Source organism: Streptomyces sp. NPDC039430, from assembly GCF_055639435.1.
The window spans coordinates 1-55,821 of the sequence record NZ_JBVKAK010000028.1 but is presented as its reverse complement, the minus strand read 5'-3'; the positions used below and the strand labels follow the sequence as shown (position 1 = coordinate 55,821).

The 55,821-nt window shown below is 70.9% G+C and carries 51 protein-coding genes and 1 tRNA gene (1 of these 52 only partly in view); 29 read left to right on the top strand and 23 right to left on the bottom strand.

What is annotated here, in order from left to right; all coding sequences use genetic code 11:
- The 4 genes from ACZ7LS_RS36305 to ACZ7LS_RS36290 all read left to right on the top strand — a co-directional run.
- Positions 1-295 carry the 3' end of an ABC transporter ATP-binding protein gene (locus ACZ7LS_RS36305; RefSeq protein WP_382874243.1) on the top strand. The gene continues 416 nt to the left of window position 1, outside the view, so only the last 295 of its 711 coding nucleotides appear in the window; its start codon lies off the left edge, out of view; its stop codon occupies positions 293-295.
- The gene (locus ACZ7LS_RS36300; RefSeq protein ID WP_385136295.1) at positions 292-1,497 is read left to right on the top strand and encodes an ABC transporter permease; all 1,206 of its coding nucleotides are present in this window, start codon (positions 292-294) and stop codon (positions 1,495-1,497) included. Before ACZ7LS_RS36305 ends, ACZ7LS_RS36300 begins: the two co-directional genes overlap by 4 nt.
- A 201-nt stretch (positions 1,498-1,698) precedes the next feature.
- Positions 1,699-3,138, top strand: a complete 1,440-nt coding sequence (locus ACZ7LS_RS36295; RefSeq protein WP_385136293.1) for a cytochrome ubiquinol oxidase subunit I — start codon at positions 1,699-1,701, stop codon at positions 3,136-3,138.
- Positions 3,135-4,133 carry a cytochrome d ubiquinol oxidase subunit II gene (locus tag ACZ7LS_RS36290; protein ID WP_382674066.1) on the top strand — a complete coding sequence of 333 codons (999 nt, stop codon included), beginning with the start codon at positions 3,135-3,137 and terminating at the stop codon, positions 4,131-4,133. The genes ACZ7LS_RS36295 and ACZ7LS_RS36290 overlap by 4 nt, the downstream gene beginning before the upstream one ends.
- An 81-nt stretch (positions 4,134-4,214) precedes the next feature.
- Here the strand turns inward: ACZ7LS_RS36290 and ACZ7LS_RS36285 are convergent, their stop codons facing one another.
- A complete protein-coding gene (locus tag ACZ7LS_RS36285; protein WP_382674063.1) occupies positions 4,215-5,192 on the bottom strand; it encodes an alpha/beta fold hydrolase in 978 nt (325 codons plus the stop codon).
- A 467-nt stretch (positions 5,193-5,659) separates the two neighbouring features.
- On the opposite strand from ACZ7LS_RS36285, the gene ACZ7LS_RS36280 reads away from it, so the two are divergent.
- Positions 5,660-6,028, top strand: a complete 369-nt coding sequence (locus tag ACZ7LS_RS36280) for a DUF6344 domain-containing protein (protein ID WP_385136289.1) — start codon at positions 5,660-5,662, stop codon at positions 6,026-6,028.
- A 256-nt stretch (positions 6,029-6,284) separates the two neighbouring features.
- Here the strand turns inward: ACZ7LS_RS36280 and ACZ7LS_RS36275 are convergent, their stop codons facing one another.
- A complete protein-coding gene (locus ACZ7LS_RS36275) occupies positions 6,285-6,995 on the bottom strand; it encodes a DUF5324 family protein (protein WP_382525233.1) in 711 nt (236 codons plus the stop codon).
- Positions 6,996-7,426: 431 nt separating this feature from the next.
- Between ACZ7LS_RS36275 and ACZ7LS_RS36270 the strand changes: the two genes are divergently transcribed.
- The gene (locus ACZ7LS_RS36270; protein WP_382525231.1) at positions 7,427-7,954 is read left to right on the top strand and encodes a peptidylprolyl isomerase; all 528 of its coding nucleotides are present in this window, start codon (positions 7,427-7,429) and stop codon (positions 7,952-7,954) included.
- Between the two features lie 139 nt (positions 7,955-8,093).
- A complete protein-coding gene (locus ACZ7LS_RS36265; protein WP_382674058.1) occupies positions 8,094-9,005 on the top strand; it encodes a rhomboid family intramembrane serine protease in 912 nt (303 codons plus the stop codon).
- Positions 9,006-9,314: 309 nt separating this feature from the next.
- Here ACZ7LS_RS36265 and crgA read toward each other — a convergent pair whose 3' ends face one another.
- The gene (gene crgA, locus ACZ7LS_RS36260; protein ID WP_030350948.1) at positions 9,315-9,572 is read right to left on the bottom strand and encodes a cell division protein CrgA; all 258 of its coding nucleotides are present in this window, start codon (positions 9,570-9,572) and stop codon (positions 9,315-9,317) included.
- A 142-nt stretch (positions 9,573-9,714) separates the two neighbouring features.
- Between crgA and ACZ7LS_RS36255 the strand changes: the two genes are divergently transcribed.
- The 5 genes from ACZ7LS_RS36255 to ACZ7LS_RS36235 all read left to right on the top strand — a co-directional run bounded on the left by ACZ7LS_RS36255 (position 9,715) and on the right by ACZ7LS_RS36235 (position 13,724).
- On the top strand, positions 9,715-10,482 hold the full coding sequence (locus ACZ7LS_RS36255; protein WP_382525228.1) for a DUF881 domain-containing protein: 768 nt from the start codon (positions 9,715-9,717) through the stop codon (positions 10,480-10,482).
- A gap of 136 nt (positions 10,483-10,618) precedes the next feature.
- Complete coding sequence (locus ACZ7LS_RS36250) at positions 10,619-10,792, top strand: hypothetical protein (RefSeq protein ID WP_129772952.1); 174 nt, start codon at positions 10,619-10,621, stop codon at positions 10,790-10,792.
- Positions 10,789-11,427, top strand: a complete 639-nt coding sequence (locus ACZ7LS_RS36245; RefSeq protein ID WP_382674053.1) for an aminodeoxychorismate/anthranilate synthase component II — start codon at positions 10,789-10,791, stop codon at positions 11,425-11,427. The genes ACZ7LS_RS36250 and ACZ7LS_RS36245 overlap by 4 nt, the downstream gene beginning before the upstream one ends.
- Positions 11,424-12,860: a class E sortase gene (locus ACZ7LS_RS36240; protein WP_385136285.1), complete on the top strand. Its 1,437-nt coding sequence runs from the start codon at positions 11,424-11,426 to the stop codon at positions 12,858-12,860. The genes ACZ7LS_RS36245 and ACZ7LS_RS36240 overlap by 4 nt, the downstream gene beginning before the upstream one ends.
- A 48-nt stretch (positions 12,861-12,908) precedes the next feature.
- Positions 12,909-13,724: a class E sortase gene (locus ACZ7LS_RS36235; RefSeq protein ID WP_382525222.1), complete on the top strand. Its 816-nt coding sequence runs from the start codon at positions 12,909-12,911 to the stop codon at positions 13,722-13,724.
- Positions 13,725-13,878: 154 nt separating this feature from the next.
- On the opposite strand, the gene pknB is transcribed toward ACZ7LS_RS36235, so the two are convergent.
- From pknB to ACZ7LS_RS36205, 6 genes are all read right to left on the bottom strand, one after another.
- A complete protein-coding gene (gene pknB / locus ACZ7LS_RS36230) occupies positions 13,879-15,897 on the bottom strand; it encodes a Stk1 family PASTA domain-containing Ser/Thr kinase (RefSeq protein ID WP_382525221.1) in 2,019 nt (672 codons plus the stop codon).
- Positions 15,898-16,064: 167 nt separating this feature from the next.
- A complete protein-coding gene (locus tag ACZ7LS_RS36225; protein WP_382525219.1) occupies positions 16,065-17,531 on the bottom strand; it encodes a peptidoglycan D,D-transpeptidase FtsI family protein in 1,467 nt (488 codons plus the stop codon).
- Positions 17,528-18,940, bottom strand: coding sequence for an FtsW/RodA/SpoVE family cell cycle protein (locus tag ACZ7LS_RS36220; protein WP_382525218.1), 1,413 nt, complete (start codon positions 18,938-18,940; stop codon positions 17,528-17,530). Before ACZ7LS_RS36220 ends, ACZ7LS_RS36225 begins: the two co-directional genes overlap by 4 nt.
- Before the next feature lie 29 nt (positions 18,941-18,969).
- Positions 18,970-20,409 (bottom strand): PP2C family protein-serine/threonine phosphatase, encoded by a 1,440-nt coding sequence (locus ACZ7LS_RS36215; protein ID WP_382525216.1) that lies wholly within the window; start codon positions 20,407-20,409, stop codon positions 18,970-18,972.
- Between the two features lie 141 nt (positions 20,410-20,550).
- Positions 20,551-21,069, bottom strand: a complete 519-nt coding sequence (locus ACZ7LS_RS36210; RefSeq protein WP_382525214.1) for an FHA domain-containing protein FhaB/FipA — start codon at positions 21,067-21,069, stop codon at positions 20,551-20,553.
- A gap of 10 nt (positions 21,070-21,079) precedes the next feature.
- Positions 21,080-21,940, bottom strand: a complete 861-nt coding sequence (locus ACZ7LS_RS36205; RefSeq protein WP_382674038.1) for an FhaA domain-containing protein — start codon at positions 21,938-21,940, stop codon at positions 21,080-21,082.
- Between the two features lie 316 nt (positions 21,941-22,256).
- Here ACZ7LS_RS36205 and ACZ7LS_RS36200 point away from each other — a divergent pair.
- Positions 22,257-22,340, top strand: a tRNA-Leu gene (locus ACZ7LS_RS36200).
- Between the two features lie 182 nt (positions 22,341-22,522).
- Here ACZ7LS_RS36200 and ACZ7LS_RS36195 read toward each other — a convergent pair.
- Positions 22,523-23,140 carry an FMN-dependent NADH-azoreductase gene (locus ACZ7LS_RS36195; protein WP_385136278.1) on the bottom strand — a complete coding sequence of 206 codons (618 nt, stop codon included), beginning with the start codon at positions 23,138-23,140 and terminating at the stop codon, positions 22,523-22,525.
- Between the two features lie 120 nt (positions 23,141-23,260).
- Here ACZ7LS_RS36195 and ACZ7LS_RS36190 point away from each other — a divergent pair, with 120 nt between their 5' ends.
- The 4 genes from ACZ7LS_RS36190 (at position 23,261) to ACZ7LS_RS36175 (ending at position 26,949) form a co-directional block, all read left to right on the top strand.
- Positions 23,261-23,611, top strand: coding sequence for a winged helix-turn-helix transcriptional regulator (locus tag ACZ7LS_RS36190; protein WP_382673933.1), 351 nt, complete (start codon positions 23,261-23,263; stop codon positions 23,609-23,611).
- Positions 23,612-23,817: 206 nt separating this feature from the next.
- Positions 23,818-25,305, top strand: a complete 1,488-nt coding sequence (locus ACZ7LS_RS36185; protein ID WP_385136275.1) for a DUF2252 domain-containing protein — start codon at positions 23,818-23,820, stop codon at positions 25,303-25,305.
- A 236-nt stretch (positions 25,306-25,541) separates the two neighbouring features.
- The gene (locus tag ACZ7LS_RS36180) at positions 25,542-26,399 is read left to right on the top strand and encodes a J domain-containing protein (protein ID WP_382525205.1); all 858 of its coding nucleotides are present in this window, start codon (positions 25,542-25,544) and stop codon (positions 26,397-26,399) included.
- A 205-nt stretch (positions 26,400-26,604) separates the two neighbouring features.
- The gene (locus ACZ7LS_RS36175; protein WP_382525203.1) at positions 26,605-26,949 is read left to right on the top strand and encodes a rhodanese-like domain-containing protein; all 345 of its coding nucleotides are present in this window, start codon (positions 26,605-26,607) and stop codon (positions 26,947-26,949) included.
- 113 nt (positions 26,950-27,062) lie between these two features.
- Here ACZ7LS_RS36175 and ACZ7LS_RS36170 read toward each other — a convergent pair whose 3' ends face one another.
- Genes ACZ7LS_RS36170 through paaA form a run of 5 tightly spaced genes read right to left on the bottom strand, consistent with a single transcriptional unit; the run spans position 27,063 to position 30,731 of the window.
- The gene (locus tag ACZ7LS_RS36170; protein WP_385136272.1) at positions 27,063-28,124 is read right to left on the bottom strand and encodes a 2Fe-2S iron-sulfur cluster-binding protein; all 1,062 of its coding nucleotides are present in this window, start codon (positions 28,122-28,124) and stop codon (positions 27,063-27,065) included.
- A complete protein-coding gene (gene paaD / locus ACZ7LS_RS36165; RefSeq protein WP_382871618.1) occupies positions 28,125-28,673 on the bottom strand; it encodes a 1,2-phenylacetyl-CoA epoxidase subunit PaaD in 549 nt (182 codons plus the stop codon).
- Entirely contained in the window at positions 28,667-29,428 is a 762-nt protein-coding gene (paaC, locus tag ACZ7LS_RS36160) for a 1,2-phenylacetyl-CoA epoxidase subunit PaaC (RefSeq protein ID WP_382525198.1), read from the bottom strand. Before paaC ends, paaD begins: the two co-directional genes overlap by 7 nt.
- The gene (gene paaB / locus ACZ7LS_RS36155; RefSeq protein WP_385136268.1) at positions 29,425-29,715 is read right to left on the bottom strand and encodes a 1,2-phenylacetyl-CoA epoxidase subunit PaaB; all 291 of its coding nucleotides are present in this window, start codon (positions 29,713-29,715) and stop codon (positions 29,425-29,427) included. The genes paaC and paaB overlap by 4 nt, the downstream gene beginning before the upstream one ends.
- Positions 29,712-30,731: a 1,2-phenylacetyl-CoA epoxidase subunit PaaA gene (gene paaA, locus ACZ7LS_RS36150; protein ID WP_385136266.1), complete on the bottom strand. Its 1,020-nt coding sequence runs from the start codon at positions 30,729-30,731 to the stop codon at positions 29,712-29,714. The genes paaB and paaA overlap by 4 nt, the downstream gene beginning before the upstream one ends.
- 41 nt (positions 30,732-30,772) lie before the next feature.
- Between paaA and ACZ7LS_RS36145 the strand changes: the two genes are divergently transcribed.
- From ACZ7LS_RS36145 to ACZ7LS_RS36135, 3 genes are all read left to right on the top strand, one after another.
- Positions 30,773-31,555 (top strand): DUF5819 family protein, encoded by a 783-nt coding sequence (locus ACZ7LS_RS36145; protein ID WP_382525192.1) that lies wholly within the window; start codon positions 30,773-30,775, stop codon positions 31,553-31,555.
- 89 nt (positions 31,556-31,644) lie between these two features.
- A complete protein-coding gene (locus ACZ7LS_RS36140) occupies positions 31,645-32,910 on the top strand; it encodes an HTTM domain-containing protein (RefSeq protein ID WP_385136305.1) in 1,266 nt (421 codons plus the stop codon).
- Between the two features lie 93 nt (positions 32,911-33,003).
- Positions 33,004-33,801, top strand: a complete 798-nt coding sequence (locus tag ACZ7LS_RS36135) for a TrmH family RNA methyltransferase (RefSeq protein WP_385136261.1) — start codon at positions 33,004-33,006, stop codon at positions 33,799-33,801.
- An 85-nt stretch (positions 33,802-33,886) separates the two neighbouring features.
- On the opposite strand, the gene paaN is transcribed toward ACZ7LS_RS36135, so the two are convergent.
- Positions 33,887-35,620, bottom strand: coding sequence for a phenylacetic acid degradation protein PaaN (gene paaN, locus ACZ7LS_RS36130; RefSeq protein ID WP_385136259.1), 1,734 nt, complete (start codon positions 35,618-35,620; stop codon positions 33,887-33,889).
- Positions 35,621-35,836: 216 nt separating this feature from the next.
- On the opposite strand from paaN, the gene ACZ7LS_RS36125 reads away from it, so the two are divergent.
- Together ACZ7LS_RS36125 and ACZ7LS_RS36120 are read left to right on the top strand one after the other, a co-directional pair.
- Positions 35,837-37,360, top strand: coding sequence for a 3-hydroxyacyl-CoA dehydrogenase (locus ACZ7LS_RS36125; RefSeq protein WP_385136257.1), 1,524 nt, complete (start codon positions 35,837-35,839; stop codon positions 37,358-37,360).
- Entirely contained in the window at positions 37,357-37,977 is a 621-nt protein-coding gene (locus ACZ7LS_RS36120; RefSeq protein WP_385136254.1) for a TetR/AcrR family transcriptional regulator, read from the top strand. The genes ACZ7LS_RS36125 and ACZ7LS_RS36120 overlap by 4 nt, the downstream gene beginning before the upstream one ends.
- 134 nt (positions 37,978-38,111) lie before the next feature.
- Here the strand turns inward: ACZ7LS_RS36120 and ACZ7LS_RS36115 are convergent, their stop codons facing one another.
- A complete protein-coding gene (locus tag ACZ7LS_RS36115) occupies positions 38,112-38,687 on the bottom strand; it encodes an Lrp/AsnC family transcriptional regulator (RefSeq protein WP_382525184.1) in 576 nt (191 codons plus the stop codon).
- Between the two features lie 152 nt (positions 38,688-38,839).
- On the opposite strand from ACZ7LS_RS36115, the gene pdhA reads away from it, so the two are divergent.
- The 7 genes from pdhA (at position 38,840) to ACZ7LS_RS36080 (ending at position 47,215) form a co-directional block, all read left to right on the top strand.
- Positions 38,840-40,066, top strand: a complete 1,227-nt coding sequence (gene pdhA / locus ACZ7LS_RS36110; protein ID WP_385136250.1) for a pyruvate dehydrogenase (acetyl-transferring) E1 component subunit alpha — start codon at positions 38,840-38,842, stop codon at positions 40,064-40,066.
- Complete coding sequence (locus tag ACZ7LS_RS36105) at positions 40,063-41,067, top strand: alpha-ketoacid dehydrogenase subunit beta (protein WP_385136247.1); 1,005 nt, start codon at positions 40,063-40,065, stop codon at positions 41,065-41,067. Before pdhA ends, ACZ7LS_RS36105 begins: the two co-directional genes overlap by 4 nt.
- Positions 41,067-42,542 carry a dihydrolipoamide acetyltransferase family protein gene (locus tag ACZ7LS_RS36100; protein WP_385136244.1) on the top strand — a complete coding sequence of 492 codons (1,476 nt, stop codon included), beginning with the start codon at positions 41,067-41,069 and terminating at the stop codon, positions 42,540-42,542. The genes ACZ7LS_RS36105 and ACZ7LS_RS36100 overlap by 1 nt, the downstream gene beginning before the upstream one ends.
- Before the next feature lie 82 nt (positions 42,543-42,624).
- On the top strand, positions 42,625-43,500 hold the full coding sequence (locus ACZ7LS_RS36095; protein ID WP_382525177.1) for an NTP transferase domain-containing protein: 876 nt from the start codon (positions 42,625-42,627) through the stop codon (positions 43,498-43,500).
- Complete coding sequence (locus tag ACZ7LS_RS36090) at positions 43,497-45,104, top strand: molybdopterin molybdotransferase MoeA (RefSeq protein WP_385136241.1); 1,608 nt, start codon at positions 43,497-43,499, stop codon at positions 45,102-45,104. The genes ACZ7LS_RS36095 and ACZ7LS_RS36090 overlap by 4 nt, the downstream gene beginning before the upstream one ends.
- A gap of 20 nt (positions 45,105-45,124) precedes the next feature.
- The gene (locus ACZ7LS_RS36085; RefSeq protein ID WP_382525173.1) at positions 45,125-46,180 is read left to right on the top strand and encodes a potassium channel family protein; all 1,056 of its coding nucleotides are present in this window, start codon (positions 45,125-45,127) and stop codon (positions 46,178-46,180) included.
- A 45-nt stretch (positions 46,181-46,225) separates the two neighbouring features.
- Positions 46,226-47,215, top strand: coding sequence for an NAD(P)H-quinone oxidoreductase (locus tag ACZ7LS_RS36080; RefSeq protein ID WP_382673898.1), 990 nt, complete (start codon positions 46,226-46,228; stop codon positions 47,213-47,215).
- 172 nt (positions 47,216-47,387) lie between these two features.
- Here ACZ7LS_RS36080 and ACZ7LS_RS36075 read toward each other — a convergent pair whose 3' ends face one another.
- The 6 genes from ACZ7LS_RS36075 to ACZ7LS_RS36050 all read right to left on the bottom strand — a co-directional run bounded on the left by ACZ7LS_RS36075 (position 47,388) and on the right by ACZ7LS_RS36050 (position 55,351).
- Complete coding sequence (locus tag ACZ7LS_RS36075) at positions 47,388-47,930, bottom strand: bacterial proteasome activator family protein (RefSeq protein WP_382525098.1); 543 nt, start codon at positions 47,928-47,930, stop codon at positions 47,388-47,390.
- A 156-nt stretch (positions 47,931-48,086) separates the two neighbouring features.
- Entirely contained in the window at positions 48,087-50,939 is a 2,853-nt protein-coding gene (locus ACZ7LS_RS36070; protein WP_385136238.1) for an FtsX-like permease family protein, read from the bottom strand.
- Entirely contained in the window at positions 50,936-51,769 is an 834-nt protein-coding gene (locus ACZ7LS_RS36065; RefSeq protein ID WP_385136235.1) for an ABC transporter ATP-binding protein, read from the bottom strand. Before ACZ7LS_RS36065 ends, ACZ7LS_RS36070 begins: the two co-directional genes overlap by 4 nt.
- A 169-nt stretch (positions 51,770-51,938) precedes the next feature.
- Positions 51,939-52,634 carry a PadR family transcriptional regulator gene (locus ACZ7LS_RS36060; RefSeq protein WP_385136232.1) on the bottom strand — a complete coding sequence of 232 codons (696 nt, stop codon included), beginning with the start codon at positions 52,632-52,634 and terminating at the stop codon, positions 51,939-51,941.
- 98 nt (positions 52,635-52,732) lie between these two features.
- A complete protein-coding gene (locus tag ACZ7LS_RS36055) occupies positions 52,733-53,347 on the bottom strand; it encodes a flagellar biosynthesis protein FlhF (RefSeq protein ID WP_385341695.1) in 615 nt (204 codons plus the stop codon).
- Between the two features lie 312 nt (positions 53,348-53,659).
- Positions 53,660-55,351, bottom strand: a complete 1,692-nt coding sequence (locus ACZ7LS_RS36050; RefSeq protein ID WP_382673887.1) for a protein kinase domain-containing protein — start codon at positions 55,349-55,351, stop codon at positions 53,660-53,662.
- Positions 55,352-55,821 lie beyond the last annotated feature (470 nt).

Below are 55,821 nucleotides of genomic sequence, written 5' to 3'. Positions count from 1 at the left end.
CCACCAGCTGTCGGGCGGCGAACGACAGCGGGTCGCCATCGCCCGCGCGGTCGTGGGCGATCCGCCGCTGCTGCTCGCGGACGAACCGACCGGCGCGCTCGACACCCGGTCCGGCGCCCTCGTGGTGGACCTGCTGCGCGAACTCCACACCTCCGGCACCACCGTCGTGATCATCACCCACGACACCGGGCTGGCCGCGAGCCTGCCCCGCCGGCTCCTCATGCGGGACGGACAACTCGTCGACGACATCCGCGAGGCACCGCCCGGTACGGGCGCGGACGGGGCGACCGTATGAGCGGCCGTGCGAACCTCGCGCCGTCCCGTCTGCGCGGCGGCGATCTCTTCCGGCTCGGTGCCAACGGGCTCCGGACGCGTCCGCTGCGCGCGGTGCTCTCCGCCGCCGGCATCGCCATCGGGATCGCCGCGATGATCGCCGTCCTGGGGATCTCCACCTCCAGCCAGGCACACCTGGACGCCGAACTGGACAAACTCGGTACCAACCTCCTGACCATCGCCCCAGGTCAGGACCCCATGACGGGGGAGCAGGCCCCCCTTCCCGAGACCGCCGTGGACACGGTCGCCCGCGCCGACGGCGTCGACTCCGTCAGCTCGACCGGCGAGGTCAAGGACATCGGTGCCTACCGCAACGCGCGGGTGGATCCCGCCGAGACGAACGCGCTGACCGTCCTCGCCGTCGACGGGAACCTGGTCACGACCCTGCGCGCCACCCTGGCCAGGGGCGGCTGGCTGGACCGGGCGCCCGACCGCTACCCCACGACCGTGCTCGGCCACCGGGCCGCCTACCGGCTCGGAGTGACCCACCCGGGCGAGCAAGTGTGGATCGGCGACCGCTACTTCACCGTCCTCGGCGTCCTCGACCCGGTACCGCTCGCACAGGATCTGGACTCCGCCGTCCTGGTCAACGGAGCGGCCGCCAAGCGGTATCTCGGCTTCGACGGCCGCCCCACCATGGTGTACGAGCGCTCTCCCGACCCTCTCGTCGAGAGCGTCCGCGGGCTGCTGCCCCGTGCCGTCGACCCCGAGAACCCGCAGAATGTCGCCGTCAGCCGCCCCTCCGACGCGCTGAAGGCGCGCCAGGCGGCCGAGGCGTCCTTCACCGGCCTGCTCGTCGGACTCGGCGGGGTGGCCCTGCTCGTCGGCGGTATCGGAGTGGCCAACACCATGGTCATCACCGTCATCGAACGACGCAGGGAGATCGGTCTGCGACGCGCCCTCGGCGCGGCCCGCCGGCACATCACCCGGCAGTTTCTGGTCGAGGCCCTGCTGCTGTCCACCCTGGGCGGACTGGGCGGGGCCGCGCTCGGCGCCGCCGTCACCGCCGGATACGCCCTCAGCCAGGGCTGGCCCACCGCGATCCCCCTCGTGGCACCCGTGGGCGGGGTCGCCTCGACGATGGTGATCGGCGCGATCGCCGGACTCTACCCGGCGCTGCGGGCCGCGCGCACCCCCCCGACCGTGGCACTGGCCGCTGCCTGACCCGCCCACAGATCCCGCCCTGTCCGCCCCTGTCCGTGCTGAGGCCGGTGACCGTCAAGGGACCGGTCACCGGCCTCAGCACCGGGCCGCGTACCCGGCGCGGCCGGCCTCCTGCGCTCCCCGTCGTCCGAACGGGTGGCTTCGGTGTCCGGTCCGTGTCTCCGGGGCCGCGAGTCCGGCGGGCGCGTGAAGGATGCGGGGATGCCGTACTCACCTGATGCTGCCGGGGTCCTGCTTCAGGTTCTGGCTTCGGCTGACGATCCGCCTCAACTGCTGCCCGCCCGGGAGCAGATGGCGTTCACTCTGGGCTTCCACATCATTCTCGTGCCGTTCGGCGTGGCTCTCACGGCCCTCATGCTCATCGCCAACTACCGCGGTCTGCGCCGGGGTGACGACCAGGCCCTGCTGCTCGCGCAGCGCTGGTCGAAGGTGGCGGCCGTGCTGTTCGCCGTGGGAGCCGTCACCGGTACCGTGCTCAGCTTCGAACTCGGCATCCTGTGGCCGGGGCTGATGGGGCGCTACGGCGCCGCCTTCGGCTTCCCCTTCGCGATCGAAGGCATCTTCTTCTTCCTGGAAGCGATCTTCGTCTCGATCTATATCTACGGCTGGAAGCGGCTTCCTCCCTGGACGCACTTCTGGACGGGCGTGCCCGTCGTCCTGGCGAGCATCGGTGGCACCTGCGCGGTCGTGGCGGCGAACAGCTGGATGAACCAGCCCGGCGGCATCACGATGCGGGACGGGCGCCTGGTGGAGGTCCGTCCGGCGGGCGTGTTCTTCAACGGCGCCTTCTGGTTCGAGAGCATCCACATGCTGCTGGCGGCGTATATCGTCGCCGGTTTCTCGGTGGCGGGGGTCTACGCCGTCGGAATGCTGAAGGGGCGCCGCGACGCCTACCACCGGCTCGGGTTCCTCATCGGTTTCACCGTGGCCGCCGTCGCCATACCCGTGCAGATCTTCGTCGGCGACATCGTCGCCCGTCAGGTGTTCCACAGCGAGCCGGCGAAGTTCGCCGCCATCGAACTCCTCCCCACCACCGGGAACCATGTCCCGGAGACACTCGCCGGCGTACTGATCGACGGCGAGGTCCGCTACGGCCTCCCCGTGCCCGACATGGCCTCGCTGCTCGCCGGTTTCAGCCCGTCCACCGAGATCCGCGGACTCGACGCCATCCCCGCCGCGGTGCGGCCCGAGGACACGGCGGTGAGCATCGTCCATCTGGCCTTCGACATCATGGTCGGTACGGCGTTCGCGCTGCTCGCTCTCGCCCTCTGGTTCGCGTGGCTGTGGTGGCGCCGACGGGAGGTGCCGGCCAACCGCCTGTTCCTGTGGTGCGTCGCCGCCAGCGGAGCCGTCGCGGTGCTGTGCCTGGAGAGCGGCTGGGTGGTCACCGAGGTCGGACGGCAGCCGTGGACGGTCAGGGGCCTGCTGCTGACCAAGGACGCCGTGGCGACCCACGGCAATCTCTGGCCGTTCTTCGCCGCGGCCCTGGCCATCTACCTCGCGGTGGGAACGGGCGCCGTCCTCGTCCTGCGGTCCCTGACACGACGGTGGAGAGACGAGGGCGACGACACGGTCGACGTCCCCTACGGCCCCGAGCGGCCGCTCGCCGGCACCCACCCGGGAGAGAGCGGGCCGGCATGAGCGATGCCATCGCGGTCATCCTGTTCGTCGGCGTCATCGCCTACGCGCTCTTCGGCGGAGCCGACTTCGGCGCCGGGTTCTGGGACCTGACCGGCGGCGGAGCGGCGCGTGGCAGCCGGTCCCGCCATCTGATCGACCTGACGGTCGGGCCTGTCTGGGAGGCCAACCACACCTGGCTGATCTACTGCCTCGTCGTGCTGTGGAGCGGCTTCCCCGTGGCCTTCGCCGCCATCACCACCACGCTGTACATCCCCCTGGGACTGGCCGCGCTCGGCATCGTGCTGCGCGGGGCGGGCTTCGCCTTCCGCAAGGAGTCGATGCGTACCCCGGAGCAGCGGGTCTACGGCGCGTTCTTCGCGCTGTCCTCGGTGGTCACCCCGTACTGCTTCGGCAGCCTGGCCGGAGCGATCGCGTCCGGACGGGTACCGTCCGGCGGGCAGGGCGATCCCCTCGGCAGCTGGCTCAACCCGACGTCCGTGCTCGGTGGAGTACTGGCGATCCTGGTCTGCGCCTACCTGGCCGCGGTGTTTCTGACCGCCGCCGCGCGGCAGAACCGGAGCCCGGCACTCGAAGCGTGGTTCAGCCGGCGCGCGCTGCTCGCCGGAGCCGCCACCGGCCTGGTCAGCCTGGCCGGGATCTTCGTGCTCCGGGCCGACTCGCCGCGGCTGTTCCACGAGTTGAGCCACCGCGGACTGCCGCTGCTCATCATCTCCGCCCTGAGCGGCCTGGCCGCTCTCTTCCTGCTCAAGACCGGAAGAGCCGGCGCGCTGCGCATGCTGGCGGCCCTGGCGGTGGCCGCCGTCGTCTGCGGATGGGGGGTCGCGCAGTACCCGTACCTGCTGGGCACGCACCTGAGCATCTCCGAAGCCGCCTCGCCCACGCCGACCCTGTGGGTGCTCGTGGGCGTCGCCGGCGCCGCCGTGCTCCTCATCGTGCCGTCCCTGGCGTTCCTGTACGTCCTGCACAACCGCGGCAGACTGGGGACGAGGGAGTAACCCCCTCCCGAGCTGCCCGAAAGCGGTTCGGAGGGGCGGTCCGGGTCCGGGTTCGGGGCGGCTCGGCGAGGCGCTCCCGGCTCAGCGGTCGCGCGCCTCGTGTCTGCGTACGGCCACGATCAGGCCCACGCCCGCGACGATCGCGCCGACGCCGATGAGGCCGGTGGCGCTCGTCGTACTGCCCGTCGTGGCCAGGGACGGGGTGCCGGAGGCCTCGGTGCGTATGGCGTCGAGGATGAGGCTGGTGACGGTGCCGGGGTGGGAGATCATCGCCACGTGCGAGGAGTTCACCTCGATGGTGTGGGAGCCCGACCTTTTGGCCTCGAAGCGCTCCAGATCCGGGGCTATCGCCCGGTCCTTGGTGGCGACCAGGAACCACGACGGGATGGACTTCCAGGCGGCGCCGCGGGCCTTCTCGGTGAAGGCCGTGGCGCTGATCGGGCGCTGGGTGGCGGACATCTGCGCGGCGGTGGACGCCGCGAGGTCCGCGGCGAAGACCTGGTGGAACTTGTCGGGCTTGATGTACAGATCGGTGCCCGTCGTGCCGTCACCGTCCTGGAACGGCACCTGTCTGAGCGCCGGATTCAGCTCGCTGCCGCGGAACTTCGCGCCGAGCGCCCCGAGCGTCTCCCCCTTGTCGGGCATGAACGCCGAGATGTAGACGAGCGCCTTGACGTTGCGGTTGCCGGCGGCGGCCTCGCCGATCACCGCACCGCCGTAGGAATGGCCGGCGAGGATGATCGGTCCCTTGACGCTCTTGAGGACGCTGGCGATGTAGGCGGAGTCACTGGCCAGCCCGCGCAGCGGGTTCGCGGGGGCTATGACGGGATAGCCGTCGCGCTGCAGCCGCTCCACCACCCCGTCCCATCCGGATGCGTCGGCGAACGCGCCGTGCACCAGCACCACGGTCGGCTTGGCTATGCCGCCACCGCCCGAACCGGTGGGCGCGCCACCGGCGATGGCGGGCGCGGGCGCGGCGAGCGCCGCCACGGAGCACACGGAGGCGAGGGCGGCGAAGGGCCGCGAACGTATGAGCTCTCGGGACAGACGCAGCGTCATGGCGTTCTCTCTCTTTCTCTTCTGCCGGGAAGGGGCGGCCGAGCGGCGGGCCGAGGGCGGGTCGAGCGGCGGTCCCGGCATCAGCTTTTCCGGTTTGTGCCGATACGGCGCGCCCTGAGCGGCAGGCGGGTGATCCGCGAGGCCGGGCATGCGGTTGGCCCCGCGCGGCGGCGAACGTTCCGGGTGGCGGCGGGGCGGAAGTCGTGCCTCGGCCGGAGAAGAGGGCGGCGCTGAGCCGCCGGAAGGCCGCTGACGTGCGCTTGTACGTGTCGGCCGGCGGCGCGGAAGCACTGCTTCAGACGCGGCTTCCAGCGCGCTCCACCCCGCGGTTACACGGGGTCGGTTGGACCGTACGAGTGGTGTTCATCCGAAGAACTGCCGGACGGCGGCGTAGCTCCCTGGATTCTCAAGATGCGTCCACATCATAAGGAAGGTATGTAAACCGCCCAACCCGAAAGCGAGGGGTCATGGCCGCCTTCAAGGTCAAGAAACTGTGGACTGTCTTCATCACCGCGTTCTTCGCGGTGCTCGCCTCCCTGGGGCTGACCGCCCCGGCCGCCGCCGCCGGCAACGCCGTGCAGCAGCCGGCCGAGCAGCCCGCGCCGGCACCCGCCGCCGCGCACCACGTCACCGAGGCCACTCCGGCCAGGGCGACCGTACCCAGGTCGCTGCCACGCGGCCGGTCGCTGCCGCCCACGATCAAGCAGCGTATCCACGCGGAAGCGCACGGCTCGTCACCTACGGTCCGTCATCTGCCGGCCGCGCCGAGCGAAGCCGATGCCCGCGCGGCGCAGGTGAGCGCGTACGCCGCCGACGCGGCACTCGTCGCGGCATGAGGCGCCGGGAACCCCGCGGTCTCCCGGCGCCCCTCACCTTCGGTGCGCCCGTCGCCGAACCCCGTACGCCGGTGGCGCGACGAGGACGACGCGGACAGCGAGAGCGCGGACTGTACGAACAGCGAGAGCGCGAACAACGAGAACGCGAACTGTATGAGCGCGGACGGCGAGAGCGCGGACGACAAGGACTACAGGCGCGGCGAGTGCCACGCCCGGTCTGTGATCTCCGCGGGTCGGATCTCCGTGGGCCGCGCGATCAGGGGCGGTCGTCCCGGTCGTTCTCCGACGCCTCGGCCTCGGCCTGCTTCGCCTGGACCTCCGGATCCAGCGGATCGACCACATGGCTGCCGTCCACGGACGTCAGCGGACCACGCTCCGAGACCTCGGTAGCGGCCGGCGGCTCCACGAGCCAGTCCGGATTCGCCTGCTTGTCCCACCACTTCCAGGCGGCGAAAGCCCCACCGGCCAGCACGCCGAGGACCGCCAGGCCCCTGGCCACCCGGCCGGCCCTGGCCCGCCGCTCATGCTTCCTCACCAGCTTCTGGATCTCTTTCGCCGTGACCTGTCCGCGCAGTGCGGCCAGGGCGGCCGCGGAACGTGCCGCGGCCTGTCCGGCCACCGGCCGTGCGGTGGCCACCGCCTGGTTCACGCGTGGCACTGTGTAATCCGCCGCCTGACGGGCGGCCTGACGAGTGCCCACCGCGGCGCGGTGAGCGACTTCATCGACCTTTGGGGGTACCCGGGGCGCCACATGGGCGCCGTACTGAACACGAGCCTGCTGAGCGGCCTTCGATACTGTCGGCGCGAGCCGTACACGCGCCTCGCGGGCGTAGAGCGCGGCCTGTTCCTTGGCCAGAGCGGCCTGTTCCTTGGCCGAACCGGCGTAAGGGGCCACCGCTTCCGCGGCGTGCTGCACGCTCTCCTTGGCCGAACCGGTAGCGGCGCGCACGCTGTCCATGCGGGTCACAGGATCATCCTCCTCGGTGGCGTTCCGTATTTCGCCTATCCACCCTTTTCGAGATCATGCCTGCTGGGCTCGGTCTCGGCATGCGCTGCGGGCATCCGGGTCATGAAAGGCGACGCGGGTGATGCCCGGACATCGCGGCCCTCTCCGTATATTTTCGTACGTACTGTTCGTGCGTACTGTTTCGTACGTAGTGCTGGATGACGATGTCGCGCTTCCCTCCAGCATGCGCGGGTTCCGGCGTGACCACACCGCCTTCTCCGCGACCGCTCGCTTCCGGCTGCCCTGAACTCTTCCGTCTTCCACCGCCTCCATCCGGCCCCGAAACCGCACCAAGACGGGCGTAAAGCCCGTTCGAGGGCAGCGGCCGGGCGGCGATCGCGCCTTCCGTGCGAGGATCGTGAGAGTCAGAGAAGACTTACGGAAGGCAGATCGTGGCCGAGCAGCTTTACGCCACCCTGAAGACCAACCACGGCGACATCGAGGTCCGGCTCCTGCCGAACCACGCGCCGAAGACGGTCAAGAACTTTGTCGAGCTCGCGCAGGGCGAGCGGGAGTGGGTCAACCCCGAGACCGGTCAGAAGACCACGGACAGGCTGTACGACGGCACGGTCTTCCACCGTGTGATCAGCGGCTTCATGATCCAGGGCGGGGACCCGCTGGGCAACGGCACCGGTGGCCCCGGCTACCAGTTCGAGGACGAGTTCCACCCGGACCTCTCCTTCGACAAGCCGTACCTGCTGGCGATGGCCAACGCGGGCCCGGGCACCAACGGCTCGCAGTTCTTCATCACCCTGGCGCCGACCTCCTGGCTGAACCGCAAGCACACCATCTTCGGTGAGGTCACCAACGAGGCCGGCAAGAAGGTCGTGGACGCCATCGGCGGCACGCAGACCAACCCGCGCACCGACCGCCCGCTGCAGGAGGTCGTGATCGAATCGGTCGTCGTCGAGACGCGCTGACCGCTCGCGCACTGTTCGGTTTCCCGGTGTCCGGGGAACCTCCCGCCCTGCCCGTCCGTAGTGGTTACATACCGGACGGGCGGGGCGGTGCGCTGTGCGTGCCGGGCACCGTCCGCCGTCACGAGGACCGAGGGGACCGATGGACCACCCGCCAGGCGGCCACGGAGGCCAGGACCAGCCTGCCGTCACCGAGGGCACGCCCAGCTGTTACCGGCATCCGGACCGGGAGACGGGCATACGCTGCACGCGCTGCGAGCGCCCCATCTGCCCCGAGTGCATGATCAGTGCTTCTGTGGGCTTCCAGTGCCCGGAATGTGTCCGGCAAGGTTCGGGTACGGGGCACGGAGCGACCGCCAACCGGCCGCGCACCCTCGCAGGCGGCGCCGTCGCGGCCGACCCCCGGCTGATCACCAAGATCCTGCTGGGCATCAATGCCGCGGTGTTCGTCGCCGTTCTCGCGGTGGGCGACCGGCATCGGCTCGTCGAGGATCTCGACCTCATCGGTTACGCCTACAGCCCCGGTCTGGGCCGGGTCGTCGGCGTCGCGGACGGTGAGTGGTACCGGCTGGTCACCGCCATGTTCCTGCACCAGGAGATCTGGCACATCGCCTTCAACATGCTCGGGCTGTGGTGGCTCGGCGGGCCGCTGGAGGCGGCGCTCGGCCGCGTCCGTTTCCTGGCGCTCTATCTGCTCTCCGGACTGGCCGGCAGCGCCCTCACGTATCTCATCGCCGCACCGAACCAGCCCTCGCTGGGCGCGTCCGGCGCGGTCTTCGGGCTCCTCGGCGCGACCGTCGTCCTGATGCGGCGGCTCAACTACGACATGCGGCCGGTCCTCGTCCTGCTGGCACTGAACCTGCTCTTCACCTTCACCTGGTCCAACATCGCCTGGGAGGCGCATGTCGGCGGGCTGGTGGCGGGCGTGGTGGTCGCCATAGGGATGGTGCACGCGCCCCGCGAACGGCGGGCTCTCGTGCAGTACGGGACGTGCGCGCTGGTGCTGGTGGCCACGGTCGTGACCATCGTGGCCAGAACCGCCTCACTCACCTGAGCCGGCTGATCCGGCTGAGCCGACTGCCGGGCACCTGAGCGTGACCTGTTGAGGACGGCCCGTACTCCACAGTTGTCCACAGTGTGTGGCGGATCTTGTGCATCCTGTGGGGAACGTGCGTGCCCCTTGTCGCTGATGTGGGTTTGACCAGGAGCGACAAGGGGCGAGCGCGTCATCAGAATGGCGGATGCAGTCACACCGGCGTCAACGTCCCGTGGAGTTATCCACAGATCGTCTGACCTTTTCCCCTGCTGTGGACAACGCTGTGGATAAGTAGGGGCGGAGCTTGACGGCGGGGTGGTGGACCCGCTACTTCCACTGGGTCGAGACACCGAAGCCGGCGGCGATGAAGCCGAACCCGACCACGATGTTCCAGTTCCCGAAGCTCTGCAGCGGAAGATCGCCCTCGGTCACATAGAAGACGACGATCCAGGCCAGACCGATCAGGAACAGGGCGAGCATGACCGGGGCCACCCAGCTCCGATTGGTCAGCTTGAGGTTGACCGTCTGCTTCGCGGCCGGAGGCGGCGTGAACTCGGCCTTCTTGCGGATACGTGACTTCGGCACGAGGGACTCTCCTGTCGATGCGCTGCGTGACCGCGCAGGGGGACTGAAACGGTGTGCCGGGGCGGAGAGCAGGGGGAACACCGCCGCCCCCGGGCGTCCGTTAGCGTAGTGCTTCCGCGGCGCCTAAGGAGATAAGGGTACGTTGAGCAATTCCGCCGACTCTCCCCCAGGGCCGGTCCGCCGACCGAACAGGCGGCCCGTCCGGCTGCTCACGGCTGCCGTCTTCGCCCTCGCCGGGCTGATCTTCGTGACCAGCTTCAACACGGCCAAGGGCACCAACATCCGTACGGACACCTCGCTGCTCAAGCTCTCCGATCTGATCCACGAGCGCGACCGCAAGAACGCCGAACTGGGCGACGCCAACGCGGCGGTACGGCATGACATCGACGCCCTCGTCAGCCGCGACCACGGCACCACCGCGGCCGAGGAAGCCAGGCTGAACGCCCTGGAAAAGGCGGCGGGTACCAAGAAGGTCACGGGTCAGGGACTCACCGTCACGCTCGACGACGCCCCGCCGAACGCCACGGCCAACCCCGGCTATCCCGAGCCCCAGCCCAATGACCTCGTCATCCACCAGCAGGATCTGCAGGCCGTCGTCAACGCCCTGTGGAAGGGCGGTGCCGAAGGCATCCGCGTCATGGACCAGCGGCTGATCTCCACCAGCGCCGTGCGGTGCGTGGGGAACACGCTGATCCTCCAGGGCCGCGTCTACTCGCCGCCCTACAAGATCACCGCTGTTGGTGACCAGGACAAGCTCCGCAAGGCGCTCACCGACTCCCCGGCGATCCAGAACTACCAGCTGTACGTCAAGGCGTACGGCCTCGGCTGGAAGGTCGACGAGCGCGACAAGCAGACGCTGCCCGGCTACACGGGCACGGTGGATCTGCACTACGCGAAGCCGGCCGGGTAGCGCGCGCCTCCGGCGCCTGTGACGAAGAGCAATCCCCGAACCTCTGTGCAGCTGTCCGATGAACCGCCCATGTGTCGGTGGAGCCCTTTACTCTGGTGCCGTACCGCCTGGCGCGGTACCGGACGGAAGGGACAGCATGTACGGCTGGATCTGGCGGCATCTGCCGGGCAACGTGTGGCTGCGGGCGGCGATCTCACTCCTGTTGGCGCTCGCCGTCGTCTATGTGCTGTTCCAGTACGTCTTCCCGTGGGCGGAGCCGCTGCTGCCGTTCAATGATGTGACGGTCGACGGAGCGGGGGCGGCCGGATGAGCGCGCGCATTCTCGTCGTCGACAACTACGACAGCTTCGTCTTCAACCTCGTCCAGTACCTCTACCAGCTCGGCGCCGAGTGCGAGGTGCTGCGCAACGACGAGGTGACGACCGCTCACGCCCAGGACGGCTTCGACGGAGTGCTGCTCTCGCCCGGCCCCGGCACGCCGGAACAGGCCGGTGTCTGCGTCGAGATGGTGCGTCACTGCGCCGAGACCGCCGTGCCCGTCTTCGGGGTCTGCCTCGGTATGCAGTCGATGGCGGTGGCGTACGGCGGAGTCGTCGGCCGGGCCCCCGAGCTGCTGCACGGCAAGACGTCGCTCGTCACGCATGAGGGCAAGGGCGTTTTCGCGGGGCTGCCTTCACCGTTCACCGCGACCCGGTACCACTCGCTCGCGGCGGAGCCCGCGAAGCTGCCGGACGAGCTGGAGGTCACGGCGCGCACGGCGGACGGCATCATCATGGGCGTACGCCACCGTGAACTGGCCGTCGAGGGTGTGCAGTTCCACCCGGAGTCGGTCCTTACCGAACACGGGCATCTGATGCTCGCCAACTGGCTGGCCCAGTGCGGCGATCCGGGTGCGGTGGGCCGGTCGACAGGGCTGGCGCCGGTGGTGGGCAAGGCGCTCGCGTGACGGCACTCCGCCCCGAACACGAAGCGGGTTACGGAGCCTCGTACGAGCAGGGCGGGTACGAGGTCTCCGGAGCGTTCGAGGCGGCGGTGGACGGGCTGGCGGACCCGCTGAACGATCCGCTCCCGGGCCGGCAACAGGGCCAACCACAGGGGCAGGGGCAGCAGGGGCAGGGTGGGCGGCCGGCACGGAAGCCGGGGCGCCACCGGGGCCCCCGGCAGCCGGAGCCCGCCCCGGAGGCACCGGCACAGGGGCCGGAGTGGTCCGGCGACTACTACCGCCAGTACGCGGCGGAGACCCCCCAGGGACCGGAGTCCGGCGCCCCCTCGTACTACGCGGGCGAGGGCGGTACGTCGCCGACGGCCGAGACGGCCCTGATACCGGCGGTGGAGCCGGATCCCGCGCCCGCGCGCGGACACGGACCCGCGTCCGTACCGGCGGCCGTGCCCGGACCGGGACCTGTGCGTCCCGTACCCGCTCCCGTACCCGCTCCCGTACCCGTGCCCGTGCCCGAGCCCCGGCTGGATGATCAGACCGTCGGACTCCGGACGGCGGACACGCGCAGGGCGGCCGACCCCGAGCCCGCGACAGGGGGCAGGGCCGAGCGGCGCAGGGCCGCCAAGGGCGGTGGCCGGGGCCGTAGACGCGCCGAGCCCGCGGGGGCCGGGGCCGGGGCCGGGCAGGTCCCAGGACACGGCTCGGGGGAGGCGGCGCCCGCCCGGCCGCTCTCCCGGGTCGAAGCGCGGCGCGCGGCGCGTGCCCTCAAGGAGAGCCCCGCCGTCATCGCCAGCCGGGCGGTCGGCGAGCTGTTCATCACCTTCGGCGTCCTGATGCTGCTGTTCGTCACGTACCAGCTGTGGTGGACGAACATCCGGGCCGACCAGTACGCCGGCAAGGAGACGAACAAGATCCAGGACAGCTGGGCGAAGGACCGGCAGCCGGGCGCCTTCGAGCCGGGGCAGGGCTTCGCCATCATGCACATCCCGAAGCTGGATGTCGTCGTGCCGATCGCCGAGGGCATCAGCAAGCCGAAGGTCCTCGACCGCGGCATGGTCGGCCATTACTCGGAAGGGCGCCTCAAGACGGCGATGCCCTCCGACAAGCAGGGCAACTTCGCGGTGGCCGGCCACCGCAACACCCATGGCGAACCCTTCCGCTACATCAACCAGCTGAAGCCCGGCGACGAGATCATCGTCGAGACGCGGGACGCGTACTACACGTACGACATGACCCAGCTCCTGCCGCAGACGTCCCCGTCGAATGTGAGCGTGATCGGTCCGGTGCCGCCGGGTTCCGGGTTCACGGAGCCCGGTCGCTACATCACGCTGACCACGTGCACCCCGGAGTTCACCAGTACCTATCGGATGATCGTGTGGGGCAAGATGGTGGACGAACGGCCGCGCAGCAAGGGCAAACCCGACGCTCTCGTCGGCTGACGCCGGTCGGAGCGCGGACACACATCAGGGACTTTGGGGACGGGTGCGGTGGCAGCGAGTACCGAGCACGACGAGCAGGCCGACGCACCGCCGCCGTCGGGCGGGGACCCGGGCCCGGAGGACACGGCGCGCCAGGCCCAGGAAGCGGCGGCCGTCCCGGCTCCGGTACGGTCCCGCCGCCCCAGGGGCCCGCTCGCGACCGCCGTCAGCGTCTTCGGCGAACTGCTCATCACCGCGGGCGTGGTGCTCGGTCTCTTCGTCGTCTACTCGCTGTGGTGGACGAACGTCCTGGCCGACCGCGAGGCCGCCAAGCAGGGCGACGACGTACGCCACGGCTGGGCGCAGGAGAAGAAGCCCGGCGCCGCACCCCCGGTCTACGACTCCGCGGACGGCATCGGCTTCCTGCACGTCCCCGCGATGGACGCCGGCGAGGTGCTGGTCAAGAAGGGCACCACGACCGCGTCGCTGAACGACGGGATCGCCGGCTACTACACCGAGCCGGTCAAGTCGGCGCTCCCCTGGGACACGAAGGGCAACTTCACGCTGGCCGCGCACCGGGACGGCCACGGGGCGAAGTTCCACAACATCCACAAGCTCAAGCCCGGCGACCCGGTCGTCTTCGAGACCCGCGACACCTGGTACGTCTACAAGGTCTTCAAGGAGCTTCCGAAGACGTCGAAGTACAACGTGGACGTACTCCAGCCGGTCCCGAAGGAGTCGGGGAAGAAGAAGGCCGGCCGCTATCTCACCCTGACCACCTGCACGCCGATCTACACCTCGGAATACCGCTACATCGTCTGGGCCGAGCTGGAGCGCACGGAGAAGGTCGACAAGGACCGCACCCCGCCGCCCGAGCTTCGCTGACGGTCGTGGCCCGGCCGTTCGTGGCCCGGCCGTCCCCGGGGACGGCACGCAAGAGCCCCGGCACCCTTCGCAAGGAGGGTGCCGGGGCTCTTCGCGTACCGGCTCGTACCGGCTCGTACCGGCTCGTACCGGCTCGTACCGGCTGTTCCGCTTGTCAGTCCTTGCGGACGTTGCCGCCGTTCGGGCCGCCGAAGAAGCCGTTGTTCCCGCCGGGGTTGTTGTCCCCGTTGTTGTTGTTGCCCTGACCGCCCACGGTGGTCAGGGTGACCGTGTCGTTCTTGTTGACTTCCTGACCGGGCTGGGGATCGCTGTTTATCACCAGGGCATTGGGGTCGTTCGGCGAGTTCTGCGCGAGCGCGACATTGAGGCCCATGCCCTGGAGCATGCCCTGTACCTCTCCGAACGTCTTCCCGCGGACCTCGGGGATCCGGACCTTCTCCTGCTGCGGGCCCTTGGAGACCTTCAGGGTGACCTGCGAGCCCTCGGCGGCCTTGGTGCCGCCCTGCGGGTCCTGCTCAAGGACGGTGCCCAGGGGCTGCTGCGAGTCCACGTCGTTCCGTACGACCGTGAACTGGAGCTGCTGGAGCTGGTTCTGCGCGGCGTCGAACTGCGCGCCGACCACCGGCGGAACCGAGACCTGGTTCTGCTTGGCGATCGTCAGCGTGACCTTGCTGGCCTTCTCGACCATGGAGCCGCCCGCCGGGTCCTGGGAGAGCACTGTCCCCGGATCCTCGTCCGACTCCTCCTCCTTGTAGTCGACCGTGAAGTTATCGGCTTCCAGGATGTCTGTCGCGCTCTGCTTCTGCTTGTCGGTGACATCCGGGACCTTGACCTGCGGGGAGCCCTCCGAGACGACGACCTGGATGGTCTCGCCCTGGCTCATCTTGCCGGAGGCCGGGACCTGGCTGCAGATGGAGCCCTTGGGCACGTCGCAGCGTTCCGAGCCGGACTGCGAGACCTTCACGCTCGCGTTGTCCGCGAGCCGTTCCGCCTCGGACAGCGTCTTGCCGACGAGCTGGGGGACATCCAGCTGGCTGCTGCCGCCGCCGGTGTCGCCGAAGACCGACTTGCCGATCAGGATGGCGCCGACCAGGACCAGGACGCCCGCGACCGCCAGCAGGATCGTCGAGGTGTTGGACTTCTTCTGCCGCCGTCGTGCCGGGCGGTCGTCGTAGCCGCCGTAGCCGCTGTCGTCCGGTCCGATGGGCGGGAGCATGGAGGTCTGGCCGCCCGGGTCGCCGTGGCGCATCGCCGTCGTCGGCTGGTCCGGGGGGCCGCCGTATCCGCCGCCGCCGTAGCCGACCGCGCCCATGGCCGCCGTGGCGGCGACGGGCTGGCCGTCGAGGCACGCCTCGATGTCGGCGCGCATCTCGTCGGCGGACTGGTAGCGGTAGTCGGGGTCCTTGACGAGGGCCTTCAGCACGATCGCGTCCATCTCGGGCGTGATCTCCGGGTCGAAGACGCTGGGCGTCTGCGGCTCTTCCCGTACGTGCTGGTAGGCGACGGCGACCGGGGAGTCCCCGATGAACGGGGGCCTGACCGTCAGCAGTTCGTAGAGCAGACAGCCGGTGGAGTAGAGGTCGGAGCGCGCGTCGACCTGCTCGCCCTTGGCCTGCTCGGGGGAGAGGTACTGGGCGGTGCCGATGACGGCCGAGGTCTGCGTCATCGTCATCCCGGAGTCGCCCATGGCGCGGGCGATGCCGAAGTCCATGACCTTGACCTGGCCGGTGCGCGTCAGCATGACGTTCGCCGGCTTGATGTCACGGTGGACGATGCCGTTGCGGTGGGAGTACTCCAGAGCCTGGAGGATGCCGACCGTCATCTCCAGCGTGCGCTCGGGCAGGAGTCTGCGCCCGGAGTGCAGCAGCTCTCTCAGGGTCGAGCCGTCGACGTGCTCCATCACGATGTACGGGAGGGACACCCCGTCGACGTAGTCCTCGCCGGTGTCGTAGACCGCGACGATCGCCGGGTGGTTGAGCGAGGCGGCCGACTGGGCCTCTCGGCGGAACCGGGCCTGGAAGGACGGATCGCGGGCGAGGTCCGCCCGGAGCGTCTTCACGGCGACGGTGCGACCGAGCCGGGTGTCATGCGCGAGGTAGACCTCCGCCATGCCACCACGGCCGAGCACCGAGCCCAGCTCGTACCGGCCGCCGAGGCGACGCGGCTCTTCCATAACGTTCCAGCCCTCTCCGTCAGTCCCGACCGCACCCGTGTGTGGTCCGGCGGTGTGCTGTTCGCGCCTACGCTACCGGGCACGCCGCATGCGGTTGGCCCGTAACGGTCACCTGATATACGACCGGTATCGCAATGTGCAGGAATGGACGTGAGCCGTGACCGGCGTCACTTCTTGCTGTCGAGGACCGCCTTCATCACGCTCTTCGCGATGGGGGCCGCGAGGCCGCCGCCGGAGATGTCGTCGCGGCTGGCGCCGCTGTCCTCGACGACGACCGCGACGGCGACCGGGGAGCCGTTGTCCGCCTTGGCGTACGAGATGAACCAGGCGTACGGGTTCTTGCTGTTGTTCTCGCCGTGCTGGGCGGTACCGGTCTTGCCGCCGACGGTCACGTTCGGAATGCGCGCGTTTCCGCCGGTGCCCTCGTTGACGACCGTCTCCATCATGCTCTGGAGCTTCTGCGCGTTCTCCTGGCTGAGGGGGCGGCTCAGCTCCTCGGGCTCGTTCTGGTCGAGCACGTCCAGGTTCGGCGCCACGAGACGGTCGATCATGTACGGCTTCATCAGCTTGCCGTCGTTGGCGATCGCGGCGGTGACCATGGCCATCTGGAGCGGGGTGGTACGGGTGTCGAACTGGCCGATCGAGGAGAGCGCGGTCTGTGACGCGTTCATCTCCTCGGGGAAGACCGAGGCGTCGGCGCGTACCGGGATGAACTGCTCCTGGTTGAAGCCGAACTTCTTCGCGGTCTCCAGCATCTTCTCCTTGCCGAGGTCCGCGCCGAGCTTGCCGAAGACGGTGTTGCAGGAGACGCGCAGCGCCGTGCGGAGCGTGGCGTCCTTGCAGGGGATGTTGCCCTCGTTCCGCAGCGGGGTGGTGGTCCCGGGCATGATCCACGGCAGCGGGGTGTCGGTGGCCGAGTCGATGTCCGTGACCTGGCCGTGCTCCAGGGCGGCGGCCGCCGTGACGACCTTGAAGGTGGAGCCGGGCGGGTAGGTCTGGCGCAGCGCCCGGTTGAGCATCGGGTCGTCGGGGTTGTTCTTCTTGTCCAGGCCGACCCAGGCCTTGGTGTCCTTGCTGCTGTTCCCGGCGAACGAGGCGGGGTCGTAGCTGGGGGTGGAGGCCAGCGCCAGGATCTTGCCCGTCTGGGGGTCGATCGCGGCGACGGCGCCCTTCTTCTTGCCCAGTCCCTCGAAGGCGGCCTTCTGGGCGGCGCCGCTGAGGGTGGTGACGACGCTGCCGCCCTTCTTCTCCTCGCCGGTGAACATGCCCAGGGTGCGGTCGAAGAAGAGCCGGTCGTCGTTGCCGGTGAGGATGCCGTCTTCCAGCTTCTCGATCTGGTTGGCGTCGAAGGCCTGTGAGGCGTAGCCGGTGACGGGCGCCCACATGGGGCCGTTGGTGTAGGTCCGCTTGTAGACGAAGTCGGTGTCGTCCGTCTTGACGGAGCCGGTGATGGGCTTGCCGTCGACGATGATGTTGCCGCGCTCGGCGCTGTACCGCTCGATCAGGACCCGGCGGTTGTTCTTGTGCGAGTTCAGCTCGTCGGCGCGGACGTACTGGAGCCAGTTGTCCCGGATGAGCAGTGCGAGGATGAGCAGCCCGCAGAAGATCGCGATGCGGCGCAGGGGCTTGTTCACGGTCGGACCACCTGGGTCATCTCGGCGTCGGGTGAGGGGGCCGGGGCCGGCGCGGGCCGCCGCGCGGTGTCGCTGATACGGATCAGGATGCCGATCAGGGCCCAGTTGGCGAGTACGGAGGAGCCGCCGGCCGCGACGAACGGCATGGTCATACCGGTCAGCGGGATGAGCCCCATGACGCCGCCCGCGACCACGAAGACCTGGATGGCGAAGGCGCTGGAGAGGCCGATGGCGAGGAGCTTGCCGAAGGGGTCGCGGGCGGCGAGGGCGGTACGTACGCCGCGCTCCACGATCAGCCCGTACAGCAGCAGGAACGCCATCGTGCCGGCGAGGCCGAGCTCCTCGCCGACGGTGGTGAGGATGAAGTCGGCGTTGGCGGCGAAGCCGATGAGATCGGAATTGCCCTGGCCGAGCCCGGTGCCGAGCGTGCCGCCCGAGCCGAAGGACAGCAGGGCGTCGCCGATCTGCTGGCAGGCGCCGTCGGTCGCGTAGCAGGAGAACGGGTCCTGCCAGGCGTTGACGCGGGCCTGGACGTGCGGTTCGAAGGTGGCGACGCCGACGGCTCCGCCGACCGACATCAGCAGACCGAAGACGATCCAGCTGGTCCGCTCGGTGGCGACGTAGAGCATCACGACGAAGAGGCCGAAGAACAGCAGTGAGGTACCGAGGTCGGTCTCGAACACCAGGATGAGGATCGAGAGGGCCCAGATGCCGAGGATCGGTCCGAGGTCGCGTCCGCGGGGCAGGTAGAGCCCCATGAAGCGGCGGCTGGCGAGGGCCAGGGCATCGCGCTTGACCATCAGATAGCCGGAGAAGAAGACCGCGATGATGATCTTCGCGAACTCACCGGGCTGGAGGTTGAAGCCGGCGATGCTGATCCAGATCTTGGCGCCGTTCCTGGCGGGGAAGAACATGGGCAGGACCAGCAGGAGGAGCGCGACGGCCATCGAGATGTACGTATAGCGCTGGAGGATGCGGTGGTCCTTGAGAAGCATCAGGACGGCCGCGAAGAGCGCGATGCCCATCGCCGAGTACAGCAGCTGCTTCGTCGCGGACGGGCTGAAGACGCCGAAGCTGAGCTCGGCGAGCCGGATGAGCCGGGGCGACTGGTCAAGACGCCAGATCAGCACCAGCCCGAGGCCGTTGAGCAGCGTCGCCAGCGGCAGCAGCAGCGGGTCGGCGTAGCGGGCGAATTTGCGCACCACGAGGTGGGCGACGCCGGCGAGCAGGCCGAGGCCGAGGCCGTAACCGAGCATGCCCGTGGGCACCTTGCCGTCGAGCGCGAGCCCGACGTTCAGGTACGCGAACACCGGGATGGCGACGGCGAAGGCGAGCAGGGCAAGCTCGGTGTTGCGGCGGCTCGGTGCTTCGATGGCGCCGATGGTGGTCGTGTTGGTGACTACGCTCATGGTGGTGAAAGGCCCCCTACGGCCGGCTCCTACTGCTTACCGCAGTTCGAGGCCACTTTCTGCTCCTCTTCCGAGAGGCTGGGGCCCGGAGAGGGAGTGGTTGCTTTCGGCTTGGTGTCGGTGGTCTTCGTGGCCAGACGGCGCTGCTCGTCCTTCTTGCAGGCCGACGCCTGGACGGCGAGTTCGTCGATCTTGTCGCGTCCGCCGGTGAGGCTGCTCTCGGCGATGGTCGCCTCGACCTGCTTGCGCTGGTAGTCCGGCAGGTACTTGAGTTCGATGTCGGTTTCCTTCTCGATCTTCGAGAGGGAGACCCAGCCGAGATCCTGGCTGATGCCACGGTAGAGCGCGACGTGCTCCTTGTTGGCGCCGACGTAGTACTGAGTCTGCGTCCAGTGGTAGCCGCCGTACAGACCTCCGCCGACGACCGCGAGCGCGAGGACGGTGTAGAACGACGTCTTGAGCCAGCGGCGGCGCGGGCGGGGCTTGACGAACTCCTCGTCGTCGTAGGCCCCGAAGCCGCCGCCGGGCGGCATCCCGTCGTAGCCGGCGCTGTCGCCGCTGCCGGGCGGGCCGAAGCCGCCCCCGTCGGGCTGCGGCGGTACGGCGCGGCCGAGGCCGGCGGCGCGGCCCGCCGGGGTCTGCATCGCGGCGGCGTTCTCGGCGGAGCTGAGCGGGAGCTGGTTCTCGGCGACCGCCCCGACCACGACCGGGGTGTCGTTGAGCTGCCCGGCCAGGGTGTCGTTGGACTCGACGTCCAGGACATCGGCCACGATGCAGGTGATGTTGTCGGGGCCGCCGCCGCGCAGCGCGAGCTGGATGAGCGCCTGGATGGTCTCCTGCGGGCCCTGGTAGCCGGCGAGCGTCTCCTCCATCGTCTGGTGGGAGACGACGCCGGAGAGGCCGTCGGAGCAGATCAGATAGCGGTCGCCGGCCCGGACCTCACGGATGGAGAGATCGGGCTCGACGTGGTCGCCGCTGCCCAGCGCGCGCATCAGCAGGGAGCGCTGCGGGTGGGTGGTGGCCTCTTCCTCGGTGATCCTGCCCTCGTCGACCAGCCGCTGCACCCAGGTGTGGTCCTGGGTGATCTGGGTCAGTACGCCGTCGCGCAGGAGGTAGGCGCGGGAGTCGCCGACATGGACGAGTCCGAGGCGCTGGCCGGTCCAGAGGAGGGCGGTGAGCGTGGTGCCCATGCCCTCCAGCTGGGGGTCCTCCTCGACCATCACGCGCAGCTGGTCGTTGGCGCGCTGCACCGCCGTGCCGAGCGAGGTGAGGATGTCCGAACCCGGTACATCGTCGTCGAGCTGTACGAGGGTGGAGATCACCTCGGAGGAGGCGACCTCGCCCGCGGCCTGGCCGCCCATGCCGTCGGCGATGGCCAGCAGCCGGGGACCGGCGTAGCCGGAGTCCTCGTTTCCCTCCCGGATCATGCCTTTGTGCGATCCGGCGGCGAAGCGCAGAGACAGACTCATGCGCACCTCGCCCGTCGGCTCGCCAGTCGACTGTCGCGCCAGCCGGTCTCGAGCCACACTGCCCACCCTCCGGTCGGGAGCCGGCCGCGGTCCGCCGTCGGTACCGCCGCGGCTCGCTCGCTCCGCTCGCTCATTGTCGTACTACTTCCGCAGCTCGATGACGGTCTTGCCGATGCGGATCGGAGCGCCAGGCGCGATCGGTGTCGGGGTCGTGAGCCGGGTCCGGTCGAGATACGTGCCATTGGTGGAGCCGAGGTCCTCGACGATCCACTGGCCGTCGCGGTCCGGGTAGATCCTGGCATGCCTGCTGGACGCGTAGTCGTCGTCCAGCACGATCGTCGAGTCGTGCGCGCGGCCCAGCGTGATGGTCTGTCCCTGGAGCGCCACCGTGGTGCCGGTGAGATTTCCCTCGGACACGACGAGCTTGGTGGGGGCTCCGCGGCGCTGCCTGCCCCCCTGTTGCTGCTGCTGGCGCTGCTGGGGCGGCGCCGGTGTCTGGCGCGCCTGCTGCGGTCGGGCGTCGGCGTTGCGGCGCGAGCCGCGCTGCGTGACGCGTGTTCCGAACAGGTCGCTGCGGATGACCTGTACGGCCACGATCACGAACAGCCACAGAACGGCCAGAAAACCTAGCCGCATGACCGTCAGGGTCAGCTCTGACATTGCCCCCGCTTCACCCTTCGGCTTGCCTGTAAACGATGGTGGTGTTGCCCACGACGATCCGCGAGCCGTCGCGGAGCGTAGCGCGGGTGGTGTGCTGCCCGTCTACCACGATGCCGTTGGTCGACCCGAGATCCTGAATGGTCGAGGGCGTCCCGGTGCGGATCTCGCAGTGCCTGCGCGATACCCCGGGGTCGTCGATGCGTACGTCCGCGTCGGTGCTGCGACCCAGGACGAGCGTGGCGCGCGAGATCTGGTGGCGGGTGCCGTTGATCTCGATCCAGCGGCGTGCCTGGCCGTGCGGCGGCGAGCCGGGGCCGGGAGCCGGAGGACGGTGCGCCGCGGGCGCGTGGCCGCCACCGGGCGGCGGGGCGGGCGGCATGGGAGGGACCGCGGCGGGCGGGTACCCGTAACCGCCGGGAGCGGCGCCGGGCGCGCCGCCGTGCGGGGAGGCGGGCACCGGGGAGCCCGCGGGACCGCGCTCGGGCGCCTGGGACGTGCTGGACGCCAGCGTGCGGCTGCGGACGCGGTACAGGCCGGTGTCGAGATCCTCGGCCTTCTCCAGATGGACCTTGATCGGGCCCATGAAGGTGTAGCGCTGCTGCTTGGCGTAGTCGCGGACGAGTCCGGACAACTCGTCGCCGAGCTGTCCGGAGTACGGGCTGAGACGCTCGTAGTCGGGCGTGCTCAGCTCCACGATGAAGTCATTGGGTACGACGGTCCGCTCGCGGTTCCAGATCGTTGCGTTATTGTCGCATTCGCGCTGGAGGGCACCCGCGATCTCGACGGGCTGGACCTCGGACTTGAACACCTTCGCGAAGGTGCCATTGACCAAACCTTCGAGACGCTGTTCGAAACGCTTCATGACTCCCATGGGGCACCTCCTCCGTAGTGGCCGTCCTGGTACTGCTTACTGATCGTATCCACGCGTCGGGAAATCGGCTGGTTCCCCTTGTCTGCCCCGTCGATGAGTGTCACCTCTCACACGGATCGTAGAGGCGGCCTGACGCCAGTGTCCCGCACCCGGGGTGCACTCAGGAGGAGTGGGGGGCGGCCGCTGTTCGTTCCCTGTTCCGCGGCCGGGTCGTCGAAACAAACGGAGGTGAACCCACCCTCCGCACCGTGCTAATCTTCTCGATGTCGCCAGGAGCGCACACCAGCAGGTGAAGCAACCGGACGACACACCCAATGCGCGGGTGGCGGAATAGGCAGACGCGCTGGATTCAGGTTCCAGTGCCCGAAAGGGCGTGGGGGTTCAACTCCCCCCTCGCGCACAGATGGAAGCCCCGTAGGTCATCGACCTACGGGGCTTTCTCGTCGTGGTCTTCTCGGTCTGGGGTCGATGTCCCCGGTCGGTGCCCGGTCGGTGCCCGGGTGTGAGACATGCCTCCCACGGGCGGGGTCCCGTGGGAGGCATGGCTTCGTGCGCTTCGTGTGCTTCGTGTGCTTCGTGTGCTCAGGCGGCGAGGCGGGTGGCCAGGGCCTTGGCCTTCTGGGTGGCCTCCTCCTCCGCCTTGGCGCGGGACGCCTCGGCGAGCGGGATGAGGTCGGCCATGCCCGGGTTGGTGTGGGCCAGGGTCAGCTCGGGGACGATGAAGTCGATCTGAGTGGTGCCGAACATGTTCGACAGCACCTTCTCCAGGTAGTTCTGGACGAACTCGCAGTCCTCGCGCGGGGTGCCGGGGGCGTACGAGCCGCCGCGGCTGGCGACGATCGTGAACGGGGTGCCGGCCAGCGGCGCGTCGGGGACGCCCGCGTTGTGGCCGACGATGATCACCTGGTCGAGCCACGCCTTGAGGGTGGACGGGATCGTGAAGTTGTACATCGGCGCGCCGATCAGTACGGCGTCGGCCTCGGCCAGTTCGGCGGCCAGCTCCGCGCGCAGCGCGTCGCCCGCGCCCGCGGCGGCGGCGCCGACGTTCAGGTGGGGCAGCGGGGCGGCGGCGAGATCGCGGTAGATGACCTTGCCTTCGGGGTGCTGCTCCCGCCAGGTCTGGACGAAGGAGGCGGTGATGTCGCGCGACGCGGAGCCTTCCGGGAAGACGGCGGAGTCGATGTGCAGAAGAGTGGCCATGAAGATCTCCATGAGGGGTGGCGTATGACGGCGAACGGGCCAAAGTTCCGTTCGCTCCTATGAATAACATAGCCGCTTACTTTTTTTCATCCCGTCTTGGGAAACAAGTACTCTGTGCGTATGGCGGACCACAGTGCAGACGCGTGCAAGAAGGTCGACGTGAGCATCACGCGCGTCTTCGAGCTGCTCGGTAAGCGGTGGACCGGGCCGATCATCTCCGTACTGATGGAACGAGCGGTCTACTTCGCGGAGCTGCGCCGGGCGATCCCCGGCATCAGCGAGCGCATGCTCTCGGACCGGCTCACGGAGCTGGGGGCGGCGGGGCTGGTCGTGCGCGAGGTCGACGAGGGGCCGCCGCTGCGGGTCTCGTACCGGCTGACGGAGGCGGGGGCGGCGATGGAACCGGCGCTGAAGGAGCTGGCGCTGTGGGCCGAATCCCATCTGCGAGGGGCTCCTGAGGGCGGCTGCTAGGTCCTTCCGGGCCCTGGGCTGCTAGGTCCCCTCCCAGGCTCTGTCCGGCAACCGCGCTCCACAGGGCTGCCACGGGGCTGCCACGGGGCTGCCACGGGGCTGTCACGGGGCGGGCCGGGGTTATCCACAGGGGAGGACGGCTGTCGGGCCCGGCGGTAACGTCGTGTGTGGTTGATCTCGCACGAGTACGGGGGAGGCGGCACGCCATGGGCGATGTCGGGTCGGCGGCGGACACGCCGCGGACGGTTTCCGAGGGCTCCGGGGTTTCCGGGAGCGCGCGCGTTCCGGTGGTGCCGGGTTTCGCGCCGCGTACGGCCGTCGGCGCGGCGCAGACGCCCAAGGGCCGGGGGAAGGCGCTCCGGCGCCGGGTGCCGAGGTCCGCGCACGACTCGGTGGTGTTCACTGCGGGGCGGCCCGACGCCGTGCGGGCCGTCGAGGAGTCCAGCCGCGGCCGGGTGCCCGAGCTGGCGCCGCTGCGGGTGGGGCGGATGGCCGCGACCCCGTTCGCCTTTCTGCGGGGCTCCGCCGGGCTGATGGCCCACGATCTGACGGGCACCCCGGTCACCGGCGTCGCCGCGCAGCTCTGCGGGGACGCGCACGCGGCGAACTTCGGTCTGTACGGGGACGCGCGCGGCCGGCTCGTGATCGATCTCAATGACTTCGACGAGACCGTGGTCGGCCCCTGGGAGTGGGACGTCAAACGGCTCGCCACCTCACTGGTGCTGGCCGGCCGCGAGGCGGGCGCGGACGAGGACACCTGCCGGCAGGGGGCGTACGACGCGGTGGGCACCTACCGGCGCACGATGCGGCTGCTGACGAAGCTTCCCGCGCTCGACGCGTGGAACGCCATCGCGGATGAGGAGCTGGTCTCGCACGCGAACGCGCGCGACCTGGCGGGCACGCTGGAGCGCGTGGCGGAGAAGGCGCGCAACAACACGAGCGCGCGGTTCGCGGCCAGGTCCACCGAGACGGTGCCCGACGGGGACGGGGACGGGGACGCGGGCGGGGCCACGCGGCGGTTCGTGGACGCGCCGCCCGTCCTGCGGCGGGTGCCCGACGAGGAGGCCGCGGCGGTCGCCGCCTCGCTGGAGGAGTATCTGGGCACGCTCTCGGAGGACCGGCTGCCGCTGCTCGCGCGGTACGCGATCCACGATGTGGCGTTCCGGGTGGTCGGTACCGGCAGCGTCGGTACGCGGTCGTACGTGGTGCTGCTCCTCGACCACCGGGGCGAGCCGCTGGTGCTCCAGGTGAAGGAAGCGCGGCCCTCCGCTCTGCTGCCCCATCTGCCGGCCATCGGGTTCGAGGTGCCCGAGGCGATGCACGAAGGGCGGCGTGTGGTGCTGGGGCAGAAGCGGATGCAGGTGGTCAGCGACAGCCTGCTGGGGTGGACGACGGTCCGGGGCAGGCCCTATCAGGTACGGCAGTTCAGGAACCGCAAGGGGAGCGTGGATCCGGCGGCGCTTCCGGCCGACCAGATAGACGACTACGGACGGATGACCGGCGCGCTGCTCGCCAGGGCCCACGCGCACAGCGTGGACCCGCGGCTGATCGCCGGATACTGCGGCAAGAGCGAGGAGCTGGACGGGGCCGTTGCCGCGTTCGCCATGGCGTACGCGGACCGTACGGAGGCGGACCACGCCGAGCTGCTGGTGGCGATCAGGAACGGGCGGATAGCGGCCGAGCTGGACCATTAGGTCCGAGACGGGCCGGTGAGCCCGAGGGGGTGGCGTCGACCGCTCGGGTCGCGGGCCCCTGGCGGGACGGGGTGCCGGACGTGGACGGGGCCCCTGGCGGGACGGGGTGCCGGACGTGGGCGGGGTTCGGACTTACCCGTCCACTCACCGGTCCAGGGGTGTGACCGCCGCTGGTCGGGGGGCATGAGGGCCCGGGACGGCGCGGGGGCCACCGCGTTCGCCCTTACGCTGGACGGGTGATGCACGACGCCCCTGGGGAGCCGACGATCCGAAACGACGACGAGCAGGACGTACGAGACGCGCCCGACGCGGGGGCGGCGCCGCGTCCGGAGGCCCGGCTGGAGACGGCCGTGCGCGCCGCTGAGCAGGCGCTGATCGAGTTCGAGATCGCGCTGGAGACCTTCCGGATCGAGGTGGAGAACTTCTCCCGCCTGCACCACCAGCGGCTCGGCCCGATGTATGCCCGGCTCGACGAGCTGGACGCGATGATCGCCGAGGCCCGTGCGGCGCGCACCGGCGATCCCGAGGATCTGCGCAAGGCACGCGAGGCCCGTGCGCTGGTGCAGCCGATGCCGGGCGTGGAGGAGCTGTTCCACGACTGGCTGGACTCCGACGGCCTGTCGCCGGAGGCGGCGGCGATGCTGACCGATCAGCCCGTGCGGCCGCCCAAGCGGGTCAGGCCGAGCGACGAGGCCCGCAAGCTCTATCGCGATCTGGTGCGCAAGGCGCATCCGGATCTGGCGCAGGACGAGAAGGAGCGGGCGCGGCGTGAGGAGTTCCTCACACGCGTGAACGCCGCTTACGGACGCGGGGACGAGCCGTTGCTCCTGGAACTCGTCTCCGAGTGGGCGGCGGGGCCGGAGCCACGGGAGCCCCGGCTGAGCGAGAGCGAGGAGCTCTACGCCCGGCTTGAGTGGCTGGCGCAGCGCAAGGAGATGCTGACCGTGGTCGCCAAGGAGCTGGAGGAGAGCGCGATCGGCGCGATGCTCAGGATGGCTCCGGACGACCCGGACCGGCTGCTGGAGGAGATCGCCGAGCAACTGCTCGCGGAGGTCTCCGAGCGTGAGACGGAACTGGCCAGGCTGGTGCAGTAGGTTTTTCGGAGCCCCCGGCAGGGAGCCCGCTGATCCGGGCGGGAGCCCACGGGGACGTCCGGGAGACCGTCAGGCCAGTGCCAGTGCCAGTGCCAGCGCCAGCGCCGTGCGGTCCCCAGGTCCTGGGCCTCTTGGTCCTGCTGGTCCGCCTGGTCCCGGTCCGGAACCCCGTCCGCCCGGTCACGTACGAGAGAAGGCACTACCCATGAACTTCGCCCCGCTGCCCTCGGTCGACGCCGCGGCCGTCCCGGCCGACGGCCTGGTGCTGGATGTCCGGGAGAACGACGAGTGGGCGGCCGGCCATGTCGAGGGCGCGCTGCATGTCCCGATGAGCGACTTCGTGGCCCGCTTCGGTGAGGTGACCGAGGCGGTGGCCGAGGGCCGACGGGCCTATGTCATGTGCCGGGTCGGCGGCCGGTCCGCTCAGGTCACCCAGTATCTGGTGCAGCAGGGTGTCGACGCGGTGAACGTGGACGGCGGGATGCTCGCCTGGGACGGCGCCGGGCGTCCGATGGTCGCCGACAACGGCAGCCCGGCGTTCGTCCTCTGAGGCCCGCCTCAGGGCCCTTCCGGGGCACGGAGCGAGCCGGGCCCCGGATCGGCTGTCGGCCGCTCAGCGTCACGGTCGCTCAGCGGTCACGGCCGTTCAGCTGACACGGTTGTTCAGCGGTCGAAGTCCAACTCCACTTCCGCGGTGGCCGGATGGGACTGGCAGGCCAGCACATAGCCCGCTTCCGTCTCTTCCGGTTCGAGCGCGAAGTTGCGGTCCATCCTGACCTCGCCCGAGACCAGGAACGCCCGGCAGGTCCCGCAGACCCCGCCCTTGCACGCGTACGGCGCGTCCGCGCGGCTGCGGAGCACGGTCTCCAGCAGGGAGTCCCCGTCCTTGACAGGCCAACTGCCCGAGCGGCCGTCGAGGGTCGCGGTGAGCGTGCTGTGCGCGGGCACCGGCGCGGTGGCCGCGCCGGGCGCCGCCGTGGCCGCGGCCGTGTCGTCGACATGGAAGATCTCCTGGTGGACACGGTCGCGGGCCACTCCGAGACCGCGCAGCGCCCGTTCGGCGGCGCTCACCAGACCCAGCGGGCCGCAGAGGAACCAGCCGTCGACGTCGTCGACCGGCAGCAGCGCGGGCAGCAGTTCCGTCAGCCGCTCCCGGTCCAGCCGGCCGGACGGCAGCCCCGCCTGCTGCTCCTCCCTGGAGACGACGCTGACCAGCTGAAACCGGTCCGGGTAGCGGTCCTTGAGGTCGGCGACCTCCTCCAGGAACATCGTGGACGCGACGGTCCTGTCACTGCGGACCAGACAGAACCGGGCGCCGGGCTCCCGCGCCAGCAGGGTGGCGGCGATCGACAGCACCGGCGTGATGCCGCTGCCGCCGACGACCGCCGCGAAGTGCCCGGCGCGCGGTTCCAGCGTGAAACGGCCTGTCGGCTCCATGACGTCGACCAGGTCGCCCACGGCGAGTTCCTTGAGGGCGTACGTCGAGAACTCGCCGCCCTCGACCAGCCTGATCCCCACCCGCAGCACAGGATCGGCTCCGGCGGGCGCGCAGATCGAGTACGTACGGCGGATCTCCCCGCCACGCGCGTCGGTGCGGCGCAGGGCGATGTGCTGGCCGGGGGTGTGGCGGAAGGAATCGCGCAGTTCGGGCGGGACGGCGAAGGTGACGGCCACCGCGTCGTCCGTGAGCGGCTCGACCTCGCTGACCCGGAGCGGATGGAACATCTACAACTCCTTGAAGTGGTCGAACGGTTCACGGCAGGCCACGCAGCGGCGCAGCGCCTTGCACGCGGTGGAGGAGAACCTGCTCAGCAGCTCGGTGTCGGTCGAGCCGCAGTGCGGGCAGCGGATCGAGAGCGAGAGCGGTACGGGCCCGTCCACGGCGCCCGGACGGGGCGGGGCTATGCCGAACTCCGCGAGCTTGCGCCGGCCCTCGGCGCTGATGTCGTCCGTCGACCAGGCCGGGGAGAGGACCGTGACGACCGAGACGTCCCGTATGCCGCGCTCGCGCAGCACGCGCTCGATGTCCTCGGACATCGTCTCGATCGCCGGGCAGCCCGTATAGGTCGGGGTCAGCTCGACCCGGACCCGGCCGGGGCCCGACATCACGACCGTGCGCAGCACGCCCAGCTCCGCCAGCGTCAGCACCGGCAGTTCGGGGTCGGGTACCGCCCCGGCGAGCGCGCGCAGCTCGGCCTCCAGCGCGGTCGGGTGCGTATCGCCCGAAGCGGCCGAGGTGGCGGGGGCGGTCCGGGAGCCCGTGCCGGTCACCATGACGCGCCCGGGTGGCTGCGGTGCAGATGCTGCATCTCGGCGAGCATCGGCCCGAACGGCTCCGTGTGCAGTCCCTGCCGGCCCGCGCCCGCCCGCCAGGCGCCGGAGCGGGGCCCGTCGGGCAGCGTCAGCGTCGCCCGCTCCAGCACGCCGGTGACGGACTCGCGCCAACTGTCCTCCAGAGCCGGCCAGTCGACCTCGGCCTCCAGACCCTCCACCGGCTCGAACAGCTCGCCGGTGAACCGCCACAGCGCCTCGCAGGCGCGCGCCATCCGCTCATGGCTCTCGGCCGTGCCGTCGCCGAGCCGCAGCGTCCAGTGCGCGGCGTGGTCCTGGTGGTACGCGACCTCCTTGACGGCCTTGGCCGCGAGGCCGGTGAACGCGCTGTCCCCTGCGGCCAGTTGCCGGTACAGGAAGAGCTGGTAGGTGGAGAAGTAGAGCTGGCGGGCGATCGTGTGCGCGAAGTCGCCGTTGGGCTGCTCGACCAGCTGGAGATTGCGGAAGGCCCGCTCCTCGCGGAGATAGGCCAGCTCGTCCTCGTCCCCGACGAGGGAGAGCAGGATCCGTGCCTGGCCGAGCAGATCCAGCGCGATGTTGGCGAGCGCGACCTCCTCCTCCAGCACGGGCGCGTGGCCCGCCCACTCCCCCAGCCGGTGGGAGAGCACGAGGGCGTCATCGCCGAGCGCGAGGGCCGCGGCCCTGGGCGGGGCCGCCGGCCCGGTCGTCGGCGGGGCGGTCACCGGTGCGTCGCTCACAGGTGCTTCACCCCTTCCGGGATCTCGTAGAAGGTCGGGTGCCGGTAGGGCTTGTCGGCGGCCGACGCGAAGAACGGGTCCTTCTCGTCGGGTGAGGAGGCGGTGATGGCCGAGGACGGGACGACCCAGATCGACACCCCTTCGTTGCGCCGGGTGTAGAGATCGCGGGCGTTGCGGAGGGCCAGCTCCGCGTCCGGGGCGTGCAGGCTCCCGGCGTGGGTGTGGGACAGCCCGCGGCGGGAGCGTACGAACACCTCCCACAGCGGCCAGTCCTGCGAGCTGCTCATGCCGTCGCCTCCATCATCCGGATCCCGTCTTCCGCCGCCGCGCCGTCGGCGGCGCGCTTCGTCGCGTACGCCGCCGCCGCGTCCCGTACCCAGGCACCCTCTTCGTGCGCCCGGCGGCGCTGGGTGATGCGCTGCTCGTTGCAGGGGCCGTTGCCCTTCAGGACCTCGCGGAACTCCGCCCAGTCGATGGCGCCGAAGTCATGCCGGCCCCGCTCCTCGTTCCAGCGGAGATCCGGGTCAGGCAGGGCCAGCCCGAGGGCCTCGGCCTGCGGGACGCAGACATCCACGAAGCGCTGGCGCAGCTCGTCGTTGGAATGCCGCTTGATCTTCCAGGCCATGGACTGCGCGGAGTGGGCCGACTCGTCGTCCGGCGGGCCGAACATCATCAGCGATGGCCACCACCAGCGGTTCACCGCGTCCTGCGCCATGTCGTGCTGCGCCGGGGTGCCGTTGCTGAGCGCGAGCAGCAGTTCATACCCCTGCCGCTGGTGGAAGGACTCCTCCTTGCAGATCCGGACCATCGCGCGGGCGTAGGGGCCGTACGAGCAGCGGCACAGCGGCACCTGGTTCGTGATCGCCGCGCCATCCACCAGCCAGCCGATCGCGCCGACATCGGCCCAGGTCAGCGTCGGATAGTTGAAGATCGACGAGTACTTCTGGCGGCCGGTGTGGAGCTTGTCGAGCAGCTCCTCGCGGCCGGTGCCCAGCGTCTCGGCCGCGCTGTAGAGATACAGCCCGTGTCCCGCCTCGTCCTGCACCTTGGCCATCAGGATCGCCTTGCGGCGCAGCGACGGCGCGCGCGTGATCCAGTTCGCCTCCGGCTGCATGCCGATGATCTCGGAGTGGGCATGCTGCGCGATCTGGCGCACGAGCGAGGCGCGGTATGCCTCGGGCATCCAGTCGCGCGGCTCGATGCGCTCATCGGCGGCCACCGCGGCGTCGAACCCTGCCTCGAACCCTTCCGCCGCCGTCTCCGTCGTCGCCTCCGCAGCTGTCACCGCGGTCACTGCCGTCATCCGAGCCCCCTACCGACCGATCGTTCGGTTCATGGACTTCAATGGTGAGTCGGCGGCCCGTAGGGTGTCAACCGCTGTGGATAACTGACTGTGGCACCAACGGGGATCGGGGCGGGATGGATTCGTACCACGACGAGGGTGTGCCGGCCGGGCCGCCACCGGGCGCCGGGATAGCCGGCCTCTCCCTGCGCTACCAGGTGGTGGCGGCCGTGGCCCTCGCGGTCATCGGAGTGCTGGCCTGCGGACATGTGGCCATGGTGTTCCTGCATGTCGCCCCGTCCAACACGCTCACCAAGCAGCACGGCGAGACCGTCGACGGCTGGATTTATCCCGAGTTCGAACAGAACTGGAAGCTCTTCGCGCCCAACCCGCTGCAGCAGAACGTCGCCGTCCAGGCGCGCGCCGAGATCGAGACCTCCGACGGCGCCCGCAGGACCACCGGCTGGATCGACCTCTCCGCCGAGGACGGCGCGGCGATCCGCGGCAATGCGCTGCCCAGCCATGTCGACCAGAACGAGCTGCGCCGGGGCTGGGACTTCTTCGTCGGATCGCGTGACGACAAGAACCGCCCCAACGGTCTGCGCGGGCAGCTCTCCGAGAGTTATGTCCGCCGCATAGTGATGCTGCGCCTTGAGGGACATGATCTGGGCGGTTCCGTGGAACGCCTCCAGCTCAGGTCCGCCACGACCGCCATCGCGGCCCCCTCCTGGAGCAGGGAGAAGGTCAATACGCGCCCGTTCTACCGGGTCTTTCCCTGGTGGACGGTGAACGCGTCCGATCTTCCCGGGGGCGTACGGAACGACCGTACGGAGGCGGGCCGGTGAGCGAGCGGTCGGAGCATCTGCGGGACGGTCTGCCGGGCGGGACGCCGGAGCGGCTGCCGGGCGGGGCGCCGGACGGGCCTCCGGGCGCGGTGAAGGGCGGCCGGAGCGGTGGGCGGATCACCCTCGACCGCTGGGCCGCCCGCGGTATCCGGCGCGTGACCGCCGGCCCTCTCGGCCGGTACCAGAGCGCCGTCGTCCGGATCGGGTTCGCCGGTACCTGGCTGCTCTTCCTGCTGCGCGAGCTGCCTCACCGCCATGAGATGTACGGGCCCGACGCCCCGTGGGGCTGGGACCTCGCCCAGCAGCTGATCGCCAAGAACGGTGCCTTCACCGGGCTGATGTGGTCGGACAGCACGGTCTGGTTCGAGATCGTCTACGTCGTCGCCGTGCTGTCCAGCGCGCTGCTGCTGCTCGGCTGGCGCACTCGCACGATGTCCGTGCTCTTCATGTTCGGGGTGCTGTCGCTGCAGAACCGCTCCATCTTCATGGGCGACGGCGGCGACAACATCATCCATCTGATCGCGATCTATCTCGTACTGACGCGGTGCGGTCAGGTCTGGTCGCTGGACGCCAGGCGCGCGGCGCGTGCCGCCCGCACGGCGGCCGACGTCGTACGCGACGGGGCCGGACCGGGCCGTGCCGTACCGGACCGCGTCGGGCCGGTCCTGTGGGTCGTCCTCGGCGGGGCGCTCCTTGTCGGCACGTCGCTGGACCGGGTCCATGTCGAGCTGTGGATGCTGATCCTGTTCTGGGGGCTCTGGGTCGCGCAGGGCCTGTGGTGGGCGGCGAACCGGTACGCGCCGGACGGCGAGCCCCGCGCCCTGCTCGACATCCTCGCCAACCTTGTCCACAATGCCGGACTCGCCGTGATCATGGCGGAGGTCTGTCTCGTCTACGCCACCGCCGGCTGGTACAAGATCCAGGGCTCGCGCTGGCAGGACGGCACCGCCCTGTACTACCCGCTCAACCTGGACTACTTCTCGCCCTGGCCGGATCTCTCCGGGCTGCTCGCCTCCAGTGGCGTCATGGTCATGCTGCTCAGCTACGGCACGGTCATCGTGCAGGTCGCCTTCCCGTTCACGCTCTTCAACCGGCGCGTCAAGAATGTGCTGCTGGTCGCGATGATGCTGGAGCACGCGGGCATCGCCGTGCTGCTCGGGCTGCCGTTCTTCTCGCTCGCGATGATCGCCGCGGACGCGGTGTTCCTGCCGACGAACTTCCTGCGATGGCTCGGTGCCCGGGTCACGCGCGCGTGGGGCCGACTCTTCCTCTGGCGGGGCAAACCGTTGCCGGAGCAGCGGAGCGAGAGCCCTGACCAGCCCCGGACCCTTGTCGGGCCCGACGGCCGGCCGTGAGATCCCGCACGTCTCCCGCCCCAGTTCGCGGCCCGCGGCCGGGCGAGGGCCGCGAACTGCCTGGTCACCGTGGGCACGCCGTACCCTGAGGCGATGAACGACGCTGATGCCGCCCGCGCCGTACGGCAGTGGCGCGAGGCCGGCCCCGACCTGGTGGTGCTCGACGGCTTCCACGCGCTGAAACACGCGCTCCGGTTCGGGGCGGACGTACGGTCGGCCGTCACGAGCGACAAGGACGCGGCCCTCGCCCTGGCCGCGGAACTCGCCGACGACCTGACGGACGTGATCAAGGAATCCGTCGTCGAGGTACCGGTCCACGTCCTGCGGGAACTCGTGCCGCGTGTCCACGCCACGCAGATCGCGGCCCTCGCGGTCAGGCGCGGTCGCCGGAGCAACCTGGACGCTCTGTCGGCACTACCCCGTCCGGCACCCGTCGTCGTCCTGGACAACCCGCGCAATCTGGGCAACGTCGGCGCCGTGGTGCGGCTCGCCGCAGGGTTCGGGGCGACCGGTGTGATCACGACCGGCGACCTGGACCCCTGGCACGCGAACGCCGTGCGCTCCGGCGCCGGGCTCCACTTCGCCACCGCCGTCGAGCGGCTCTCTCCCGACGACTTTCCGCCGGGACCGCTGTACGCGCTGGACCCGGAGGGCGACGACATCCGGTCCGTGACGCTTCCCGATGACGCGTTGCTCGCCTTCGGCTCCGAGCGGCACGGGCTCTCGGCGGATGTCCGGAGCCGGGCCACCACACTGCTGTCACTCCCGATGCGACCGCAGGTGTCCAGCTACAACCTCGCCACCAGCGTGGCCATGACGTTGTTCCACTGGGGCGGTCCGGCCGCGGTTCCCGAAGAGGCCGCGGCCCCCGAAGCGGCCACGTCCCCGTAGGGGAGTCGGTGCCGCCCGCCCCCTGACCGGCGGGCGGCATCCGTTTTCCCGGGCGCGCGGGAACGCCTCAGGCGTCCAGCGCGCCTCAGGCCTGGCGGCGTACCTCCACCACCCGGAAGCGGTTCGCGACGAACGCCGCGTCACACAGCGCCGCGTTCGCCGCCGGGTTCCCGCCGGAGCCGTGGAAGTCGGAGAAGGCCGCCGTCTGGTTCACATAGACCCCTCCTGTGAGGTTCAGCGAGAGCTGTGCGGACTCCTCCAGGCAGACGTCCTCGATCGCGCGCTCCGTCTCGCTCGACGTCGTGTACGCGCCGACCGTCATCGCGCCCTTGTCGCGCACCGTGCGCCGGAGCAGTTCCAGCGCGTCCTCCGTCGAGTCCACGGCGACCGCGAACGACACCGGACCGAAGCACTCCGCGAGATACGGCAGCTCCGCGTCCGTGGCGCCGCCGCCCTCGGCCGCGCCCTCCCACGCCTTCTCCCAGGACTTGCGGGCGCCGTCCGCCTTCACGATCGCGGGCGTACGGACCACCGCGTCCGGGAAGTCCGGGTTGGTGATCTCGCGCGAGGCGAGCGCGACATCGCCGAGCCCGCCCGCCGCGTCGAGACGGGCCTTCACCTCCGGGTTGACCAGCGCGCCCAGGAGAGCGTTGGCGCGGGCGTCGTCGCCCAGCAGCCCGCTCACCGAGGCCGCGAGATCGGCCACCACTTCGTCGTACGACTTCTCGCCCGCGTCCGTCGCGATGCCGTCCCGGGGGATCAGCAGATTCTGCGGGGTGGTGCACATCTGGCCGCTGTACAGCGAGAGCGAGAACGCGAGGTTGGAGAGCATCCCCTTGTAGTCGTCGGTGGAGTCGATCACGACGGTGTTGACGCCGGCCTTCTCCGTGTACACCTGCGCCTGACGGGCGTGCGTCTCCAGCCAGTCCCCGAAGGCGGTGGAGCCGGTGTAGTCGATGATCCGGATCTCGGGGCGTACGGCCAGGGTCTTGGCGATGCCCTCGCCGGGCCGCTCCACGGCCAGGGCGGTCAGATTCGGGTCGAACCCCGCCTCGGCGAGCACCTCACGGGCCACCCGGACCGTCAGCGCGAGCGGCAGGACCGCCCGCGGATGCGGCTTGACGAGCACCGGATTGCCGGTGGCCAGGGAGGCGAACAGACCCGGGTAGCCGTTCCACGTCGGGAACGTGTTGCAGCCGACCAGCAGCGCGATCCCGCGCCCCGCCGCCGTGAAGGTCTTCCGCAGCTCAAGAGGGTCGCGCTTGCCCTGCGGCTTGGACCAGCCGGCCTCGGCCGGCGTACGGATCTGCTCCTGGTACGCGTACGCCACGGCTTCCAGACCGCGGTCCTGGGCATGCGGGCCGCCCGCCTGGAACGCCATCATGAACGCCTGCCCGCTGGTGTGCATGACCGCGTGCGCGAACTCGTGCGTACGGGCGCTGATCCTGGCCAGGATCTCCAGACAGACCAGGGCGCGCGTCTCGGGCCCGGCCTCGCGCCACGCGCCCATCCCGGCGCGCATGGCGGGCAGCAGGACGTCCAGGTCCGCGTGCGGATACTCGACCTCCAGCGCCGGTCCGTAGGGCGAGATCTCGCCACCGGTCCAGCCGTCCGTCCCCGGCTGGTCCAGCTCGAAGCGGGTCCCGCGCAGCGCCTGGAAGGCGGCGAGCCCGTCCGCCGGGGCGGTCTCCCCGTACCCCTTGGGGTGCTCGGGGTGCGGGGACCAGTAGGCGCGGGTGCTGATCGCGTCGAGAGCCCGGTCGAGCGTGGGCCGGTGCTTGTCGGAGAGCTGCTGGGGACTGAGCTGGGCGGCGGCCATGACGGACCCACTCCTCGGTCGGGCTGAGCATCAGGGACACGGACAGGGACATGAACTGACGGACAGAGTTAGAGTAACCGAACGATCGGTCGGGACAAGGGTGTCCGGCGAACCTGTGCACAACTCGCCCGTACTCGTCCGTGACTCGCCTGTGGACGACCCGTCTGTGGATAACTGGCTCACTCGATGGCTCACTCATACGGGAGGATTGCGTCCATGACAGCAATCGAGTCCGGCCGCGTCGTCGCGGTCGTCGGCACCGGCACGATGGGGCAGGGCATAGCCCAGGTGGCGCTGGTCGCGGGCCACCCCGTACGGCTCTACGACGCGGTGCCCGGCCGCGCGGAGCAGGCCGCCACCACCCTCGCGGGGCGACTCGACCGGCTGGTCGAGAAGGGCCGTCTCGACGCCGTGACGCGCGACGCCGCGCGCGCCCGGCTGCACCCGGCCCAGAACCTCGCCGAGCTGGCGGACGCCGCGCTCGTCGTCGAAGCCGTCCTGGAGGAACTCGCCGTCAAGCGGGACCTGTTCGCGGCGCTGGAGGACATCGTCGCCGACGACTGCCTGCTCGCCACGAACACCTCCTCCCTCTCCGTCACGGCCGTCGCGGGCGCGCTGCGCCACCCCGGCCGCTTCATGGGACTGCACTTCTTCAACCCCGCTCCTCTCCTGCCGCTCGTGGAGGTCGTCAGCGGCTTCGCGACCGACGAGAAGGCCGCCGAGCGCGCCCACGCGACGGCGCTGGCCTGGGGAAAGAAGCCGGTGCGCTGCGCCGACACCCCGGGCTTCATCGTCAACCGCGTCGCCCGCCCCTTCTACGCGGAGGCGCTGCGCGTCTACGAGGAGCGGGCCGCGGACCCCGCCACCATCGACGCGGTCCTGCGGGAGTGCGGCGGCTTCCGGATGGGCCCCTTCGAGCTGACGGATCTGATCGGCCAGGACGTCAACGAGGCCGTCACCCGGTCGGTCTGGGAGTCCTTCTTCCAGGACCCGAAGTTCACGCCGTCGCTCGCACAGCGCCGGCTGGTGGAGTCGGGGCGGCTGGGGCGCAAGTCGGGCCGGGGGTGGTACGCGTACGGCGAGGACCCCACGCCGCAGGCCGCCGCGCACACGGCGGGGCCGGAGAAGGCGCCCGCGTCCGTCGTCGTGCGGGGCGAGCTGCTCGCGGCGGACGCGCTGCCCGGCCTGATCGAGGAGGCCCGGATCGGCGTCACCCGTATGGAGGATGCCGTCCCCGGCTACCCCGGCTGGATCGAACTGTCCGACGGCACGCGTCTCTTCCTGGCGGACGGCTCGGCCGCCGACGACGCGGGGATGCCCGTCATCCACTTCGATCTGGCGCTGGACTACCGGGAGGCGACCCGGATCGCCCTCGCACCCGCGGCCCGGGTGCCGGAGGCGGCCCTGAAGGAGGCCGTCGGCCTCTTCCAGGCGCTGGGCAAGGACGTCAGCGTGATCGGCGACATCCCGGGCCTGATCGTGGCCCGTACGGTCGCCATGCTGGTGGACTTCGCCCTCGACGCGGCGGCGCGCCGGGTGGCGGCCCCGGAGGACATCGACCTCGCGATGCGACTCGGCGTCAACTACCCGCGCGGCCCGCTCGACTGGGGCGACCGGCTCGGCGCGCGATGGGCGCTCGACACGCTGGAGGCGCTGCACGAGGAGTACCCCACGGGCCGCTACGCCCCCTCCCAGGCCCTGCGCCGTCTGGCCGCCGCGCAGGAGGACGACGCGTCATGACCACCGCGAAGCGCGACACCTATACGCCCGAGACCCTGCTGGCCGTCGCCGTCCGCGTCTTCAACGAGCGCGGGTACGACGGCACCTCCATGGAGCATCTCTCCAAGGCGGCCGGGATCTCCAAGTCCTCGATATACCACCACGTCGTGGGCAAGGAGGAGTTGCTCCGCCGGGCGGTCAGCCGCGCCCTGGACGGCCTCTTCGGGATCCTCGAAGAGGAGGCGGCGACGCACGGACGGGCCATCGGCCGGGTGGAGTACGTGACCCGCCGTACGGTCGAGGTGCTGATCGCGGAGCTGCCGTATGTGACGCTGCTGCTGCGGGTCAGGGGCAACACCCAGACCGAGCGCTGGGCCATGGAGCGGCGCCGTGAGTTCGACCAGCGGGTCGCCGATCTGCTGAAGGCCGCCGCCGCGGACGGCGATCTGCGCGCCGACATGGACATCAGGCTGGCGACCCGGCTGCTCTTCGGCATGGTCAACTCGCTGGTGGAGTGGTACCGGCCGCACGCGCCCGGCGGCTATGACCGCGACCAGGTCGCGGACGCGGTCGTACGGCTTGCCTTCGACGGGCTGCGCACCGAGCCGCAGCGGGGCGGCCCTCAGCAGGGCTCGTAGCGGCCGCCTCCTGAACCCGGCGACGGCCTCCTCCTTGAAGAGGGGGCCGTTGACGCTGTTGACGTTGCCAGGGAGCCGTCCAGGGAGGGGCCCGTTTCCACGGAGAGGGCCCGTTTCCAGGGAGGGGCCCGGTTCTAGGGAGGAGGCCCGTTCAGGTCCGTCTCCTCGAACACCAGCAGCGTGCGCGTCGACAGCACTTCGGGGATGGACTGGAGCCTGGTCAGGACCAGCTCCCGCAGGGAGCGGTTGTCCGGGGCGTGCACCAGCAGCAGTACGTCGAAGTCACCGCTGACCAGCGCGATATGGGTGGCCCCCGGCAGCTCCTGGAGCTGTTCGCGCACGGTGCGCCAGGAGTTCTGCACGATCTTCAGGGTGATGTACGCGGACGCGCCCTGGCCCGCGCGTTCATGGTTGACGCTGGCGCTGAACCCGCGGATCACACCGTCGTCGATCAGCCGGTTGATCCGGGCGTACGCGTTGGCGCGCGAGACATGGACGCGCTCGGCCACCGACCGTATCGAGGCGCGGCCGTCCGCTCGCAGGATGCGCAGAATGTCCTGGTCGATGGCGTCCAGCGGGCGCGCCGGAAGCAGGGGCTCCGTACCGCCGCCGCCTCTTTCGGTGCCGGGCCTGACCCCCACCCCGTCGATCTCGTGGTCCGTGCCGTCGGCCATTTGTTCAGCTCTCCTGTCTCCTCGCCTCCGCGCCATGGACGGCCTGCGTCCATCCCAAGCTGTGGAGAACCGTTTGTCCACAGGCTGGAGCCGCGTGTAGCCAAAATGCCCTGTCGACCGAACAATCGGTAGGTGAGGCGTGCCACATCTTGGCACCCGTTCGCCCACTCCCACGAGGAGGTGCACGCGTGAAGAAGAGCAGTACGTCGGTCCAGGAACTGCCCGGTGCCACGGGCCATCTGCCGCACCCGCCCCCGGCGTGGCGGCCGCGTACCGACCCCGCGCCGCTGCTGCCCGACCCCGAGCCGTACCGCGTGCTGGGTACGGACGCCGCGGCCGGGGCCGACCCCGCCCTGCTGCTGCGGCTCTACACCGAGCTGGTCCGCGGACGCAGGTACAACACGCAGGCCACGGCCCTGACCAAGCAGGGCAGGCTCGCCGTCTATCCGTCGAGCACCGGCCAGGAGGCCTGCCAGATCGCCGCCGCGCTGGTCCTGCGGCAGCAGGACTGGCTCTTCCCCAGCTACCGCGACACGCTCGCGGCCGTGGCGCGCGGGCTCGACCCCGTACAGGCGCTGACGCTGCTGCGCGGCGACTGGCACACCGGCTACGACCCGCACGAGCACCGGATCGCCCCGCTGTCCACGCCACTGGCCACTCAGCTGCCGCACGCCGTCGGCCTGGCGCACGCGGCCCGGCTCAAGGGGGACGACGTGGTCGCGCTCGCCCTCGTGGGCGACGGCGGCACCAGCGAGGGAGACTTCCACGAGGCGCTGAACTTCGCGGCCGTGTGGCAGGTCCCGGTCGTCTTCCTCGTCCAGAACAACGGCTTCGCGATCTCCGTGCCGCTCGCCAAGCAGAGCGCGGCGCCCTCCCTGGCCCACAAGGCCGTCGGGTACGGCATGCCGGGCCGGCTGGTCGACGGCAACGACGCGGTCGCGGTGCACACGGTCCTCGGCGAGGCCCTGGCACGCGCCGGGCGCGGCGGGGGACCGACGCTGGTCGAGGCCGTGACGTACCGCATCGACGCCCATACGAACGCCGACGACGCCACGCGCTACCGGGCGGGCGACGAGGTCGAGATCTGGCGCGCGCACGACCCGGTCCTCCTGCTGGAACGCGAGCTGACCGCGCGCGGGGTGCTCGACGAGGACGGCATCAGGAAGGCCGCGGACGCCGCCGAGACGATGGCCGCGCGGCTGCGCGACCGGATGAACGCCGAGCCGGTGCTCGACCCCATGGACCTCTTCGCGCATGTCTACGCGGAGCAGACCGTCCAGCTGCGTGAGCAGGCGGCCCAGCTCCGTGCCGAGCTGGACGCCTCGGCCGGGGAGGACGCCGGGGAAGGCCCGGAAGAAGGCTACGGAGAAGGACACGGCGAAGGACGCGCGGAAGGGCCCGGTGAGGTGCGATGACCACCGTCACGGTGAAGCCCGCCACCATGGCGCAGGCCCTGCGGCGCGCGTTGCGCGACGCGATGGCCGAGGACCCCTCCGTCCATGTCCTCGGTGAAGACGTCGGCACGCTGGGCGGGGTCTTCCGGATCACCGACGGGCTCGCGGCCGAGTTCGGCGACGACCGCTGTACGGACACCCCGCTCGCCGAGGCCGGCATTCTGGGCGCGGCCGTCGGGATGGCGATGTACGGGCTGCGGCCCGTCGTGGAGATGCAGTTCGACGCCTTCGCCTATCCGTCGTTCGAGCAACTGATCAGCCATGTGGCGAAGATGCGCAACCGCACGCGGGGCGCGATGCCGCTGCCGATCACCGTGCGGGTGCCGTACGGCGGCGGGATCGGCGGGGTCGAGCACCACAGCGACTCCTCGGAGGCGTACTACATGGCGACGCCCGGCCTCCATGTCGTCATGCCCGCGACGGTCGACGACGCGTACGGGCTGCTGCGCGCCGCGATCGCCTCCGACGATCCGGTGATCTTCCTGGAGCCGAAGCGGCTCTACTGGTCGAAGGCCTCGTGGTCGCCGGACGAGCCGGCCGAGGTCGCCCCGATCGGGCGGGCCGCCGTCCGGCGCCGGGGCAGCAGCGCCACGCTGATCACCTACGGTCCTTCCGTGCCGGTCTGTCTGGAGGCGGCGGAGGCGGCCCGCGCCGAGGGCTGGGACCTGGAGGTCGTCGATCTGCGCTCGCTGGTGCCGTTCGACGACGAGACGGTCGCGGCGTCCGTACGGCGCACGGGGCGCGCGGTCGTCGTCCACGAGTCCACCGGATTCGGCGGACCGGGCGGCGAGATCGCCGCGCGGGTCACCGAACGCTGCTTCCACTATCTGGAGGCGCCGGTGCTGCGCGTGGCCGGATTCGACATTCCCTATCCGCCGCCCATGCTGGAGAGGCACCATCTTCCGGGAGTGGACCGGGTGCTGGACGCGGTCGCGCGACTCCAGTGGGAGACGGAGAGCTGATGGCCCAGGTGCTGGAATTCAAACTGCCGGACCTCGGGGAAGGGCTGACCGAGGCGGAGATCGTCCGCTGGCTGGTGTCGGTGGGGGATGTCGTCGCCGTCGACCAGCCGGTGGTCGAGGTCGAGACGGCCAAGGCGATGGTCGAAGTGCCGTGCCCCTACGGGGGTGTGGTGACGGCGCGCTATGGCGAGGAGGGCACGGAGCTGCCCGTCGGGGCGCCGCTGCTGACGGTGGCGGTGGGAGCGTCGGAAGGGTCCGACGCGTCGGCCCCGGCCCAGGCACCGACAGCGACTCCCGCTCCGACAGCGACGAAGGCGGCTGTCACCCCACAGGCCGCCGCGCCTGCCCGCGCGTCGGCTTCGGCCTCGGCCTCGGCCTCGGCCTCCGACGAGGCGTCGGGCAATGTGCTGGTCGGGTACGGCACGGGCGCGCCGGCGGCGCGCAGGCGCCGGGTCCGCCGGGCGCCGTTGACCGCGTCCCACGTCGCCACCGCCCTCGTTCGTGAACCGGTGAACGGTGGGGCCGGGCCGGTCCCGGTCGTCTCCCCGCTGGTACGCAGGCTGGCCCGCGAGCACGGTGTCGATCTGCGGGAGCTGACGGGCTCCGGGCGGGACGGCCTGATCCTGCGGTGCGATGTCGAGCGGGCGATCCACCAGGGCGCCACACAGGCACCGCCCGCCGTCGGCGCCCCGGCTCCCGCGACGGCCCCGACCCCGCTCCCGGCCTCAGCTCCCGCCCAGGCTCCGGCGTCGGCTCCGGTGGCGGCCTCCCCGTCCGCGCGGCCCGGCGTCACCAGGGTGCCCCTGCGGGGCGTACGCGGCGCGGTCGCGGACAAGCTCACCCGCAGCCGTCACGAGATCCCGGACGCGACCTGCTGGGTCGACGCGGACGCCACGGAACTGCTTGCCGCGCGTACGGCGATGAACGCGGCCGGAGGGGCCAAGATCGCGCTGATCGCGCTGTTCGCCCGGATCTGCACGGCGGCGCTCGCCCGCCACCCCGAGCTGAACTCCACCGTGGACTCGGCCGCCCGGGAGATCGTGCGCCTGCCGGAGGTGCATCTCGGCTTCGCCGCGCAGACCGACCGCGGCCTGGTCGTCCCCGTCGTACGGGACGCGCACGCTCGCTCGGCGGAGTCGCTGAGCGCCGAGTTCGCGCGGCTGACGGAGGCGGGCAGGTCGGGCACGCTCACACCTGGCGAGCTGACCGGCGGGACGTTCACCCTCAACAACTACGGGGTGTTCGGGGTCGACGGCTCGACGCCGATCATCAACCACCCCGAGGCGGCGATGCTCGGGATCGGCCGGATCGTGCCCAAGCCGTGGGTGCACGAGGGCGAGCTGGCCGTGCGTCAGGTCGTCCAGCTGTCGCTCACCTTCGACCACCGCGTCTGCGACGGCGGCACGGCGGGCGGCTTCCTGCGCTACGTGGCGGACTGCGTCGAACAGCCGGCGGTGCTGCTGCGCACACTGTAGGGAAACGCCGCGCGGAGCCGCTCGCCCGGAAACAGGCCACCGCGGATGCTTCGGCCGGGCGGTCGCGGCCCATACTTCAGCCATGACCGCGTATGACGCCATCGTGCTCGCCGGAGGTGCCGCCAAGAGGCTTGGCGGCGCCGACAAGCCAGGGGTACGCGTCGGGGGCCGATCGCTGCTCGACAGGGTGCTGGCAGCCTGCGAAGGGGCCGCCCGCACCGTGGTCGTGGGCAGCAGGCGGCCCACGGTACGGCCGGTGCGCTGGGCGCGCGAGGATCCGCCGGGCGGCGGGCCGGTCGCCGCGCTCGACGCGGGGGTGCGGTGTGCCGAGGCGGACACCGTGCTCGTGCTGTCCGCGGACCTGCCGTTCCTGGGGGAGCCGACGGTGCGCCGCCTGATCGAGACGCTGGGCAGCACGGGCCGGGAGGGGGCCCTGCTCACCGACGCCGACGGCCGTGACCAGCCGTTGGTCGCCGCGTACCGCGCCGAACCGCTCCGCCGTGAACTGGCCCTTCTCGCCACCGAGTACGGCAGGCTGCCCGGCCTGCCGCTCCGTCTGCTGGTGCAGGAACTCGACCTCGCCCGCGTCGACGCCGATCCGCTCGCCTCCTTCGACTGCGACACCTGGGAAGACATCTCCACAGCGCGGGCCAGGATCAGAGAGCATGGGACCGTGCTGGACGAATGGATCACCGCAGTCAAGGACGAACTCGGCATCGAGCTGGATGTCGACACCCATGCGCTTCTCGACCTCGCCCGTGACGCCGCGCACGGCGTCGCCAGGCCCGCCGCGCCGCTGACGACCTTCCTGGTCGGTTACGCGGCGGCCAAGGCGGGCGGAGACGGTCCCGAAGCGGTCGCCGAAGCCGCCCGCAAGGCCGCGGCGCTCGCCGTGCGCTGGGCGGACGAGACGGAGGGCACCGACGGACCTGGCGCCAAGGGGGCCGACGCCGGATGACGGCCCAGGACCGCGAGGCCGACGGGTTCGACGACGCCCTGGCCCTCGTCGGCAGAGAGCCACCGCGCGCGGGCCATGCGCCGGACCTGGTCGCAGCTCCGGCCCACAACCCGCGGCACAGCCAGGACCATGGCCCAAGCCAGGGTCCGGGCCAGGACCGGGACCTGACCCCTGGCGCCGCACCGGGCCACCGCACGGCACCGGGCCACGGCGCGACGCACGACCACGGCGCGACGCACGACCGGGGCGCCGCGTCCGCCGCGACCGCTCGGCACCGCGCCGAGCCGTGGGACGCCGCCCGCGCGCTCGCGGCCCGCGCGGCGGGCTCGGCCCCGGCCGCCCGCACCGCCTCCGTACCCCTCGACCGGGCGCTGGGCCGGGCACTCGCCGAGCCGCTCACCGCACTCACCGATCTGCCGTCCTTCGACACCTCCGCCATGGACGGCTGGGCGGTCTCGGGGCCGGGTCCCTGGTCCGTACGGCCCGTCAGGGGCTCCTCGCGCGAGGGAGCGACGGCCGACGCCCCCGGAACGCGGACGGCCGACGCCGCTCATGGCCAGGGCGCCGACACGCCTACCGTCCAGGGCACCGACGGCCCGCAGCGCTCCGACGACCTCGGCATCCTGGCCGGTCATGGGGAGGTGGCTCCGCTCCCGGACGGCACGGCCGTACGGATCGCCACCGGCGCCCGTATCCCGGCCGACACGACCGCGGTGATCCGCAGCGAGCACGCCCGTACGGACAGCCGGGGCCATCTCCACGCCGACCGCGACGTGATCCCCGGGCAGGACATCAGGCCGCGCGGCCAGGAGTGCCGGGCCGGCGACCGGCTGCTGCCCGCCGGTTCACTGGTGACCCCCGCCGTTCTGGGGCTCGCGGCGGCGGCCGGCTATGACGAACTGCTCACCTTCCCGCGCCCGCGCGTGGAGGTGCTGGTCCTCGGCGACGAACTGCTCACCACCGGGCTGCCCCACGACGGGCTGATCCGTGACGCGCTCGGCCCCATGCTCGCGCCCTGGCTCCGTACGCTCGGCGCCGATGTCATCGCCACCCGCCGGATCCGCGACGACGCCGAGGCACTGCGCCGCGCGGTCACCCGGTCCACGGCGGATCTCGTCCTCACCACGGGAGGTACGGCCGGCGGCCCGGTCGACCATGTCCACCCGGTGCTCGACAGGACGGGCGCCGAGCTGCTGGTCGACGGGGTCGCCGTACGCCCCGGGCATCCCATGCTGCTGGCCCGGTTGTCCTCGGGGCGGCATCTGGTCGGGCTGCCGGGCAACCCGCTCGCCGCGGTCTCCGGGCTGCTGACGCTCGCCGAGCCCCTGCTGCGCACGCTCGCGGGGCGGGCGCCCCGTCCTCCGTACCGCGCACCGCTGCGGGACGCGGTGCAGGGCCACCCGCATGACACCCGGCTGGTGCCGTTCGTGCACCATGACGAGGGGCTCGTACCGCTGCACTTCAACGGTCCCGCCATGCTGCGCGGTATCGCCGCGGCAGATGGACTCGCGGTCGTGCCGCCGGGCGGCGCGCGGCCAGGTGACGAACTCGAAGTTCTCGACCTGCCGTGGGCGGCAGCGGTCGATGGAGGGTGTTTCACGTGAAACTTCCCGGCCATGATGCGATGGCCAGGCATGCCGACGAACATCTCGTCGCGGCGCGGGTCAAACTTCCGCGCCGTACCGCCGTACAGCCCCTGCGTCAGGTCACCAGGCGGCTGTTGATGGCGCTGTTCGTTCTCGCTCTGACGGTCTTCCTCGTCTATATCGACCGAACGGGCTACCACGACAACGCGGATGACTCGGTCGACTTCCTCGATGCCGTCTACTACGCGACCGTCACGCTCTCGACGACGGGGTACGGCGACATCGTCCCGTACAGCGACGGCGCGCGGCTGGTCAATGTGCTGCTGGTGACCCCGTTGCGGGTGCTTTTCCTGATCATCCTGGTCGGTACCACTCTCGAAGTGCTCACGGAGCGCACCCGGGAGGAGTGGCGGCTGAACCGCTGGAGGTCCAACTTGCGTGACCACACCGTCATCGTCGGCTTCGGCACCAAGGGGCGTTCGGCGATGCAGACCCTCTGTGCCACGGGGCTCAAGAAGGAACAGATCGTCATCGTCGATCCGTCCAACAAGGTCATCGACGCGGCCAACGCGGAAGGTTTCGTGGGCGTGGTCGGCGACGCGACCCGGAGCGATGTGCTGATCCGTGCCGAATTGCAGCGGGCGCGTCAGATAGTCATCGCCACCCAGCGCGACGATACGGCCGTGCTGGTGGCGCTGACCGCACGTCAGCTCAACCGCGCCGCGAAGATCGTCGCCGCCGTGCGCGAGGAGGAGAACGCACCGCTCCTGCGCCAGTCCGGGGCCGACGCCGTCATCACCAGCGCCAGCGCGGCCGGCCGGCTGCTGGGGCTGTCCGTGCTCAGCCCGAGCGCGGGCACGGTGATGGAGGATCTGATCCAGCAGGGCAGCGGCCTCGACATCATCGAACGGCCCGTCATAAAGGCCGAGGTGGGCCGGAATGTACGGGAGACGGACGACCTCGTGGTGAGCGTCCTGCGCGGCCACCGGCTGATGGGGTACGACGACCCCGCCGCCAGCCCGCTCCAGCTGACCGACCGTCTGATCACCATCGTCCGGGCGCAGAGCCCGTCGGGACCCGACCACACGAACTGACCGTATCGGAGGCCGCTTCGCACCCGCCGGAGTAGCCTCGCGGCCATGCATGCGATCACGATTCCGGAACCCGGTGGCCCCGAGGCGCTTGTATGGGCCGAAGTGCCCGATCCCGTACCCGGCGAGGGCGAGGTGCTCGTCGAGGTGGCGGCGAGCGCCGTCAACCGCGCGGACCTGCTGCAACGACAGGGCTTCTACGATCCCCCGGCCGGCTCCGCCCCGTACCCCGGTCTGGAGTGCGCGGGCACGATCTCCGCACTCGGCCCGGGGGTCTCGGGGTGGGCCGTCGGCGACGAGGTGTGCGCGCTGCTGGCGGGCGGGGGGTACGCCGAGAAGGCCGCCGTCCCGGCCGGGCAGCTGCTTCCCGTACCGAGCGGCCTGGACCTGGCCTCGGCCGCGGCGCTCCCCGAGGTCACCTGCACGGTCTGGTCGAACGTCTTCATGGTGTCGCATCTGCGGCCGGGCGAGACGGTGCTCCTGCACGGCGGGGGAAGCGGGATCGGCACGATGGCGATCCAGCTGGCCAAGGCGGTGGGCGCGCGCGTCGCGGTCACGGCGGGCGGCCCCGAGAAGCTGGCACGCTGCGCCGAGCTGGGCGCGGACATCCTGATCGACTACCGCGAGCAGGACTTCGTGGAGGAGATCCGCAAGGCCACGGACGGCGCGGGCGCGGATGTCATTCTCGACATCGTCGGCGCGAAGTATCTGGAACGGAATGTACGGGCCCTGGCCGTGAACGGCCGACTGGCGGTGATCGGTCTCCAGGGCGGAGTGAAGGCCGAACTCAATCTGGGCGCCCTGCTCGGCAAGCGCGGGGCCATCACGGCGACCTCGCTGCGCCACCGGCCGCTGGCCGAGAAGGCGGCGATCGTCGCGGCCGTACGGGAGCATGTCTGGCCGCTGATCGCCGACGGCCGGGTCCGCCCGATCGTGGACCGCAAGCTGCCCATGGCGGAGGCGGCCGAGGCGCACCGCGCCCTGGAGGCGAGCACGCACGTCGGCAAGATCCTGCTGCTCACGTCCACGAGCGCCTGAACCACGCTCACCGGCCGACGGAGCCCCTCCCGGGTGCCTGTGACACAGACGCCCGATACGTCGGCCTCTGATACGTCCGCGGCCCGGCACACCACTCGGTGTGCCGGGCCGCGCTGGACAGAGCCAGCCGCGCCGGACAGAGGCGTCGGAGCGATCCGGAGATCCAGGGGAGCTACAGGTACGGGCCCGAGCCGATCGTGCCGTGACCCTGCTCCCCGTCGTCCTCCTGCATCGAACCCGGCGGCAGCGCGCGGCGCATCTGCTCCAGCTGGGCCCTCGCCGCCATCTGCTGTGCGAACAGCGCCGTCTGGATCCCGTGGAAGAGACCCTCCAGCCAGCCCACCAACTGGGCCTGCGCGATCCGCAGTTCCGCCTCGGACGGAATGGCCTCGTCCGTGAAGGGGAGCGAGAGCCTCTCCAGCTCCTCGACGAGTTCGGGGGCGAGCCCGTCCTCCAGCTCCTTCACGGAGCCCGCGTGGATCTCCTTGAGCCGTACCCGGCTCGCCTCGTCCAGAGGAGCCGCCCGCACCTCCTCCAGAAGCTGTTTGATCATGCTGCCGATGCGCATGACCTTCGCGGGCTGCTCGACCATCTCCGTCACCGGGATCTCGCGCGCGCCGTCGTCGGTTCCACCGCCGCCGAGCGCCATCCCGTCCTGTCCCACCACGAGGACGTGGGGGCTCTCCTGCGACCGTTCGTTCCTCGGCATCTCCATGCGGCCCATTGTCTCGCACATGTGCGTCACCACACGGGTGCCCCCGTACGAAGGCGGATGACCTTCGTACGGGGGCACGGTTTCCCGGTGATCCCATGGGCGGACCCGTGGGACAGGGGCGGACCCGTGGGGTCAGGGGCGGGCCCGGGACAGGGGCTACGTCGCGGCCCGGCGGCCGAGCACCCGGTGCGAGCGGGTGACCAGCGCCGCCAGGATCGCGGCGCCCAGCGGCACGGCCACCAGCAGTGCGGCCAGCGTCTCCCAGGGGATCATGATCGGCACGTTCGGAATGGAGGGGTTGCCGAGCCCCTCGTCGAGCGCCTTGTTGTACCAGTCCAGCTCGCTGCGCCGCTCGGTCAGCCGCAGCCCGATCGCCGGGAGCACCCCGGCCGCCGAGCCGAGCAGCACACCCATCACGGCCACCACCCCGCACTGGAACCCGCTGAGCGTCCGGCGGACGCGCGCCGGGGCACCGACCGCGGCGAGTGTCTTGAGGTCGGCCTCGGCATCGGCCTGGGCGAGACCGGTGGCGATCCCGGCGGCGCCGATGGTGACCAGCCCCGCGAAGACGGTCAGCGCGAGCAGCACGATGCTGTTCTCGCTCTCGTACCCGCCCTCGATGTGGAGATTGACATCGCTGCCGGTCTTGTCGAGCTCGCTGTCCAGCTTCTGCTTCTGGGCGCTGCTCGGCATGGCGCCGGTCGAGTAGTACGCACCGAGCGGGACGGTGCTGAGACCCGCCTTCTCCGCCGTGCCGGGGGTCATGATCATCGTGATGCCGTACACCTCGGGCGCGTCCCCGACCTGGTGGGCGGCGAACGTCTTGACGGCGCCCGGTATTTCCTCGCCCTTCTCCCTGGCCGCGTCGGCCGCGTCCGTGTCGGTGACCAGCCGGATGCCGATCTTGCCGTTCGTGTCGATGTTGCGCTTGTCGAAGGAGACGATCCGCCCGTCCGCAAGCGCCTTCTCGGCGCCCGCGTTCTCGATCCCCAGGACCTTCAGCAGCTTGTCGTCACCGATCAGCACACCGCCGTTGACGAAGCTGTAGACCTCGCTTTCCTTGCAGCGCCAGTCCTTGACGAGCTTGCGCCGCTCGGCCTTGCTGTACTTGTCCGCAGGGTCCCCGTCACCGCTGCCCGTCGCCCACAGCGGGCACTGGTTGGCCTCCGGTACGACCACCTCGTACTGCCCACAGCCGTCCTCGCCGGCCCACATCGAGCAACCGGGCCTCCCGACCGAGATCCGGTCCACATCGGCCCGGATCTCGGTGGGCAGATTCTTCTGGACGGCCGTACGCACGGCCGGGACATCCCGGCCGCCGCCCTCGTCGAGCATCACGGAGACCGCGCCGTGGGGCAGCTCCGGCGTATACGCGGCCCGGCTCTGGGCATCACTGCTCGCCTGGTACGTCGAGACCGCCACCGTGCCCGCGACCGCGGCCAGCACCGCGGCCACGGCGGGGGCCGTGCGCCCCCGGTTGCGTACGGCGTCACGCAGCGCCAGCCGCGGTGAGAGCGGCATCCAGCGGCCGATCCGGCCGAACAGACCCACCAGGGCCGGTGTCAGCGCGACCACACCCAGCTCGGCGAGGGCACTGCCGCCCGCGACGACCGCGAACTGGTCGGTCATCGTCGACCCGTACAGCGCGATCGCGGCACCGAGCGCGAACGCGATCAGCCCGAGGACCGGCAGCACCCTGCTGCTCCCGCGCACCCCGCGGCGGCCGGTGAGCGAGGCCAGCACGGTCTGACGGGACGCGGTGACGGCTGGGACGATCGCCGCCAGCAGACCGGTGAGCACGGCCAGCGCCGCGATACCGAGCAGTTCCAGCGGACGGAACTCAAGACCGCCGAAGCGCTCGCCGAGGTAGTCCTCCAGCACGGGCCGCAGGGCGATGGTGAGGGCGATACCGAGGACCGTACCGACGACGGCCGCGACGACACCGATCACCAGACCGCCACCGAGCACGATGGCCCGGATATGGCGCCGGTCGCCGCCGTTGGCCCCGACCAGGCCGAGCTGACGGCGCGAGCGCCGGGCGCCGACCGCGAAGGCGGGCCCCGCCAGCAGACAGATCTCCAGCATCGCGAGACCGACGATGGTCCCGATCGCGGCCATCTCGAAGGTCTTGGACGCCGTGCTCTGCTCGTATGTACCCCAGCCCTCCTGCTGGTACAGGGGGACGTCCGAGTCGGCGGGCGGGTTCAGCTGTACGGCGCGTGAGGTGACCGTGACGCCCTTGGCATTGGCCTCCCGCACCATGTTCCACGTGAAACCGCCCGAGACGCTCACCAGCTGCGTGGTGGTCGGGGACGTGCCGGGCAGATCGTCGGCCTTCAGCGCCTTGTCGAGCGGAGCCAGGAACGCGCCGGGAAGGGCAGTGACCTGGTCGGCCTTGAGGGAGCTGGGGAGTTCGTACGCGCCGACGATCCGGTAGTCGGCGTCGAGCCCCCTGGCGGTCAGCTTCGAGCCCACGCGAAGCCCGCTGGTCTCCAGGAAGTGCGCGGTCGCGGCGACCTCGCCGCCCTTCTCGGGGAAGCGCCCGTCGAGGAGACGCATGATGCCCCGGGCCATCGGGTCCGACGCCTTGATCTCCCGGATCTCGGTGTGCAGCAGCCCGTGCGTGGTACGGAGCTTGCCGGACCCGAGCGTGTCCTCCAGGACGGTGGAGCCCGCCGGAATGGCCTTCCCGATGTCCGCGGGACCGTCGGGCCACGGCTTGTTCTCGAAGTCGCCCACCGGCGTGTACTGCTCGCCCGTCGGGTTCTGCAGGAGGGGCTCACCGGCCAGCGAGGGGTCGGAGATCCGCGCGTCGGCCCGGCCGAGGTCGCGGTTCAGACGCTCCGTCGTGGAGAGGTCCGAGCTGCGCAGGGTCAGGTCGGCGGCGCTCACGCCGAGGATGGGCAGCGCGATCATGGCGAGGACGAGGAAGCTGCGTCCCTTGAAGCGCCAGGCGTCGCGGCGGGCTATCCGTACCGCGGCGCGCCAGGAGTGGAACCAGTTCTTCACAGCTCGGCCGCCTGGCCCGTCAGCAGCGAGTCCGCCTGGCTGCGCAGCGTCTGGTCGACGACCGCGCCGTCCCGCAGGAAGACCACGCGGTCGGCCCAGGCCGCGAAGCGCGGCTCGTGGGTGACCAGGATGCCGGCCGCGCCCGCGTCGCAGCGCGTGCGCAGCAGCGCGAGCACGGACTCGCCGGTCTCGGAGTCCAGGGCGCCGGTCGGCTCGTCCGCGAGGACCAGACGCCGGTCACCGACGAGGGCGCGGGCGATCGCCACGCGCTGCTGCTGGCCACCGGACATCTCGTCGGGGAACCGGTCGGCGAGGGCCTCCAGGCCCATCTCCTGGAGCGCGGCCAGGGCCTCGACGCGGCCCTTGCGCGCGGAAACGCCGTCCAGCTCGCGGGGCAGCGCGATGTTCTCCGCAGCGGTGAGCGCGGGGATCAGGTTGTAGTCCTGGAAGACGTAGCCGATGCTGCGACGGCGCAGGGCCGCGAGCTGCTTGCGGTCGACGGTGGTGATGTCGGTGTCCTCGACGATCACGCGGCCGGAGGTGGGGGTGTCGAGGCCGCCCGCGATGGTGAGCAGCGTGGACTTGCCGGAGCCCGACGGGCCCATGACGGCGACGAGTTCGCCGGGGAACACATCGAGGTTGATACCGCGCAGCGCGTGCACCTCGGTGGCGCCGCTGCCGTGGACGCGGGTCAGCTCCTGGAGCTGGAGGACCGGCCGCTTCGACGAGCGCTGCGGCGCCAGATGCCCCGGCGCCTGATGCTGCGGTGACGTCGACTGTGACGGCTGTGACGACTGTGACTGATGTGGCTGATGGGATTTGCGAGCCATGAGGGGTCCCCCCTTTGGGCGTACGCGCACGTACGAGCGGTTCGGTGTGACGAGTGGGATGGCGCCCGGGGCGGGCAGTGCGGTCGGCCCCAGGCGGCTCCGCGGGCTCCGGCCGGGCGGTTCGGGTGGCGGCCGGAGCCGCGGTGTGGTGTCCGCGGCCGCGGCGCGGTCAGTCGGCCGTGGAGCCGGCGGACGGCGCGGAGGAGGCGGGCGCCACCACGGATGCGGATGCGGGCGCGGAAGCGGGTGTGGCCCGGGGGACGGCCCCGGGCGTGGACCCGGCGGCCGGATCGCCCGGAGGCGTCTCCGGCTGCGTGCCGCCGCGCCCCGGCACCATCGCGAGCCGGATCAGCCGGACTTCGCAGTGGTCGAGCCAGCGGGCCTCCGCCTCGGTCTGGAAGATGAGCTGCTCCAGGACGAGGAGCCAGGCCACCTCGTCCCGGTCGGTCGGAACGGCTTCCAGAGCCTGCGCTTTCAGCCGCGTGTAGTCCTGCATCGCCTGGATGGTGTGGTGCCGCTGCGACTGGATGACCTCCCGGATGTCGACCCCCGGAGCCCCGACCGCCATGGCGAGCTTGATCGCCAGTTCGTCGCGTGGCGGGCTGGCGCGGTCGACGGGCGTACGGAACCAGGACCGCAGCTCCGCGCGGCCGGTCTCCGTGATCACGTAGAGCGCGTGCCCCGCCTCGTCCGCGCCCTCCTGCGTGACCATGCCGTCGCGCTCCAGCCGGCTCAGGGTCGTATAGACCTGGCCGACGTTGAGCGGCCAGGTGGAACCGGTGCGCGACTCGAACTCCGTACGGAGCTGAGAGCCGTAGCGCGGACCCGCTTCGAGGAGGGCGAGAAGCCCGTGGCGAATGGACATACTCAGTATGTATACCGAGTAAGTCGCGGCCCGCAAGCGACCTGAGGCGGACGTGATAAGTACGCCATAAGGAGGACCCTCAGGGAGACGGGGGAGTTTCAGCGCCGTCGGAGCCGCAGTCCAAGGAAGCCGAGCCCCAGGCCGAGCAGGGTGATTCCGGCGCCCAGGGTCAGTACCGGAACCGGCCGGGGGGCCGATCTGTCGAGGGCCGTCGCGTCCGGCCTGCGGGCGGCGCTGGACGGCGCGGCCGCGGATGCCGTCGGCTCGCCCGTACCCACCCGCTCCTCCGGCGGCCTCCAGGCCTCCCCCGGCTCGTCGGCCGCGCTCCACTCGTCCGCCGCCTCCTCGTCCGTACGCGCGGGGGCGGAGTCGGACGGTTTCGCGGACGCGGAGGGGGACGGCGGCGTACGGGACGGGCGGGGCGGCTTCGCCGGGGAGGACGGCCGGCCGGGCCGTACGGGAGCCGCGCTCTCCGCACTCGCGCTCGGGCCCGCGTCCTCGGGCGACGCGTCCCCGGAATCCGGCTCCTGCGGTCTGCCCGGCCGCGTCTTCCCCTCCCCGGCGAGACGCCCGGCCAGCGAGGAGACCGCGGGCTCGGGCACCGCTGAGGTGCGTGGCGGGGGTGGTGCGGACTCCTCGGCGTACGCGGCGGGTGCGGTCAGCAAGAGGGATGCGACCGCGATCGCGCAAGAGGTGCGGAACCTTGGAGTCACCGATCCAGCGTCACATGGGGCGACAAGTCCGGCATCCCGGACGTTCCGTATGCGAGGGAGCGAGGTGAGGGGTACGCGAGGCGGGGGGTGCGTGGCGGCACGTGGCCGACCGCCGGTCTGTCCGTCGTGAGTACTACGCGCCGATGGGCAGTACGACGGAAGTGCGACAGAGAGTTGGGACAGAGAGAACAGAGAGAGCGGCGGCAGCCGGGCCCCGCGCCGACCGCGCCGAGCCGACCGCGCCGAGCCAAGCCGAGCCGGGCCGACCGGACCGATCGGTCCGCGCCGATCGGTCCGGTCGGCCCGGAGCGACTACTCCGGGTCCCCCGTGGAGATCGTCAGCTCGAACTCCTGCTCCTTCGGCAGCACGGCGGCGCCCGGCCGCGGGTACTGGCCGATCACGATGTCCTCGGCCTGCGTGCCGTCGTTCTGCTTCTTCGGCTCCGACCAGGTCCACCCCGCCGCGCGGAGGCAGTCCTTGACCGAGAGGAGGTCCTTGTAGCGCAGATCCGGAACGGTCACCTTGGACGGGTCGAGACCGTCCTCCGAGGCCTCCGAGCACTTCGTCGCGTCGATGGTCCGGTTCCGCTCCGGGTCCCGGTGGCCCGCGGCCGGTGCGGCGGAGTCGCTGACGCCCGGATCCGCGTTCGTGTAGTCGTCCGAGCCGTTGTTCATCGAGAGCGCCGTGATCAGCCCGGCGATCGCGAGGGCCGCGACCGCGATCGAGCCCACGATGACCGGCACGTTCCGTCGGCCGCCCGGCCGGCCGCCTCCGCCGTGCCCGCCGTGCCCGCCGCCGTGCGTGCCATGGCCGGAACCGGCCGTCGTCTGGGGCTGGGGCGAGAGCGTGTACGGCTGCGGAACCGGCGACGGGGCCTGGTACGCCGGTGGCGGCGTCTGCGGATAGCCGTACCCGGGCCCGGCGCCGGGCCCGGGTGTGTGCGCCGGCGCGGGCGTCTGCATCTGGGGCGGCACCCCGTAAGGACCCGGCTGGTACGGCGTCTGCAGGCCCTGCGCGCTCGGCGGCGGCTGCGTCGACTGGTCCAGCGGCGGGAAGACCGCGGAGCCCACACCCGCACCGCTGTTCCGCGGTATGCCCTGCACGATCACCGGCGCGCCCGCCTGCCCGCCGGGCAGCACCCGCGCGCATTCGTCGCGCATCGCCTCGGCGCTCGGGAAGCGCTCGTTCGGGTTCTTCTTCAGCGCCCGGCCGACCAGCGCGTCGATCGCGGGGGTGATCGAACGGTTGATGCTGGACGGAGCGACCGGCTCCTCCTGCACATGCGCGTACGCGATCGCCAGCGGCGAGTCCGCGTCGAACGGCAGCCTGCCCGTCAGCAGTTGGAAGAGCATGATGCCGACCGAGTAGAGGTCGGAGCGCGCGTCGACACCGCGCCCGAGCGCCTGCTCGGGCGACAGGTACTGGGGCGTACCGACGACCATGCCGGTCTGTGTCATCGACGTCACACCCGACTGCATGGCGCGCGCGATACCGAAGTCCATGACCTTGACGATGCCGCGCTTGGTCATCATCACGTTGCCGGGCTTGATGTCCCGGTGGACCAGCCCCATCTCGTGGCTGGTCTCCAGCGCGGCCAGCACATCGGCCGTCACCTTCAGCGCCTTGTCGGCCGGCATCGCGCCGTACTGGGCGATGTCCGCCTGGAGCACGGAGCCGAGCGGCTGCCCCTCGACGTACTCCATGACGATGTACGGCATCAGCGCGCCGTCCAGCTCGTCCTCGCCCGTGTCGAAGACGGAGACGATGTTGGTGTGCGACAGCTTGGCGACGGCCTGGGCCTCGCGGCGGAAGCGCTCGCGGAAGGACTGCTCGCGCCCCAGCTCCGTATGGAGTGTCTTGATCGCGACCTGGCGGTCGAGCGCCGCGTCGTACGCCAGGTATACGGACGCCATCCCGCCTTCGCCGAGCAGGTCGCGGAGCTGGTACCGGCCGCCCGCGACCGAACCGCCCGCATAGCGGCCCTGTGCGCCGTCCTGGCTCATGACTGTGCTTCCCCCTCGGCGCGCTGACGGGGTGCCGCCACGCGGCTGCCACGCGATGCCCCGTTGTCCAAGATCCGCGATGAAGATCCGCGATGAAGATCCGCAATCACGCGAATACGCGCCAAGTCTGCCCGAGGGCAGTGACACGTCAAGCCGGGTGCCCGTTCCGTGACCGTACGCACAACAAGCGTCTCGGAAGCGTTACAGGAAACGCATGGAATTTGCATGGGTACCGCGTGAGCGGGTTTCATGACCGGTCCATCCTGGACCGGCGTGTCACACGGAGGCTGTAGCGTGATGTGGCATAGCCACCCCTGAGACATCCCCTGAGACACATCCCCTGAGACACACAGACATACCGCGGAGCGCTTCGCGCGCGCGTGCGCTTCCGTGGACAGAAACGACGGCGAGGACTGATGGCACCCGAACCCGAAGCAGGCGGCGGAGTGTCGGATGCGGCGGACTCCTGG

What these genes read in the sequence shown, in the direction of transcription:
- ACZ7LS_RS36300 (WP_385136295.1), top strand. Translation starts at nt 292, where the DNA reads ATGAGCGGCCGTGCGAACCTCGCGCCGTCCCGTCTGCGCGGCGGCGAT.
- ACZ7LS_RS36295 (WP_385136293.1), top strand. Translation starts at nt 1,699, where the DNA reads ATGCCGTACTCACCTGATGCTGCCGGGGTCCTGCTTCAGGTTCTGGCT.
- ACZ7LS_RS36290 (WP_382674066.1), top strand. Translation starts at nt 3,135, where the DNA reads ATGAGCGATGCCATCGCGGTCATCCTGTTCGTCGGCGTCATCGCCTAC.
- ACZ7LS_RS36285 (WP_382674063.1), bottom strand. Translation starts at nt 5,192, where the DNA reads ATGACGCTGCGTCTGTCCCGAGAGCTCATACGTTCGCGGCCCTTCGCC.
- ACZ7LS_RS36280 (WP_385136289.1), top strand. Translation starts at nt 5,660, where the DNA reads ATGGCCGCCTTCAAGGTCAAGAAACTGTGGACTGTCTTCATCACCGCG.
- ACZ7LS_RS36265 (WP_382674058.1), top strand. Translation starts at nt 8,094, where the DNA reads ATGGACCACCCGCCAGGCGGCCACGGAGGCCAGGACCAGCCTGCCGTC.
- ACZ7LS_RS36250 (WP_129772952.1), top strand. Translation starts at nt 10,619, where the DNA reads ATGTACGGCTGGATCTGGCGGCATCTGCCGGGCAACGTGTGGCTGCGG.
- ACZ7LS_RS36245 (WP_382674053.1), top strand. Translation starts at nt 10,789, where the DNA reads ATGAGCGCGCGCATTCTCGTCGTCGACAACTACGACAGCTTCGTCTTC.
- pknB (WP_382525221.1), bottom strand. Translation starts at nt 15,897, where the DNA reads ATGGAAGAGCCGCGTCGCCTCGGCGGCCGGTACGAGCTGGGCTCGGTG.
- ACZ7LS_RS36220 (WP_382525218.1), bottom strand. Translation starts at nt 18,940, where the DNA reads ATGAGCGTAGTCACCAACACGACCACCATCGGCGCCATCGAAGCACCG.
- ACZ7LS_RS36215 (WP_382525216.1), bottom strand. Translation starts at nt 20,409, where the DNA reads ATGAGTCTGTCTCTGCGCTTCGCCGCCGGATCGCACAAAGGCATGATC.
- ACZ7LS_RS36210 (WP_382525214.1), bottom strand. Translation starts at nt 21,069, where the DNA reads ATGTCAGAGCTGACCCTGACGGTCATGCGGCTAGGTTTTCTGGCCGTT.
- ACZ7LS_RS36205 (WP_382674038.1), bottom strand. Translation starts at nt 21,940, where the DNA reads ATGGGAGTCATGAAGCGTTTCGAACAGCGTCTCGAAGGTTTGGTCAAT.
- ACZ7LS_RS36195 (WP_385136278.1), bottom strand. Translation starts at nt 23,140, where the DNA reads ATGGCCACTCTTCTGCACATCGACTCCGCCGTCTTCCCGGAAGGCTCC.
- ACZ7LS_RS36190 (WP_382673933.1), top strand. Translation starts at nt 23,261, where the DNA reads ATGGCGGACCACAGTGCAGACGCGTGCAAGAAGGTCGACGTGAGCATC.
- ACZ7LS_RS36185 (WP_385136275.1), top strand. Translation starts at nt 23,818, where the DNA reads ATGGGCGATGTCGGGTCGGCGGCGGACACGCCGCGGACGGTTTCCGAG.
- ACZ7LS_RS36175 (WP_382525203.1), top strand. Translation starts at nt 26,605, where the DNA reads ATGAACTTCGCCCCGCTGCCCTCGGTCGACGCCGCGGCCGTCCCGGCC.
- ACZ7LS_RS36170 (WP_385136272.1), bottom strand. Translation starts at nt 28,124, where the DNA reads ATGTTCCATCCGCTCCGGGTCAGCGAGGTCGAGCCGCTCACGGACGAC.
- paaD (WP_382871618.1), bottom strand. Translation starts at nt 28,673, where the DNA reads ATGGTGACCGGCACGGGCTCCCGGACCGCCCCCGCCACCTCGGCCGCT.
- paaB (WP_385136268.1), bottom strand. Translation starts at nt 29,715, where the DNA reads ATGAGCAGCTCGCAGGACTGGCCGCTGTGGGAGGTGTTCGTACGCTCC.
- paaA (WP_385136266.1), bottom strand. Translation starts at nt 30,731, where the DNA reads ATGACGGCAGTGACCGCGGTGACAGCTGCGGAGGCGACGACGGAGACG.
- ACZ7LS_RS36145 (WP_382525192.1), top strand. Translation starts at nt 30,773, where the DNA reads ATGGTGAGTCGGCGGCCCGTAGGGTGTCAACCGCTGTGGATAACTGAC.
- ACZ7LS_RS36135 (WP_385136261.1), top strand. Translation starts at nt 33,004, where the DNA reads ATGAACGACGCTGATGCCGCCCGCGCCGTACGGCAGTGGCGCGAGGCC.
- paaN (WP_385136259.1), bottom strand. Translation starts at nt 35,620, where the DNA reads ATGGCCGCCGCCCAGCTCAGTCCCCAGCAGCTCTCCGACAAGCACCGG.
- ACZ7LS_RS36125 (WP_385136257.1), top strand. Translation starts at nt 35,837, where the DNA reads ATGACAGCAATCGAGTCCGGCCGCGTCGTCGCGGTCGTCGGCACCGGC.
- ACZ7LS_RS36120 (WP_385136254.1), top strand. Translation starts at nt 37,357, where the DNA reads ATGACCACCGCGAAGCGCGACACCTATACGCCCGAGACCCTGCTGGCC.
- ACZ7LS_RS36115 (WP_382525184.1), bottom strand. Translation starts at nt 38,687, where the DNA reads ATGGCGCGGAGGCGAGGAGACAGGAGAGCTGAACAAATGGCCGACGGC.
- ACZ7LS_RS36105 (WP_385136247.1), top strand. Translation starts at nt 40,063, where the DNA reads ATGACCACCGTCACGGTGAAGCCCGCCACCATGGCGCAGGCCCTGCGG.
- ACZ7LS_RS36100 (WP_385136244.1), top strand. Translation starts at nt 41,067, where the DNA reads ATGGCCCAGGTGCTGGAATTCAAACTGCCGGACCTCGGGGAAGGGCTG.
- ACZ7LS_RS36095 (WP_382525177.1), top strand. Translation starts at nt 42,625, where the DNA reads ATGACCGCGTATGACGCCATCGTGCTCGCCGGAGGTGCCGCCAAGAGG.
- ACZ7LS_RS36090 (WP_385136241.1), top strand. Translation starts at nt 43,497, where the DNA reads ATGACGGCCCAGGACCGCGAGGCCGACGGGTTCGACGACGCCCTGGCC.
- ACZ7LS_RS36085 (WP_382525173.1), top strand. Translation starts at nt 45,125, where the DNA reads ATGGCCAGGCATGCCGACGAACATCTCGTCGCGGCGCGGGTCAAACTT.
- ACZ7LS_RS36080 (WP_382673898.1), top strand. Translation starts at nt 46,226, where the DNA reads ATGCATGCGATCACGATTCCGGAACCCGGTGGCCCCGAGGCGCTTGTA.
- ACZ7LS_RS36075 (WP_382525098.1), bottom strand. Translation starts at nt 47,930, where the DNA reads ATGGAGATGCCGAGGAACGAACGGTCGCAGGAGAGCCCCCACGTCCTC.
- ACZ7LS_RS36065 (WP_385136235.1), bottom strand. Translation starts at nt 51,769, where the DNA reads ATGGCTCGCAAATCCCATCAGCCACATCAGTCACAGTCGTCACAGCCG.
- ACZ7LS_RS36060 (WP_385136232.1), bottom strand. Translation starts at nt 52,634, where the DNA reads ATGTCCATTCGCCACGGGCTTCTCGCCCTCCTCGAAGCGGGTCCGCGC.
- ACZ7LS_RS36050 (WP_382673887.1), bottom strand. Translation starts at nt 55,351, where the DNA reads ATGAGCCAGGACGGCGCACAGGGCCGCTATGCGGGCGGTTCGGTCGCG.